Here is a 57,391-nt window from a genome sequence, read left to right as displayed (position 1 = left end):
GGGCACGGGATACGAGGCGCGAGGCCCGAGGCGTGGGGTATGGGGCAAGGCGACAGAGCCTTCGCCCGATGCGGACCGCGGTGGGTCCGTCCGGCGTGGTCCTTCTCGTCAGGAAGTCGTCCCCCTCTCGCGAGGCCGGCGGATACTGGTGGCGACGGCGGACCTGCTCCCTCAGGAGGACACCGATGGTCACCACCGAGAACCGCACCCTCGCCCTGGCTGACGCGGACATCGCGTACACCATCCGGGGCCCGCTGCCGCCGACCGGCGACGTTCCCACGCTTCTGATGATCGGGCAGCCGATGACCTCGGAGGGCTTCACGGACCTCGCCGAGCAGTTCCCCGATCGGACGGTGGTCTCCTACGATCCCCGCGGGCTCGGAGCGAGCACACGGCGCGACGGGAGCCGCGAGAACGATCCACGTGTGCAGGCCGAGGACCTCCACCGGCTGATCTCGGAACTGGGCGGCCCCGTCGATGTCTTCGGCAGCAGCGGCGGCGCGGTCACCGGGCTCGCGCTGATCGCCGCCCACCCCGACGACGTCAACGTGCTGGTCGCCCACGAACCGCCGCTGCGGAACGTGCTGCCCGACGCGGACCTCGCCGCACGGGCCGACCACGCCGTCACGGCCGCGTACCACGACCGTGGATGGGGAGCGGGCATGGCCGCGTTCCTGGGGATGGTCACGTGGCAGGGCCCCTTCACCGAGGAATTCCTCGCCGCCGCGCCGCCGGACCCGTCCCGCTTCGGGATGCCGGCCGAGGACGATGGACGGCGCGAGGATCCGCTGCTCTCCGGCAGCAGCAGGGCCGTCTCCGAGTACCAGCCGGACGTCGAGGCGCTGCGGGCTCTGCCGACTACGACCAGCCGGATCGTCCTCGCCGTGGGGGAGGGCAGCGGCGACACCATCACTGCCCGCACCACGCGCGCGACCGCCGATCTGCTCGGGTCCGAGGCAGTCGTCTTCCCCGGGGACCACGGCGGCTTCATGCGCGGGAATCCCCTGAACCCGGGCGAGCCCGAGGCCTTCGCCCGACGCCTGCGTGAGGTGCTGGACGCCGCTGCCTGAGGGCTACGGCGTTGCGAGTTCGGCCGGGGGACCGGCAACTGCCCGACCGGTTGCACGCGCTCTCCGCCCGATGACCCCTATCCGCCGGATGACCCCTGCTGTCCGTCCGATGACCCCTCTATAGGAGAGTTCCGTGCCGAGAAGCGGGCTTCTCGGCACGGAACTCTCCTATAGGCGGTGGGAAGGGCCCAGGTGCCGACGGGGTTCCCTCAGCGCTCCGTCAGACCCGGCCGCGGATGACGGCCTGCTTGACCTCGGCGATCGCCTTGGTGATCTGGATGCCGCGCGGGCACGCCTCGCTGCAGTTGAAGGTGGTGCGGCAGCGCCACACACCCTCCTTGGAGTTCAGGATCTCCAGGCGCTGCTCACCGGCGTCGTCGCGCGAGTCGAAGATGAAGCGGTGGGCGTTGACGATCGCGGCCGGGCCGAAGTACTGGCCGTCGGTCCAGAAAATCGGGCATGCGGACGTGCACGCCGCGCACAGGATGCACTTGGTGGTGTCGTCGAAGCGCTCGCGCTCCTCGGCCGACTGCAGACGCTCCCGGCTGGGCTCCTGCCCCTCGGACACGAGGAACGGCATGACCTCGCGGTACGCGTCGAAGAAGGGCTCCATGTCGACGATGAGGTCCTTCTCGACCGGCAGGCCCTTGATCGGCTCGACCGTGATGGGCTTGGAGATGTCCAGGTCCTTCAGCAGGGTCTTGCAGGCCAGGCGGTTGCGGCCGTTGATGCGCATGGCGTCGGAGCCGCACACGCCGTGCGCGCACGAACGACGGAACGTCAGCGAGCCGTCCTGGTGCCACTTGGCCTCGTGGAGCGCGTCCAGCACACGGTCGGTGCCGTGCATGGTGACGGTGAACTCCTGCCAGTAGGGCTTGGGCTTGCCCTCGGCGTCGGGGTTGAAGCGGCTGATCTTGAGCGTGACATCGAAGGAGGGGATCTCCTCCGCCTCGGGCTCTGCCTCGGCCCTCTCTGCGACAGCAGTCATCAGAACGTGCGCTCCTTCGGCTCGTAACGGGTGATGACGACGTCCTTGGTGCCCAGCACGATGTCCGTGCCCTCCAGGCCCTCGCCGTCGAGCGTCTTGTAGGCCATGGTGTGCTTGAGGAAGTTGACGTCGTCTCGCGTGGGGAAGTCCTCGCGGAAGTGGCCGCCGCGCGACTCCTTGCGCTCGAGCGACCCGAGGGCGACGACCTCGGCGAGCTCGAGCAGGAAGCCCAGCTCGACCGCCTCGAGCAGATCGAGGTTGTACCGCAGCCCCTTGTCCTGGACGGCGACGGTCTCGTAGCGCTTCTTGAGCTTCTTGATGTCCGCGAGGGCCTTCCGGCAGGTCTCGTCGGTGCGGAACACCTGGACGTTGGCGTCCATGGTCTCCTGCAGCTCCTTGCGGATGTCGGCGATCCGGTCCTCGGTCGCAGGACGGTCGCGCAGACGCTGCAGCTGCTCGACGATCGGGGTCTCGACCCCTTCGGGCAGCTCGGGGTACTCCACCGTCTGCGCGTGCTCGGCCGCGGCCACGCCCGCGCGCTTGCCGAAGACGTTGATGTCCAGCAGGGAGTTGGTCCCCAGGCGGTTGCCGCCGTGGACCGAGACGCAGGCGACCTCGCCGGCCGCGTACAGGCCGGGGATCACGTCGGTCTCGTTGCGCAGCACCTCGCCCTTGATGTTCGTGGGGATGCCGCCCATGCCGTAGTGCGCCGTCGGGAAGACGGGGACCGGCTCGGTGTAGGGCTCGACGCCGAGGTAGGTGCGGGCGAACTCGGTGATGTCCGGGAGCTTCGCATCGATGTGCGCGGGCTCGAGGTGGGTGAGGTCGAGGAGCACGTAGTCCTTGTTGGGCCCGCACCCGCGCCCCTCCCGCACCTCGTTGGCCATCGCGCGGGCGACGACGTCACGGGGAGCGAGGTCCTTGAGGGTCGGAGCGTAGGTCTCCATGAACCGCTCCATGTTGCTGTTGCGCAGGATGCCGCCCTCGCCGCGGGCCGCCTCGGAGAGCAGGATGCCCAGGCCCGCGAGACCCGTCGGGTGGAACTGGAAGAACTCCATGTCCTCGAGCGGGATGCCGCGGTTCAGCGCCATGGCGGGACCGTCGCCCGTCAGCGTGTGGGCGTTCGAGGTGGTCTTGAACATCTTGCCGAACCCACCGGTGGCGAAGACGACGGACTTCGCCCGGAAGATGTGGACCTCGCCGGTGGCGAGCTCGTAGGCGACGATGCCGGCGGCGCGGACGTTCTCGTCGGTGCGGGGGTCGCCGCTCAGCAGCACGTCCAGCGCGTAGTACTCGTTGAAGAACTCGACCTTCTGCTTCACGCAGTTCTGGTAGAGCGTCTGCAGGATCATGTGGCCGGTGCGGTCCGCGGCGTAGCAGGAACGCCGCACGGGCGCCTCGCCGTGCTCACGGGTGTGGCCGCCGAAGCGACGCTGGTCGATCCGGCCCTCCGGGGTGCGGTTGAAGGGCAGGCCCATCTTCTCCAGGTCGAGCACCGCGTCGATGGCCTCCTTGGCCATGACCTCGGCGGCGTCCTGGTCGACCAGGTAGTCCCCGCCCTTGACGGTGTCGTAGGTGTGCCACTCCCAGTTGTCCTCCTCGACGTTCGCGAGGGCGGCGCACATGCCGCCCTGGGCGGCGCCGGTGTGGGAGCGGGTGGGGTACAGCTTCGTGATGACGGCGGTGCGGGCACGGGGGCCGGCCTCGAGGGCCGCACGCATGCCGGCGCCGCCGGCGCCGACGATCAGCACGTCGTAGGAATGCGTCTGCATGTCAGGGGGTCTCCAGGATCACTCGGAGCAGATGGAGGGCAGGAGCGAGGGCTCGGCGCCGGCGGGGCACGGTGAGAACGTGAAGATCACCAGCGTGCCCAGGACCACGGTCGCCACCACGGCGATGTAGAGCAGGGCCTTGAGCACCAGCCGGAGCCGGGGGCCGCGGGCGTAGTCGTTGATGATCGTGCGCACGCCGTTGCCGCCGTGGAGCATGCCGAGCCACAGCATGCACAGGTCCCACAGCTGCCAGAAGGGGTTCGCCCACTTGCCGGAGACGAAGGCGAAGTCGATGCGCTGCACGCCCTCGCCCAGCCACAGGTTCACGAAGAGGTGCCCGAAGACGAGGATCACGAGCACGGCGCCCGAGAAGCGCATGAACAGCCACGAGAGCATCTCGATGTTGCGTCCGCGCAGTCCGGTGCGCTGATAGCGCTTGGTCGGATCAGGGATCTGGGTCGCGGTCATCAGGTCACCACCATCCGAACATGTGGCCCAGCTGGCGGGGCACGAAACCGATCATGAGCAGCACCCACAGGCCGACGACGCTCCAGAACATCATGCGCTGGCGGCGTGCGCCCTGGGCCCAGAAGTCGACCAGGATCACCCGGATGCCGTTGAGGGCGTGGAAGCAGATCGCGCCGACCAGGCCGATCTCGCCGAGCCCGAAGACGATGGTCTTGTAGTGCCCGATCACCTCGTTGTAGGCCTCGGGGGACACGCGCACGAGGGCGGTGTCCATGACGTGCACGATCAGGAACAAGAAGATGAGCATTCCTGAGATACGGTGCGCGACCCAGGACCACATGCCCTCGCGTCCGCGATAGAGCGTCCCGGCCTCTGCTGATGCCACGGATTCCTCCGACTGTGACTGGTGTGTGCCGGGATGCTCCGACCTGCGCAGTTCAGGCGGAACAGCGATGTCCACGAGCCAGTGCCCGTGACCACGACGACGTCCTCATCGTGCCCGGCGTGGGGCTCTGCCAGAGTAGCACCGCCGCAGGTCGCGCCGGGCGTCGGCGACACTCCGGATAGCCTGGACCGCATGCCCGAGGACGAGAGCCCCGACGACCGCGCGACCCCGGAGAACCAGGCTGCTGACGCCGTGTCAGGACGTCAGACGGAGGATCCCGCCCCCTTCGTCCCCGTGGTGCCGGCCGGTGGTGCGGGCACCCGTCTGTGGCCACTCTCACGGCAGGGGCGCCCCAAGTTCCTGTTGGATCCGACGGGCAGAGGCCGCTCGCTCCTGCAGAAGACCCTGGATCGTCTCTCCGATCTCGCCGATGCCCCGCCCTGCGTGGTCACCGGTGAGCAGCACGTGGCCGCCGTGCGCGAGCAGGTCGACGGAGCCGCGGTGCGCGTGCTCGCCGAGCCCTCGCCACGCGACTCGATGCCCGCGATCGCCCTCGCCGCGGCGGTGATCGAGCGCGAAGCGCCCGATGCCGTGATCGGGTCCTTCGCCGCCGACCACGAGATCGGCGACGAGGGTGCCTTCCGCGCCGCGGTGGCCTCGGCCAGGCGCGCCGCCGAGCGCGGCTACCTGGCCACGATCGGCATCACTCCCACCCGCCCGGCGACGGGCTTCGGGTACATCGAACGGTCCGAGGGGCACGCCCCCTCGCCGCTGCCGTCCCTCGAGGGCACCGGCGCCCGCCTGGTGGCCAGCTTCGTGGAGAAGCCGGATGCCGAACGTGCCGCGCAGTTCCTGGCCGGGGGTCGGCACTTGTGGAACGCCGGCATGTTCGTGGTGCGTGCCCGCGTGCTGCTGGACTCCCTCGCCGAGCAGATCCCCTCGCTCGCCTCCGGGGTGCGCCGGATCGCTGCGGCCCTCGAGGACGATCCCGCCTCGCCCGTCCTCGCCGAGACCTGGCCCGCGCTGACCCGCATCCCGATCGACCACGCCCTGGCCGAGCCGCTCGCCGCCCAGGGGCGCGTCGCGGTGGTGCCCGCGGCCCTCGACTGGGACGACGTGGGCGACTACGCCGCCCTGGCGCGACAGGTGCGACGCGCCCGCGGCGACGGTGACCGGGAGCAGGGGAGCGGGGGAGAGGGGTCCGACGTGGCCGTCGTGGGCTCGGTGCGGACGCTCGATCGCCGCGCCCGCGCCACGGTGTACGGTTCCTCGCAGCGTCCGATCGCCCTGGTCGGGGTGGACGGCGTGAGCGTCGTCGAGACCGACGACGTGCTGCTGGTCGTCGGCGACGACGACCCCCGCGCCCTCGCCGAGCTCGTCGCCCGCCTCGAGGAGACGGGGCACGCCGACCTGCGCTGAGCGCAGGGAGGCCGGCGGCACCGGGACGAGGGGCAGCAGGGAAGGACGGTCGCGACCGTGGACAGTGGTGTCGACGAGCGGATGCGCACGATGCTGGGGGCCGACGGGCTGATCCGTCGCACCCTGCGCGAACGGGAGGACGAGCTGCGGGAGGTGCGCCGCCATCTCCATCGCCACCCCGAGCTCAGCCACGCCGAGCACGCCACCACGGACGTCATCGACGAGCACCTGCGCGCGCTCGGCCTCGCCCCCGTGCGGATGCCGCGCACCGGTCTGATCTGCGACATCCCCGGCAGCGACCCGAGCCTTCCGGCCGTCGCCCTGCGTGCGGACATGGACGCCCTGGGCATCCCCGAGCTCTCGAGCGTCTCCTACCGCTCCGCGGTCGACGGCGTCTCGCACGCCTGCGGCCACGACGTGCACATGAGCGCCGTGCTGGGGGCTGCCATGGCCCTCGTGCGGGTCGCCGAGACGGGCGCGCTGCGGCGCACCGTGCGGCTGATCTACCAGCCCTCGGAGGAGAAGCACCCCTGCGGCGCGCTCGAGCTGATCGGCGAGGGCGTGGTCGACGGCGTCGACTCGATCTTCGCCCTGCACTGCGATCCGGGCGTCGACGTCGGGCACGTCGGCCTCAAGCCCGGCCCGATCACCTCGGCGACCGATCCGGTGCGCATCGAGGTGCGCGGGGCCGGCGGGCACACCTCCCGCCCCCACCTCACCCAGGACCTGATCTACGCCCTGGGCCAGATCGTCACCCAGGTGCCCGCCGCGTTCAGCAGGCGCATGGACCCGCGCAGCGGCGTGAACCTCACCTGGGGCTCGATCCACGCCGGCTCCGCCTTCAACGCGATCCCGTCCTCCGGCGTCCTCGAGGGGACGCTGCGCTGCCTGGACCACGAGGCCTGGGACCGCGCCGAGGAGCTGCTCGAGGAGCTGATGGGGGAGATCGCCCGGATGTGGGGCGTGACCGCGACCGTGCAGCACGACCGCGGGGTGCCGCCGGTCTCCAACGACCCCCTGAGCGTCCGCTTCCTCGAGGACGCGGTGATCCACGTGTGCGGGCGCGAGCAGCTGGACACGGCGCGCCAGTCCCTGGGCGGCGAGGACTTCGCCTGGTACCTCGAGAAGGTGCCGGGTGCGCTCGCTCGCCTCGGCACGCGCACACCCGGCGGTCGCACCTACGACCTGCACATGGGTGACTTCACGGTCGACGAGCGAGCGATCGCGATCGGTGCGGACGTGCTCGCTCACGTCTGCCTGCTGCGGGACACGCCGCTCGCCTGAGGGGCGCTCGCGGGTTGCGGAGGCCCCGGCCGACACCGAGGAGCGGACGGTCGATGCGGGCGCGGCCACAGTCTGATAACGGTTCGGGCACACTGCGCAGAACCGGCGCGTTGTGACGTGGCTGACGGCTACTGTGAACGCCGCGCGTCCCGGACGACGACGACCGGGGCACGGGAGCCTTCCCCAGCTTTCCCTCCTCCCCACGGCCCCTGAGAGAACGTCAGCGCCCGGGCCGAGCCGACCCCGGTCACCGCAGCTCTCCCATCCCTTCCGCTCCATCCCTGGAGGACACGTTGAAGATCCTGTCCCGCACCCTGGCCCTCGCCGGCGTCAGCGCCCTCGCCCTCGCCGCCTGCGGCAGCGCCCCGCAGGAGGCCTCCTCCGGCAGCGACGGCGGCGGCGAGCCCTCCTCCGACTTCAAGGCCTGCATGGTCTCCGACTCCGGCGGCTTCGACGACAAGTCGTTCAACGAGTCCGGGTACGAGGGTCTCAAGGCGTCCGAGAAGGACCTGAAGATCCAGACCGCGACGGCCGAGTCCACCGACCCCTCGCAGTTCTCGACCAACATCGACAATCTCGTGAACCAGGACTGCAAGCTCATCTTCACCGTCGGCTTCCTGCTCGCTCCGGCCACCGGCACCGCGGGCAAGGCCAACTCGGACGTCGAGTTCGCGATCATCGACTCGACCGCGCAGGACGAGGACGGCAAGGCCATCGAGGTCGACAACGTCAAGCCGCTCTCCTTCGACACCGCCCAGGCCGCGTACCTCGCGGGCTACGTCGCGGCGGGCACCACCGAGACCGGCACCGTCGCCACCTACGGCGGCATCCAGATCCCGACCGTCACCATCTTCATGGACGGCTTCGCCGACGGCGTCGCCAAGTACAACGAGGTCCACAAGAAGGACGTCAAGCTGCTGGGCTGGGACAAGAAGTCCCAGAAGGGCTCCTTCGTCGGGAACTTCGAGGACCAGTCCAAGGGCAAGGCCCTCAGCGACAGCTTCTACTCCCAGGGCGCCGACATCGTCATGCCCGTCGCTGGTCCCGTGGGCTCGGGCACGCTGGCCTCGGCCAAGGAGGACAAGGGCCGGTACGTGATCTGGGTCGACTCCGACGGCTACGAGTCGGTGAGCGACAAGAAGGCGAAGCCGCTGATCCTGACCTCCGTGCAGAAGGGCATCGGCACCTCGGTCGAGGACGTCACGACGTCGGCGAGCTCGGGCTCCTTCGACAACGAGCCGTACGTGGGCACCCTCGAGAACGGCGGCGTGGATCTCGCTCCGTACCACGACCTCGACTCCAAGGTCCCCGCGGACCTCCAGAAGGAGGTCGACGGGCTCAAGCAGGACATCATCGACGGGAAGATCACCGTCGAGTCCGACGCCTCCCCGCAGAACCTCTCCTGAGGCGGGGGACCCTCGGTCCCTCGCCCAGGATCCGACGGCCCCGCCGGCCGGACCGGTGCACCGCTGCACCCTCCGGTCGCGACGGGGCCGTCACCTCGCCGCCGTCGCGGACGTCGGCCGCGCAGGCCCGCACGGGCCCACCCACCCGCCCCACCAGGAGAAGAGCAGGCGTGAAGCTCGAGCTCAGAGGGATCACGAAGGTCTTCGGCACCTTCGTGGCCAATGATTCGATCGAACTCGTGGTCGAGCCAGGAGAGATCCACAGCCTGCTGGGCGAGAACGGCGCCGGCAAGTCGACATTGATGAACGTGCTGTACGGGCTCTACCGTCCCGACGGCGGCGAGATCCTGCTGGACGGTCGCCCCGCGCGCTTCGGCGGACCGGGCGACGCGATGCGCGCCGGCATCGGCATGGTCCATCAGCACTTCATGCTGGTCCCGCCCTTCACTGTCGCCGAGAACGTCGTGCTCGGCCACGAGCCCACCTCGGGCGGTCTGCTCGATCTCGCGAGCGCCCGGCGCACGGTCCGCGAGATCTCCTCGCGGTTCGGCTTCGACCTGGATCCCGACGCCGTGGTCGAGGACCTCCCGGTGGGAGCCCAGCAGCGCGTGGAGATCATCAAGGCGCTCTCCCGCCGCGCCGAGGTGCTGGTGCTGGACGAGCCCACGGCCGTGCTCACCCCGCACGAGACCGACGAGCTGATGGACATCATGCGCCAGCTGCGCGACGAGGGCACCTCGATCGTCTTCATCACCCACAAGCTGCGCGAGGTCAAGGCCGTCTCCGACCGGATCACCGTGATCCGTCGCGGGAAGGTCGTGGGCACGGCCGATCCGTCGACCGACCAGACCGAGCTCGCCTCCCTGATGGTCGGCCGCGCCGTCGAGCTCTCCCTCGCCAAGGAGCCCGCCGCGCCGGGAGAGATCGCCCTGAGCGTGCGGGGGCTCAGCCTCGAGGACGCCGCCGGAACGGCCGTGCTGGACGGGGTCGACCTCGACGTCGCAGAAGGGGAGGTGCTCGGCGTCGCCGGGGTCCAGGGCAACGGGCAGACCGAGCTCACCGAGGCACTGCTCGGCCTGCAGAAGGACGTCCGCGGCTCCGTCCGCCTGGGAGGCCAGGAGCTCGTGGGCCGATCCACCCGTCAGATCCTCGACGCCGGTGTGGGCTTCGTCCCCGAGGACCGCACCCACGACGCCCTGGTCGCCGATTTCTCCGTCGCCGAGAACCTCGTGCTCGACCAGCACCACCGAGCGCCCTACGGCAGCGGGCCCGTGCTGCACCCCGCGGCGATCCGCGAGCGTGCCACCCGTGAGGTCGGCGAGTACGACGTGCGCACCGGATCCATCGACGACCCCGTCTCCACCCTCTCGGGCGGCAACCAGCAGAAGGTCGTGATGGCGAGGGCACTGGGACGCGACCTGTCCCTGTTCATCGCCTCCCAGCCCACGCGCGGCGTCGACGTGGGGTCGATCGAGTTCCTGCACCGGCGGATCATCGCCGAGCGCGACAAGGGCACACCCGTCGTCATCGTCTCGACCGAGCTCGACGAGGTCATCCAGCTCGCCGACCGCATCGCCGTGATGTACCGCGGCGCGATCCTCGGCGTGGTCCCGGCCGACGAGGACCGCGACGTGCTGGGCCTGATGATGGCCGGCTACACCGTCGAGGCGGCACGGGAGGCCGTGGCCGCGGGCGCCCGCACCACCGACTCCCAGCTCGTGGACGAAGGAGAGATCGCATGAGCGCGAGCATCGACGGCGAGGTCCGCCCCGTCGCCCCCGGCACCGCGGTGCAGCCCGGCGATCCCGGCACGCCGGGGGAGACCCCGGATGCGGTCTCCGGCCCCGGGCTCGCCCAGCGCATCGCCCGCGGCAACGTGTTCGTGGTCGTGCTGGCGTTCGTCTTCGCCTTCGTCGTGGGGTCGATCCTGATCCTGGTCTCGGACGCGGAGCTGCGCACGGCCGTGGGCTACTTCTTCGCCCGCCCCTCGGACACCTTCAGCGCCGGGTGGAGCGCGATCAGCGAGGCCTACGCGGCGATGTTCCGCGGCTCGATCTTCGACTACCAGGCGGCCTCCCGCGTCGCCGACGACCTGCGCGAGCGCGGCGGCTCGGGAACCTACGTGCTGCTGCCCGCGCTGGCCCGCGGCATCAAGCCGCTGCTGGAGACCCTGACGGTCGCGACCCCGCTGATCATCGCCTCGGTCGGCATGGCCGTCTCCTTCCGCTCGGGCCTGTTCAACATCGGCGGCACCGGACAGCTGATCGTGGGGGCCGCCGCGGCCGGCTACGTCGGTTTCGCCGTGCCGCTCCCGCCCGTCCTCCACCTGCTGGTCTGCCTCGTGGTGGGGATCGTGGCGGGTGGCCTCTACGGCGGCATCGCCGGCTTCCTCAAGGCCCGCTTCGGCTCCAGCGAGGTGATCTCGACGATCATGCTCAACTGGATCGCGACCTACGGCCTCGCCTTCGCGCTGACGACGACGGCGTTCACCGGCTCGAACAAGTCACAGCCGACCTCGCCCTCCGTGCTCTCCAGCGCCCGTCTGCCGCTGATCGCCGGCAGCCAGTTCCGGCTGAACCTCGGGCTGCTGATCGCCCTGCTCGCGATCGTGTTCCTGTGGTGGCTGATGAGCCGCTCGACGATCGGTTTCCGCTTCCGCGCCGTGGGATCCAACCCCCGCGCCGCGGAGGTCGCGGGCATTGACGTGGGCCGCAGCGCGGTCGGCGTCATGGTCGTCGCCGGAGCGCTCGTGGGCCTCGCCGGGGCCGTGCACGTGCTGGGCACCGAGCATCGACTGACCGGCTCGATCGCCGGGTCCATCGGCTTCGACGCCATCACCGTCGCCCTGCTGGGGCGCTCCGGGCCGATCGGCATCCTGCTCGCGGGCATCCTGTTCGCAGCGCTGTCCACGGGCGGGCGCTTCATGGAGACCTCGCAGGGCGTCCCGATCGACCTCGTGCAGGTCATCCAGGCCCTCGTCGTGCTGTTCATCGCCGCCCCGCCGCTCGTGCGCTTCCTGGTGGGCCTGCGCCGGATCGACCAGCCCGGCCGGGCGACCCGGGTCCGAGCGGCCCGTCGCCGCGCTGTGACCACGGAGCCCGAGTCGGCGGGGACCGCCGATGAGGGCGACGGCGAGCCGGTCGCCGAGACCCCGCCGGACGACGCCGGCCCGCCCGGAGCGAGCGGGCAGCACACGGCGGCGCCGACGGACGAGGACACCACGAGAGGAGGGCAGGAGCGATGACCACGATCGAGCGCCCCACCGCACCCCAGGGGCCGGCAGCGACCGCGGCCACGGCGCGCCCGGAACGACCCCGCCGCTGGTGGCTGCTGCCCACCGTGCTGAGCGTCCTCGCCGTGCTCGCGGTCCTCGTCTTCGGGGTGCTCGCGCCCGGCGGGGCCCAGACCGGCTACCGCATCGCCGCACCGGGGGACGTCAACCCCGGCGGGATCATCCCCGGCGACGTCCCGGTGCCCACGCGCGTCGCGGCGATCGTCCTGGCGCTGCTCGCGCTCGCCGTCGCCGTCCTGCTCTGGGTGCGCGCCGCGGCTGGACGGATGCCGGGCGGACGCGCCCGCATCACCCTGCTCGTGCTCTTCGGTGTGCTGTGGGTGCTCTCGTTCCTCACCTGGGCCTACAAGGGAGCGGTCGTCGACCTCGGCGGACTCCTCCAGACCATGATGCTGCTCGCCGTGCCCCTCGCCTTCGGGGCGCTCTCGGGCGTGCTCTCCGAGCGCGCGGGCGTCATCAACATCGCGATCGAGGGCCAGCTGCTGTTCGGCGCCTTCGGCGCCGTCCTTGTCGGCTCCGTCACCGGCAGCGCCTGGGCGGGGCTCCTCGCCGCCCCGGTGATGGCGCTCGTGATCGGCGCCCTACTGGCCCTGTTCGCGATCGGCTACCAGGTCCAGCAGATCATCGTGGGCGTGGTCCTGAACGTGTTCGCGATCGGGCTGACGAGCTTCTTCTTCGGCACCGTCATGAAGCAGAACCCCGGGCTGTTCAACCGGCCGCTGCGACTGCCGACGATCCGGATCCCGCTGCTCGCCGACATCCCGATCGTCGGCCGGGTCCTGTTCGAGCAGACGGTGCTGGTCTATCTGATGTGGATCATCGTCGCCGCGCTCACCGTCGCCCTGTTCCGCACCCGCTGGGGCCTGCGGGTGCGAGCCGTGGGCGAGCACCCGAGGGCCGCGGACACCGTCGGGATCGACGTCGGCCGCACCCGCTGGTCCAACGTGCTGCTGGGCTCCGCCGTCGCGGGTCTGGGCGGGGCGACCCTGACCATCGGCACCGGCGTCGCCTTCGGCGAGGAGATGAGCGCCGGCAAGGGGTACATCGCCCTGGCCGCGATGATCCTGGGCCGCTACCACCCGGTAGGGGCGCTGCTCGCGGCGCTGCTGTTCGCCTTCGCCGACGCGCTGCAGCTGAACCTCTCCTCCCTGCCCTCGGGCACCGGCGCGGGGATCCCCAGCCAGTTCCTGCTCATGCTCCCGTACATCGTGACCCTGTTCGCGGTCGCGGGCGTGGTGGGGCGCGTGCGGGTTCCCGCGGCAGACGGCGTCCCCTACGTGAAACAGTGAGGCCATGACGAGCACAGCGAGCGCATCGGAGTTCGACGAGCTGACCGCCGCCGCGCGCACGATCGCGGACCGCTCCTACTGCCCCTACTCCCACTTCCGGGTGGGAGCCGCCGGCTACACCGAGGACGGTCGCCTGGTCGTCGGCTGCAACGTCGAGAACGCCGGCTACGGCGTCACGCTGTGCGCCGAGTGCGGGCTGGTCAGCGACCTGATCGCCGGAGGCGGCGGCCGGCTGCGCTCCTTCGTGTGCGTCGGGGCGCCGGACGGCGACCCCGCGGACCGTCGCGCGGTGATCATGCCCTGCGGCCGCTGCCGCCAGCTGCTCTCCGAGCACGCCGGCCCGGGCTTCACGATGCTCAGCCCGCAGGGCGTGCTCGACCTCGACGGACTGCTGCCGCAGGCGTTCGGCCCCGCCGACCTGGAGACCTGACCGCCGGGGCCGGATGCCCCTGACCCGCCGGGGGCCGGATGCCCGCACGCTGCGATCCCACGGCGAGAATCGTCCCACCGAACAGGAGTCACACCATGGCAGAGGCCTACGACGCCATCGACGTCATCCGCTCCAAGCGCGACGGCGAGCACCTCAGCGACGAGAAGATCGACTGGGTGATCGACGCCTACACGCGCGGGGTCGTCGCCGAGGAGCAGATGGCCGCGCTCGCCATGGCGATCTTCCTCAACGGCATGGAGCGCCGCGAGATCGCCCGCTGGACCAGCGCCATGATCGCCTCCGGGGAGCGCATGGACTTCGCGGCCCTGTCCAAGCCCACCACCGACAAGCACTCCACCGGCGGCGTCGGCGACAAGATCACGCTGCCCCTCGCGCCCCTGGTGGCGAGCTTCGGGGTGGCCGTCCCACAGCTCTCCGGACGCGGCCTCGGCCACACCGGCGGCACCCTCGACAAACTCGAGTCGATCCCGGGGTGGCGGGCCGACCTCTCCAACGCCGAGATGATGTCCCAGCTGGAGGACGTGGGCGCCGTCGTCTGCGCCGCCGGTTCCGGTCTCGCCCCGGCCGACAAGAAGCTCTACGCCCTGCGCGACGTCACCGGCACCGTCGAGGCGATCCCGCTGATCGCCAGCTCCATCATGAGCAAGAAGATCGCCGAGGGCACGGCCGCGCTGGTCCTGGACGTCAAGACCGGTGCCGGCGCCTTCATGCGCGAGGAGGCCGACGCCCGCGAGCTCGCCCGCACCATGGTCGACCTCGGCACCGACGCCGGCGTGACCACGGTCGCCCTGCTCACCGACATGTCGACCCCGTTGGGACGCACCGTCGGCAACGCCCTGGAGGTGCGCGAGAGTGTCGAGGTCCTCGCCGGCGGCGGGCCCGCCGACATCGTCGAGCTGACCACCGCCCTGGCGCGCGAGATGCTCGCCGCCGCCGGGAAGAAGGACGTCGACGTCGAGGCCGCGCTCGCCGACGGCCGCGCCATGGACACCTGGAAGGAGATGATCCGCGCCCAGGGCGGGGATCCCGACGCCCCGCTGCCGATCGCCGCCCACACCCAGGAGATCCGCGCCGAGGCCGACGGGGTCGTCACCGCCCTGGACGCCCTCCAGGTGGGGGTGGCGGGCTGGCGGCTCGGGGCCGGCCGGTCGCGTCCGGGCGAGGCCGTGCAGGCCGGCGCGGGCGTGGAGCTGCACCGGGTGGTGGGGGAGACGGTGCACGCGGGCGACGTTCTGGCGACCCTGCACACCGACACCCCGGACCGCTTCGAGCGCGCCGTGGAGTCCATCGACGGGGCCTGGACCATCCGGGCGGACGCCGCCGAGCGCCAGCGCAGCATCGTCCTGGACCGGATCGCCTGACCGGATCGCGGAACGGGGTCAGGTCACCGGATCGCCGGAGGACCGAAGCGCCGGAAGGCAGGAGCGCCGGGGCGGGGTCGGCCCGGCGGGGTCGGCCCGGCGGGGTCAGCTCAGCAGCTCCCGCAGCCGCGGGACGATGTGGTCGGTCATCAGCGGCGCGAGCCGCACGTCCGTGTGGTCCTCCTCGAGGGGGAACCAGCGGCAGTCCTCGAGTTCGGCCTGCACGGCGACGTCGCGGGGCAGGGAGTCCGAGGGCGCGACGAACACGCTCGCCCGCACGATCGTGGAGTCCTCGTTCGCCGCGGGTGCCTCGAACTCGCCGAGCAGCTCGAGGTCGTCCTCCTCGAGGACCACGTCGAGCTCCTCGATGACCTCGCGCACTGCGGCCTCCCGGGCGCTCTCGCCGGGTTCGAGCTTCCCGCCGGCCTGCATGAAGGACTCGGTGTCCCGCTTGCGCACGGCGAACAGCTCGAGGCCCGTGGGGCCCTCGCGCAGGAAGCAGACCGCGGCGATCGTCAGCACCGCCGGGACCTTCGCCGTCTGCTCCGGGCGGCCCGCCTCGTGATCCAGGGGAGCGGCGGCAGAGGAATCGGTCGATCCGGTCCCCGCCCGATGGCGTGCCTCGGCACGGGCGGTGTCGGCGAGGCCCTTCAGCCGGATGACGCCTTCGCGCAGGCCCACCTGCTGCATCCCGGCATCGCACCAGCGGGCCACGTCGCCGCGCTGGTCGCGCGCGAGCCCCCAGCCGCGCCGGACCAGGGTCAGTGGCGGCTTGCGGGACTGGGAGAGGTCGCGCGCGAGCCGCAGCCCGAACACGAGCGGGGCGGGACGATCGACGACGAGGGCGTCGGCCAGCAGGCCCGCCTCGCGCAGAGGCGCGATCAGCTCGGCAGCGAAGATGCCCTCCGCGACGATCAGCGGGGCTGCGTCGAAGGGCTCGAGGGTGATCGACCGGGTCCCGGTGCGACGCGAGAGGGAGATCGAGTACTCGGGGATCTCGGCTGCGCCCGCGTGGGCGAGGGCCGTGAGGGCCTCGAGGGCGGCGCCGACGTTCCAGGAGGCCGGGTCGTCCCAGTCGACGATCCCGAAGCGGTGGGGGAGGGAGGTGTCGTCGCCGTCGCGGTAGAACTCGTCCAGCGGAACCAGGGGGAGCCCGCTGCGCTGCGTCATGACTCCCTTGCCGCTCCCGGAGGGGCCGGCCACCAGGACGATCCGGCGGGGCGGGGAAGCGAGCGCTGCGGGGTCGGTCATGGGGTCCGAGTCTAGGGGATCGCCCTCCTCGATCAGGTCACCGGGGCGGGAGGGCGGAGCCGGGGAACGTCGACGAATCCAGCGCCGCCACGGCGTCCATGTGCTCGTCCATCGCCCGTTCGGCCGCATCGGGATCGCCCTCCAGGATCGCGCCGACGATGCGGACGTGCTCGGCGTGCTCGGCGCCCATCAGTCCTCGGGAGTGACGGGCGACGCGCAGGTCGCGCATCGCCCGGAACAGGGGAGGGCTCACCGCCTCGAGGATCCCGTGCAGAGCGCCGTTGCCGCTGAGGCGGGCGATCTCCCGGTGCAGGTGCAGGTCGAGCTGCGGGTAGCGGCTCGGGTCCTCGAGGGCATCGCCCATCTCCTCCAGCAGCGCCCGCAGCGCGTCCCTGTCCGCTCGGCGCTCCTCGGGGGCGAGCGCCGAGGCGGCCAGGCGGGCCGCGCGCCCCTCGAGCGGAGCGCGCAGGTCCATGAGTGCGCGGAAGCTGCCGCCGGGGGATTCCCGGAGGGCGCGCGTGAGGTAGAACCGCACCAGAGTGGGATCGGGGGCGCGCACCGTCGCGCTGCGGCCGTTGGAGATCTCGATGATGCCGAGTGCGGCGAGGGCGCTGAGGGCCTCGCGGACGACGGTGCGCGAGACCCCGAAGCGCTCGGCGAGCACGCCGGTGGAGGGGAGGGCGTCACCGACCCCGAGCCCCTCGGTGTCGATGAGATCGAGGACGGCCTGACGCACGCGGGCGGCCAGGGAGTCACGGGCGAGCGTGGTGTCCCCGGGGGCCGGCTCGTCGGCCGCGAGGTACGTCCACGCGAAGGACGGACCGGCCGGGGAGGTGTCCCCGGACGAGGGGGTCGAGGGGTCGGGACCGGAGATGCTCACAGCGAGGTCACCAACCCGCTGACGCCCACCAGGATGATCGCGACGGCTGAGATCCACAGCATCACGGACGTCGGCCGGCCGTCGCGGATCGCGGGGTCGGTCTGGACATGGGCGAGGTACAGGGTCGCGATGGCCGCCCCGATCAGGAAGATCGCGTTGAGGATGCCGGCGATCACCACCAGCGTGAGGGGTGAGGAGACGAGCGTGCCCAACAGGCCCCAGCCGACCGGGAGGACGATCATGATGACTCGCTGCCAGCGGTCCCGGGCGGCCTGGTCGGACCAGTCGTAGGCGCCGAAGACGGCGAGCGTGTGGCCGACCTGTCGGCCGAGGCTGGGGACGTTCGCGAGGATCGTCTTGAACAGTGCGAGGCCCGCACCCGTCAGGAAGACGACCCCGCCCCAGGTCCCCACGGTCGAGTCGAAGATGGAGGAGATCGTGACCATCACCTGGTTGCCCTCGGGGACGATCCCCTGCGGATGCAGCACGGCGGCCCCCAGCATGTAGAAGGCGGCCGTGGAGCAGGTGTAGATCAGCCACGAGACCCAGACGTCGACCTTCATCACGGAGATCCAGCCGCGGGCGCGGTCGATCCACGCCTGGGACCCGTCGTTGACACCGGTCCATGCGGCGTACCCCTTCTCGACCACCCAGTAGGTGTAGGCCGTGGTCTCCCCGGCGCCCACGCCCGTCATGCCGAACATCGCGAGGGCCACGCCCGCCGAGCCCGCGGCGATCTCGAAGCGCATGCCGTCGGCGAGGTCCCCGACGCCCCAGGCGAACTCGGTGCCGTTCAGCAGGAAGAGCATGAGGATCGCGAAGGCGGTGACGACCAGGACGAGGACGGTGGAGATGTTCTCCACGACCGCGTAGCGGTTCACGACGTGGATGCCGACGGCGATGACGACGAGGATCGCGACCCAGGCGCCGATGGAGAGCAGGGAGTACGGGTCGGGGCCGATGGGCAGGAGCGAGCTGAAGGCGAAGGCGGAGGCACTGATCACGCCGGCCTGGCCGATGAAGAACTGCAGGAACATCAGCAGCACGAGCCAGGAGATCCACCCGCGCCGGAGGATCCTCGGCGGGACGTCGTCGTAGCCGTCGATCGCGACCCGGCCCGTGGAGATCGACCAGCGCGCGAGCTCGATCTGCACCCAGACCTTCAGGAACGTGGAGACCAGCACGAGCCACAGCAGCATGAAGCCGACCTGCGCGCCGAGCGTGGTGGCCGTCAGCAGCTCACCGGAGCCGACCACGGCGGCCGAGGTGATCATGCCGGGACCGAGGAAGCGCAGCTTCCCACGGAAACTGCGGGGCGGGTCGGTGATCTGCGAGCCGTCCACCCGGTAGGGGTCGACGCGCGCCGGGATCGTGGCGTGCGTGGGCGATGAGGTCTGTGCGGGCGTCGTCATCGACGAATCTCCTCAGGAGGGGCGACAGGGTGCCCGGGTGAGGGATCCGGTTCCGGGTGACCGCGCGACGGCGATCGGATCCGGACCAGGTGTGCACCTCGATGGGCAACAGGCACAACCTATCGTATAGGTACACAGGTTGGGTGGGATGGTCTCTCGCTGCGGAGGGCGGCAGCATCCGGGGCTCGCCGGGCACACCCTGCACTCGGGTGCCGACGGCACCGCCGATGCACGAGTCGACGCGGCGCGACGTGGAAGAATCGCCCCCATGACGAACCTCGATGCCGCACAGCTCGCCCCGATGATCGACCACACCCTGCTCAAGCCCGAGGCCACCCGGGCCGACGTCGACGCCCTGGCGCGCGAGGCCGAGGAGCTCGGGACCTACTCGATCTGCGTCTCGCCCTCGATGCTTCCCGTGCAGACCAGCGTCAAGGTCGCGACCGTGTGCGGATTCCCCTCGGGCCAGCACCAGAGCGAGATCAAGGCCGCCGAGGCCGCGGACTCGGTCCGACGCGGGGCCGACGAGGTCGACATGGTCATCAACGTGGGCCTCGCCGTCGCCGGGGACTTCCAGGCCGTCGAGGCCGACATCCGGGAGGTGCGCGATGCCGCGCCCGCGCCCGTCGTGCTCAAGGTGATCATCGAGTCCGCGGCGTTGAGCGACGAGCAGATCGTCGGCGCCTGCGAGGCCGCCGAGCGTGCCGGCGCCGATTTCGTGAAGACCTCCACCGGCTTCCACCCCGCGGGCGGCGCCACCGAGCACGCGGTCGCCCTCATGCGCAGGACGGTCGGCGATCGCCTGGGCGTGAAGGCCTCCGGCGGGGTGCGCACCCGCGAGGCCGCCGAGGCCATGGTCGCCGCCGGCGCCAGCCGCCTCGGCCTCTCGGGATCGCGCGGCGTGCTCGAGGGCCAGGCCGGCGGCTCCGGCTACTGAGCGGACCAGCAGGAGGCAGGCCGATGGCGACCACGTCCCTGATCACCGGGGCCAGCGCGGGCCTCGGCGCGCAGTACGCCCGTGCTCTGGCACGTCGTGGCGAGCGACTCGTCCTCGTCGCCCGCCGCGCCGAGGCCCTCGAGGAGCTCTCCGTCGAGCTCGCGCGACTCGGGGCGGCGGCGGTCGAGACGCTCCCGGCCGACCTCTCGCAGGACGACGGCGTCGCGAGCGTCGTCGGGCGCCTGACGGACCAGGAACGGCCCGTGTCCACTCTGATCAACAACGCGGGCTTCGGACTGCCGCTCGCCTTCGAGAGGAATGACATCGAGGACGAGGTGCGCCACCTGCGGCTGCACGACGAGGTCCCGATGCGGTTGATGCATGCGGTGCTGCCGCTCATGCTCGAGCGGGGCGAGGGGAGGATCCTGAACATCGCCTCGGTCGCCGCCTTCACCCCGCGCTCGACCTACGCCGCCTCCAAGGGCTGGCTGGTCAGCTTCTCCCGCTGGGCCAACGCCCGCTACCGTCCCCGCGGCGTCACCGTCACGGCGGTCTGCCCGGGGTTCACCCACACGGAGTTCCACGCGCGGATGGGACTGGCGAAGGGGAAGGAGGGCATCCCCGGCTGGATGTGGCTCGATGCGCCCCGGGTCGTCGAGGAGTCCCTGCGGGATGTCGCTCGCGGCGTGGCGGTCTCGGTGCCGAGCCGTCGCTATCGCGCGATCGTCGCCGCGTCCCGCTTCCTCCCGGCAGGCCTGCTCGGCCGGGTGGCTGCGCGCGGACGCTGAGCGGGATCGGACCCCCAGGCGTGGGCCCGTGCAGTGGACGGGCCCGGTGCGGATCCGGCCCCTTGATGGTGCGAGGCCCCAGGACGGGCGCCAAGCCGCAGGAAAGAGCATCCGCGGACCAGCCGGCAGCCCCATACTCGATCCATGAACACAGACACGGCCGTCAACGATCCCGGCGCCACCTCGAAGACCCGGGTGCAAGGCATGTTCGTCTCGCTCGACGGGTTCGCCGCGGGCACCTACGTGACGCTCGAGGAGCCCTTCGGGGAAGCGATGGCCCTCACCCGTGGCCACGACGGCCGCGCCATCCATGGCATCGGCAACATCGAGGACATCACCTTCGACGGCGCGATGGCGAGCATGTTCGACCAGGGCATCGGCGTCGAGATCATGGGCAGACGGAAGTTCGGTCCCCAGTCGGGTCCCTGGACGGAGGACGGCTGGCGCGGCTGGTGGGGCGAGGAGCCGCCGTTCCGCACACCGGTCATCGTCCTCACCCATCACGAGCGCGAGCCGATCGCGTTCGACAACGGCACCGTCTTCCACTTCCTCGACGCCTCGCCGCAAGAAGCCCTGCGGCGCGCCCGCGAGCTGGCCCCGGGCGCGGACGTGCGGATCGGTGGCGGGCCCACCACCGTGCGGGAGTTCCTCGCGGCCGATCTCGTCGACACCATGCACCTCGTGATCGTGCCCGTCACGATCGGCGTGGGCACCCGCCTCCTCGAGGACGGCATCCCCTCGGCCGAGGACTTCGACATCCGGTCGGTCACGCTGCCCAGCGGCCGCACCCATCAGCTCTGGAACCGTCGGCGCGGCGACTGAGTCGGAGGGACGCCCCGGGTGCCGCGCTCACGCCCCGGTGAGCGCTGCGCGCATCTCCTCGGTGATCTGCTCCAGATGTGCCGAGGCCTCGAGACGGATCTCGCCGAGCGCCGCCCGGTCCGCGTCGGCGACGACGTCCTCATGGACCTCGATGTAGCACTTGAGCTTCGGCTCGGTGCCCGAGGGACGCACGATCACGCGGGCGTCGTCGCTCGTCGCGAGCAGCACGCCGTCCGTGGGCGGGAGGCCGGTGGTCGCCACCGAGCCCTCGGCGAGATCCTGCACCTCGATGATCTCCGAGTCCGCGAGGGAGAGCGGCGGCTGCTCGCGCAGGCGCGCCATCATCACGTCGCGGTCGGCGAGGTCCTGGACCCGGATCGACAGCTGGGAGGTCGCGAACAGGCCGGTGTCCCGCGCGAGGTCGTCGAGGTCGTCCACGAGGGAGCGGCCGCGGGCCCTGGCGTCGGCCGCGAGCTCGGCGACCAGCAGGGCGGTCGACAGCCCGTCCTTGTCGCGCACCACGTCGGGCAGCACGCAGTAACCGATCGCCTCCTCGTAGCCGAACACGATCCCCGGGGTGCGCGCGATCCACTTGAAGCCGGTCAGGGTGGTCGCGCTCCGGCAGCCCTCGGCCCGGGCGATCCGGGAGAGCCAGCGCGAGGAGACCACGGAGTTCGCGAACACGCCGCGGGTGCCGTGCGCGCGGAGCAGTCGGGCCCCGAGCAGCACGCCGAGCTCGTCGCCGCTGAGCATCCGCCAGGCGCCCAGGTGCGGGTCGTGCACGGCGGCCGCGCAGCGGTCGGCATCGGGATCGTTGGCGATCACCACGTCGGCCTCGAGGGTGCGGGCGAGCTCGAGGGCGAGATCGATCGCCCCCTTCTCCTCGGGGTTCGGGAAGGCGACGGTGGGGAAGTCGGGATCCGGATCGGCCTGCTTGGCGACCGCGTGCACGTCGGTGAAGCCGCTGCGGTGCAGCGCCGCGAACGCCGTCGCCCCGCCCACGCCGTGCATCGCCGTGTGGACGATCCGCACCTCGCGCGGGGCATCGGGCAGCACGACGTCGCCGATCGCGTCGAGGTAGGCCTCGGGCACGGCGGGATCCATCAGCTCCCAGCCGTCCTCGCTGCGGGGGATCTGCCGGACGGGGCCGACGGCCGCGATCGCCTCGGCGATCCGCGCATCCGAGGGCGGCACGATCTGCACACCGCGGCCGTCGGGCTCGCTCGCCCGACCGCCCAGGTAGACCTTGTAGCCGTTGTCGGCCGGCGGGTTGTGCGAGGCGGTGACGACCACGCCCGCGTCGGCGTCGAGGTGGCGGGTCGCGAAGGCGATCAGCGGGGTGGGGCAGTGGCCGTCGGTGAGGACCACCCGGCAGCCGGCGGCGGTCATGATCTGCGCCGAGGCGAGAGCGAAGGCCGCGGAGTTGTGGCGGGCGTCGTGGCCGATCACCACCAGCGGCGCCTGCTCGGTGCCTGCGCCCCCGAGCTCGCCGAGCAGGAAGTCCGCCAGGCCGCGGGCGGCGCGGGAGACGACCGCCAGGTTCATCCGGTTCGATCCCGGCCCCATCCTCCCGCGCAGTCCGGCGGTGCCGAAGGCGAGCGTGCCGTCGAAGGCGTCCTCCAGCTCCGCCGCGGCCTCCTCGGCCTCGGGGCCGGAGCCGGCGGCCTGGTCGAGCAGGCCCGTCAGCGCCGTGCGGGTCGCGGCGTCGGGGTCGTCCTCGATCCAGGCCCGGGCCTGCTCGCGCAGCTGCTCGGGGATCATGCGGCCTCCTCGGCGACCTTCCGGACCACGCGGGCCAGCAGGGCTGCGATGCGGGGGCCCGCCTCGCGTCCCGCCTCGACGACCTCCTCGTGGCTGAGCGGGGTCGCACTGATGCCCGCGGCGAGGTTCGTGACCAGGGAGATCCCCAGGACGTCCATGCCCGCCTCGCGGGCGGCGATCGCCTCCAGGGCCGTGGACATGCCCACCAGGGTCGCGCCCAGCGTCCGGGCCATGCGCACCTCGGCAGGCGTCTCGTAGCTGGGGCCGCGGAACTGCATGTAGACGCCCTCGGCGAGCTCCGGATCGACCTCGCGGGCGATCTCCCTCAGGCGCGGGGTGTACAGATCGGTGACGTCCACGAAGGTGGCGCCGCGCAGCGGGGACGTCCCGGTGAAGTTGATCTGGTCGCTGATCAGCACGGGCGTGCCGGGCGACCAGGACTCGTCGATCCCGCCGCAGCCGTTGGTGAGCACCATCGTGCCCGCGCCCGTCGCGGCGGCGGTGCGCACGCCGTGCACGACGGCCTCCACCCCGGCTCCCTCGTAGTAGTGGGTGCGCGCACCGATCACGAGGGCGTGGGTGTCCGTGCCCTCGATCGCGATCGACCGCAGGGTCCCGACATGGCCCGCCAGAGCGGGGGCGCGGAAGCCGGGGACCTCGGTCGCGGGCGCCTCCCAGACGGTCTCGCCCAGCAGATCGGCGGCCCCTCCCCACCCGGAGCCCAGGACCAGGGCGATGTCGTGGTGATCGATGCCGCTGAGGGCGGCGATCCTCTCGGCGGCCGTGCGGGCGGCGGCGTGGGGGTCGACGTCGAGTTCGCTCATGCGGCCAAGCCTACGGCGGTCCGTGGGCCACAATGGACCGATGGCCGATCCGAGCACCGCCCTGCCCCCGGACCCGTCGCGACGCGTGGTCGACGAGGACGCGCCACGGGTGGTGATCATCGGCGGCGGCCCCGGCGGGTACGAGGCCGCGCTGACGGCCGCTCGCCAGGGCGCCCGCGTCACGCTGATCGAGGCCGACGGCATCGGCGGGGCCGCCGTGCTCACCGACGTGGTCCCTTCCAAGAGCCTGATCGCGACGGCCGACGTCCTCGACCAGGTGGGGGCCTCCGCCGGGCTCGGCATCCGCGACGCCGAGGACGCCGGCGAGCCCGTCGCGGAGTCGCTGACCGTGGACCTCGCGCGCGTCAACGCCCGTCTGCGGGACCTCGCCGACGCCCAGTCCCACGACGTCACCGCCTCGCTGCGCGCCGCCGGTGTGGAGGTGCGCAAGGGCCGCGGCCACCTGCTGGACGCCGACCACGTGAGGCTGCTCCCCGAGGGCGGCGGTGAGCAGGAGACCCTGCGCGCCGACGTCGTGCTGCTCGCCGTCGGCGCGCGCCCACGGGAACTGCCCGAGGGGAGGCCCGACGGCCGGCGGATCCTCTCCTGGACCCAGCTGTACGACCTCGCGGAGCTGCCCTCGCATCTGATCGTGGTCGGCTCCGGGGTCACCGGGGCCGAGTTCGCGAGCGCCTACCGCGCGCTGGGCAGCGAGGTCACCCTGGTGTCCTCCCGCGAACGAGTGCTGCCGGGCAGCGACGAGGACGCGGCGGAGGTGCTCGAGGACGCCTTCGCCCGCCGCGGCATCTCCGTGTGGTCGCGCAGCCGCGCCGCCGCGGCCCGTCAGGTCGGGGAGGGCGCCGAGGAGGGCGTGGTGGTCATGCTCGAGGACGGACGGGAGATCCACGGCAGCCACGTGCTGATGGCCCTCGGCGCGGTCCCGGCGACCGCCGACCTGGGCCTCGAGGAGGCCGGCGTGCGCCTGCGTCCGAGCGGCCACATCGAGACCGACCGGGTCTCGCGGACGTCGTTGCGCGGGGTCTATGCGGCGGGGGACTGCACGGGGGTGCACCCGCTGGCCTCAGTCGCCGCGATGCAGGGACGGATCGCGATGGCCCATGCGCTCGGAGAGGCCGTCAGTCCCCTGATCCACCAGCAGGTCTCCTCGGCCGTGTTCACGAGCCCGGAGATCGCGATGGTCGGGGTCGGCGCGCGCGAGCTGGCCGAGGGCGCCGACGGCGAGGTGCACATGCTGCCCCTGGCCACCAACCCCCGCGCGAAGATGCAGGGCCTCGCCCACGGCTTCGTGAAGCTCGTGGTGCGCCCGGGATCGGGCACCGTGGTGGGCGGCGTCGTGGTCTCCCCGCGGGCGAGCGAGCTGATCCATCCCATCACCCTCGCGGTCGCCCAGAGGATGACGGCCCACGACCTCGCCTCGGCCTTCACCGTGTACCCCTCGTTGACCGGGTCGATCGCGGAGGCGGCCCGCAGGCCCGCGGAGGAGTAGCAGCCCCCGAGCACAGCTCCGCCGGGTGGCGTTCCCGGGGAGCAGGCGCTCAGGGAAGCCGACCCGGCGGGACGGTGGGTCTCAGTCCTCGATCTGGCAGAGCACGGCGCCGGCCGAGACGGTCGCGCCGACCTCCGCGTCGAGCCCCGAGACGACACCCGAGCGGTGCGCGGTGATCGGCTGCTCCATCTTCATCGCCTCGAGGACCAGCACCAGGTCGCCGTCGGCGACGCTCTGGCCGTTCTCCACCATGAGCTTGACGATCGTGCCCTGCATCGGGGCCGTCACCGCGCCGCCGCCGGCGGTTGCGGCGCCCTCGGTGCTGCGCTGGCCGACCTTGCGGCGCTGACGCGCCGGCATCTGGGGAGCGCGCAGCGAGGCGGGCAGGCTGACCTCGACGCGTCGGCCGTCGACCTCGACCACCACGGACTCGCGGCCCTCCGGCTCCTCCGGCGGGGAGGGCAGCGCGGCCGGCGGGATGTCGTTGTCGAACTCGGTCTCGATCCAGCGGGTGTGGACCTCGAAGGGGGTCGAGGGGTCCTCGGGGGCGAAGGCGGGGTCGGTGACGACCTTGCGGTGGAACGGCAGCACCGTGGGCAGGCCCTCGATGCGGAACTCGTCCAGCGCACGACGCGAGCGCTCGAGCGCCTCCTGGCGGGTGGCGCCGGTGACGATCAGCTTGCCGAGCATCGAGTCGAAGGAGCCGGAGATCTCGTCCCCTGCGCGGACGCCGGAGTCCACGCGCACTCCCGGGCCGGACGGCGCCGAGAACACCTTCACGGGGCCGGGGGAGGGCAGGAAGCCGCGGCCGGCGTCCTCACCGTTCAGACGGAACTCGAAGGAGTGGCCGCGCGGGATCGGGTCGACCTGGGAGATCTTCTCCCCGGCGGCGATGCGGAACTGCTCGCGCACCAGGTCGACCCCGGCGACCTCCTCGGACACGCAGTGCTCGACCTGCAGGCGCGTGTTGACCTCGAGGAAGGAGATCGTGCCGTCGGTCCCGACGAGAAACTCGCAGGTCCCGGCGCCGTAGTATCCGGCCTCCGAGAGGATCGACTTCGAGGCCGCGACCAGCTCGGCGTTCTGCTCACGGGTGAGGAAGGGCGCGGGGGCCTCCTCGACGAGCTTCTGGTGGCGACGCTGCAGGGAGCAGTCGCGCGTGGAGACGACCTGGACGTTGCCGTGGATGTCGGCGATGCACTGCGTCTCGACGTGGCGCGGGGAGTCGAGGTACTTCTCGACGAAGCACTCGCCGCGACCGAAGGCGGCGACCGCCTCGCGCACGGCGGAATCGAACAGCTCGCGGACCTCGGACTCCTCACGGGCGACCTTGAGGCCGCGGCCGCCACCGCCGAAGGCCGCCTTGATGGCGATCGGCAGCCCGTGCTCGCGGGCGAAGGCGACGACCTCGTCGCTGCCGGCGACCGGATCCTTCGTACCGGCGACCAGCGGAGCGCCGGCGCGCTCGGCGATGTGACGGGCCGAGACCTTGTCGCCCAGGGACTCGATCGCCGAGGGCGGCGGGCCGATCCACACCAGGCCCGCGTCGATCACGGCCTGGGCGAACTCGGCGTTCTCGGAGAGGAAGCCGTACCCGGGGTGGACCGCCTCGGCGCCCGAGCGCTCGGCGATGTCCAGCAGCTTGTCGACCACGAGGTACGAGTTCGCCGCGGTCTCGCCGCCCAGGGCGTAGGCCTCGTCGGCCACCGTGGTGTGCAGGGCGTCGCGATCGGGATCGGCGTAGACCGCGATCGAGCGCAGTCCCGCGTCCTTGCACGCCCGTGCCACACGCACCGCGATCTCCCCGCGATTGGCGATGAGCACCGATCCGAAGGGGCGGTGCTGGGAGCTGCGTGATGCCATGGGGCGGGTCCTTCCGGGGGAGATGAACGGGTCCGAGTGTAGTTCAGCGTGCGCGCGCGTCGAATCCGCCCCGCGCGTCGCGCCGCAGAGCCCGACCGTGCAGGCCACGCTGACACGAGGTGGACGGCCTCGGCGGGGTGAGAGATCGCACGATCGTGCGGCTCAGGCGTCCTGCCAGAGCTCGTGGATGCCGATGCCGATCTGGCCGAGCAGCTCGCGCAGCAGCGGCAGGCTGAGACCCACGACGGCGTGCGGGTCGCCCGTCACCGAGGTGATGAACGGGCCGCCGAGCCCGTCGATCGTGAAGGCGCCCGCCACCCCGAGGGGCTCGCCGGTGCCCACGTACGCGTCGATCTCGTCCTCGGAGAGATCTGCGAAGACGACCTCGGTGCTCGCGGTCGCGCCGATGGTCGCGCCCGTGCCCTCGTCCTCGCTGTCGCGGTCGTCCACGAGCCAGTGCCCGCTGTGCAGGACGGCGGTGCGTCCGCGCAGCGCCCGCCAGCGCTCCCGGGCGAGTTGGGGCGTGTGCGGCTTGCCGATCACCTCGCCGTCCAGCTCGAGCATCGAGTCGCAGCCGAGCACCACGTATCCACCCTCGGAGGCGTCGGCGACGGCGTGGGCCTTCTCACGGGCCAGCAACAGCACCGCCTCGGTGGGCTCCAGCTCACCCTCGGCGGCCTCACGGGCCGCCCGGAGGATGCCCTCCTCGTCGAGGTCGGCCGCCGCCTGGTCGAACTCGATGCCGGCGCGCTCGAGGGTGCTGCGCCTGCCGGCGGAGGCGGAGGCGAGCAGCAGCAGGGGCAGGGACTCCTCGTCGTGCTCCTCGGCGGGCGTGATCGGATCGGTGGGGGTGCTCATGCGAGGGCCTCCTTCAGGACGGACAGCGGCAGGCTTCCCAGCTCGAGGGCGCGACGGTGGAAGTCCCGCGGGTCCTCGCCCGGTGCGACGTGGTCCCCGCGCAGCGTCTCCCAGGTGCGCCGTCCCACGGCGTAGGAGGGTGCCTGGCCGGGCCAGCCGGTGTAGCGGTTCAGCTCGAAGCGGCGCTCGGCCTCGCTCGCACCCCAGTTCGGCGCCATGAAGTCCCAGGCCGTCTCGTACGTCCAGCTGCCGCCGTCCGCGCCCGGCAGACCCGTGGGCATCGGCAGCTGCAGGTGCAGGCCGATGTCCAGGACCACGCGGCCGGCGCGCATGCGCTGGGAGTCGAGCATGCCGAGGCGGTCGCCGTCGTCCTCGAGGTAGCCCAGGGAGTCCATGAGCTTCTCGGCGTACAGCGCCCAGCCCTCGCCGTGGCCGGAGACCCAGCACATCAGGGCACGCCAGCGGTTCAGCGTGCTCGCCTGCAGGGTCTGGGTGCCCACCTGCAGGTGATGGCCGGGGACGCCCTCGTGGTAGACGGTCGTGGTCTCGGTCCAGGTGCGGAACTCGGTGTTCTCCGGCGGCACGTCCCACCACATCCGGCCGGGTCGCGTGAAGTCCTCGCTCGGTCCGGTGTAGTAGATGCCGCCCGAACCGGTGCGGGCGATCCTGCACTCGAGGCGCCGCAGCGGCTCAGGGATCTCGAAGTGGCTGCCCGCCAGCTCGCGCAGCGCGGTGTCGGAGAGCCCCTGCATCCATTCCTGCAGGGCGTCGGTGCCGTGCAGGATCCGCGCGGGGTCGGCGTCCAGGGAGGCACGAGCAGCCTCGATCGAGGAGCCCCCGTCGTTGCCGTAGTGCGTGTTGAGTCGGCGCGCCACCGTCTCCTGCTCGGCGATGATCCCGCGCAGCTCGTCGATGCCCCACGCATAGGTCTCCTCGAGATCGACCTCCTCGCCCAGGAACACGCGGGAGGCGAGCGCATAGCGCTCCCGGCCCACGGCATCGGACTGCGGTGCCCGCTCCCGGAGCGAGTCGAGGACGTCGGCGATCTCGCGGTACCCGCGGGCGGCCTCCTCGGCGGCCGCTGCGACCGCATCGCGCCGGGACTGCTCGCCCACGGCCTCGCTCGCGAAGGCGGGGAAGAAGTCCTCGGCATAGCCGCGGGCCTGGGTCGCACCGAGCTCGAGCTGGCGACGGGAGGCGACCACGCCGCGGTCAGCGGCCTCGCGCAGCGACTCCGCCCAGCCGGACAGGGCCTGCGGGAACCTCGTGAGGCGTTCGGCGATGACGTCCCAGTCCTCGGCGGTCTCCGCCGGCATCTGGTCGAGGACGTCGCGGATCTGGAGGGTCGAGGCGAGGTTGTTGACGGCCGCGACGTCGAGGCGCTGTTCGGCGAGCTCGAGCTCGAGCCCCAGGCGCTCGCGCATCGCGGCGCGGGTGACCGCGTCCACGGCGTCCTCGTCGGGCGTCTCCTCGAGCCGGGCGAGGGTGCGGCGGGTGTCCTCCGTGCGCTCGGCGACGGCGGCGGGGGAGTAGTCGGTCACCTCGGACTCGTGGCCGGGGATGCCGAGCTCGGTGGCGAGGAAGGGGTCGGCGGCGACGGCGCGCTCGACGTACTCGTCGGCGACGGCGTCCAGGGCGGTGCGGGAGCGCTGTGCGCTCGGGGATGCGGGCATGCTCGCGAGTCTACGAGCGGCGGCAGCGTGACGGGGCGGGAATTCGTCCCAGCAGCCATGCCCGGCCCCGAGGACCGTGCACGTCAGCGGTCGGAGAACACCCAGGCGGACTCCGAGGGGCGCCCGCGCAGCGTGTGCCCGCGGGGGAAGCTGTGCATGGCGTCGTTCCAGACGCCCGCGCCCGCACGGTGCTGCTCGCTGAGGACGCGCTCGTCGGCCTCGAGGCGGCTGGCGACGCTCAGCGCGGAGACGGCGACCGCGATCGCGGCCAGCTCGTCGTCCGACAGGCGCCCGGCGACCAGGCGCACGTCCCCGCTGCCCGTGCGCACGGCGCCGGTGCTGCTGGAGGGCTCGATCACAGCGGGATGTTCCCGTGCTTCTTGGTGGGCAGCGACTGGCGCTTCGTGCTCAGCATGCGCAGGGCGCGAGCGATCTGCACACGGGTCGCGGAGGGCTCGATGACGCTGTCGATCCAGCCCCGCTCGGCCGCGGCGTACGGGGTCGCGAACCGCTCCTCGTACTCCGTCTGCAGCTTCTCTCGCTCGGCCTCGATGTCGCCGCCCTCCTCCGCGACCTTCTTCAGGTTCTGGCGGTGCAGGATGTTCACGGCGCCCTGGGCGCCCATCACGGCGATCTGCGCGGTGGGCCAGGCGAGGTTGATGTCGGCGCCGAGGTCCTTGGACCCCATCACGATGTAGGCGCCGCCGTAGGCCTTGCGGGTGATCACGGTGACCAGGGGGACCGACGCCTCCGCGTACGCGTACAGCAGCTTCGCGCCGCGACGGATGATGCCGCCGAACTCCTGGTCGGTGCCGGGCAGGAAGCCGGGGGTGTCCACGAAGGTCAGCACCGGGATGTTGTTGGCGTCGCACAGGCGCACGAAGCGGGCGGCCTTCTCCGAGGCGTCGATGTCCAGCGTGCCCGCGAAGTGCGAGGGCTGGTTGGCGATGATGCCGACGCTGCTGCCCTCGACGCGCCCGAACCCGACCATGATGTTCTGGGCGAAACCGGGCTGGACCTCGAGGAACTCGCCGTCGTCCAGCACCGTGCGCAGCACCCGCTGCATGTCGTAGGGCTGGTTGGGCGAGTCCGGGATCAGCTGGTCGAGCGCGCGGTCCTCGGCGGTGGGCTGCTCGTCGAAGGGCGTGGGGAAGGACGGCGCGGGGCTGAGCGTGTTCGCGGGCAGGTAGCTCAGCACGTCCTTGACGTACTCGATGGCCTCGTCCTCGTCGGGCGCCATGTAATGGGCGACGCCCGAGCGGGTGGAGTGCGTGCGGGCGCCGCCGAGCTCCTCGAAGCCGACGTCCTCGCCGGTGACGGTGCGGATCACGTCGGGGCCGGTGATGAACATGTGCGAGGTCTTCTCGACCATCACGATGATGTCGGTCAGGGCGGGGGAGTACACGGCGCCGCCCGCCGCCGGGCCCATCACCAGGGAGATCTGCGGGATCACGCCCGAGGCGCGGGTGTTGCGCCGCATGATCCCGGCGAACATCGCCAGGGAGGCCACGCCCTCCTGGATGCGCGCGCCGCCGCCGTCCAGGATCCCGATGATCGGGACGCCGGTGGACAGGGCGAGATCCTGGATCTTCTGGATCTTGCGGCCGTGGGCCTCGCCGAGGGAGCCGCCGAAGACGGTGAAGTCCTGGGAGTACACGCAGACCTGGCGGCCGTCGATGGTGCCGTAGCCGGTGACGATGCCGTCGCCCTCGGGGCGCTTGCGCTCGAGGCCGAAGGCGTGCGACTGATGCGTCACGAAACGGTCGGTCTCGACGAAGGAACCGTCGTCGAGCAGATCGGTGATGCGCTCGCGGGCCGTCTTCTTGCCTCGTGCGTGCTGCTTCTCGACCGCGACCACATCGGCTGCGTGGACGGCTCGGTCCTCGCGATTCTGCAGGTCGGCGAGTCGTTCAGCCGTGTTCAGAGGCCGGGGGGCGTCGGTCACGGAACCTCCTGTGCGGACCGTCAGGGAAACACAGGGATACTACGCTACCCAGGCGCTCCCGTTCGGCACCCGGAGCCCCGGCGAGGTCGCGGGAGTGCACGGACATCGAGGAGAGCGGGCAGCAGCATGGCGCCAGCAGAACAGCAGGTGGGCCCGGGGCGGAGCGACCTGGGGCACGGGGGCGACCGCCCGGGGCCGGCGCCCGACGAGCGCCCTGCCCCGCCTCCGCTGCACGTGCTGGAGACCACCTCCTCGACCCAGGACGCGGCCCGCGAGATGCTGCGGGACGGTGCCGCGACGCCGTTCGCCGTCCACACCCTCGATCAGCGAGGCGGCCGGGGACGCCTGGGCCGTCCGTGGCGGACCCCGCCGGGCGGCGGTCTCGCCCTCACCCTCGCGCGCACCAGCTCCCTGCGCCCCGACCGGCGCTCCTGGTACCCGCTCGTGGTCGGACTCGGCGTGCTCGAGGCGCTCGCCGGGACGGCGGAGCTCGGGCTCAAGTGGCCCAACGACCTGCTCACCCCGGACGGGCGGAAACTCGGTGGGATCCTGCTCGAGGCGGAGGGCCAGGAGCACCTCCTGGTCGGGGTGGGGCTGAACCTGCGCGGGCCCATCGTCCTCGAGGACCCCTCGGCGCTCCCGCCGGCCTGGCTCCACGGCGAGGGCGGAGTCGCTCACGGACACGCCGACGCCGGCCCCGAGGGGGAGGCCGCCGGGGCCGAGGACGACCGGGAGGGTGCGCTCGCCGCGGCGCTCGCGGCGCGGATCGAGGACGAGCTGCGCCTCCTGGACGTCCACGAAGGGGACGCCGTGGCCAGCGGGCAGCACAGCCGCTACTCTATGGCGTGCCTCACACTGGGCTGTGGGGTGCGCTTCCATGCGGCGACCGTCGCCGATCCCGCCGCCGACTCCTCCGCAGGTGCCGGCACCGCCGTGCGGATCGATGCAGACGGGGGCCTCGTGCTGCGCACCCCGGACGGTGACGAGCGCAGCGTCTCGGCCGGCGACATCCGCCATCTGCGCACCACCTCGACGAGCCTCCCCGACCATCAGGAGATCCATCCGTGACCGATGAGAACCCGGACCTCGCCTCGGACCTCGAGCCCGATGCGCGCGAGCACCAGGGGGACCCCGTGGACGCGGAGACGCCCGCCTCGCAGCGCGTCCCGCACAACGCCCTCGAGGCGCTGGACGACCTCGGGGGCGGGCAGGGGCTGAGCGGGGCCGACATCTCCTCCGAGGAGATGGCGGCTCTGAACCGGCGCTTCCAGGCGGTGCGGCGCAGCGTCGGCGCTCTGGAGAAGGTGCTGCTGCAGGGGCCGCGCGAGCACTCCAGGCGCGACCTCGCCGAGCAGCAGGGCATCCCCGAGCGGCTGATCTCCACCTACTGGCGCTCACTGGGCTTCGGACCCGTCGACGAGGACACCGTCGTGTTCACCGACGAGGACGCCTTCGCGATCGGCGACCTGGTCGCGATGGTCGACGACGGGGCGATCTCGGAACGCGCCTTCACCTCGATCTCCCGGGGCCTGGGCTACCACATGGGACGCCTCGCCATGTGGATCACCGAGGCGCTCGTCGAGGAGGCCAAGAGCCGCGACGGCAAGGACGACGGCGAGGCGCGCGAGCAGATGCTGCAGACCGTCCCCCAGCTCATCGAGACCCTCGAGACCCAGGTGCTGTTCACCTTCCGTCGCCAGCTCGCCGCCTACTCCGCCCGCGCGGGCTCCGAGGTGCTGCAGGCGGGGGAGAACGGCACCCACGACGAGGTCTTCCCGCTCCACCGCGCCGTCGGCTTCGCCGACCTGGTCCAGTTCACGCGGCTCTCGAGGTCCCTGGGCGGGGCCGAGCTCGCCGACGTCGTCACCAAGTTCGAGGTCACCTGCCGCGACATCATCTCCGTGGGCGGCGGCCGGGTCGTCAAGACCGTGGGCGACGAGATCATGTTCCTCGCCGACGCCCCCGAGGACGGCGCCCAGATCGCCGTCTCGATCGCCGAGGCGATCCGTGACGATCCCGATCTCCCCTCCGCCCGCGTCGGCATGTGCTGGGGCTCGATGTTCTCCCGCTACGGGGACGTCTTCGGCCCCACCGTGAACCTCTCCGCCCGCCTGGAGTCGGTGGCCGACCCCGGCGGGGTGCTCGTGGACCTCGAGACCTCCGAGGCCGTCGAGCGCGCCCTGCCCGGAGGGTTCACCGCCTCCGAGATCCGCCCCACCGAGCTGCACGGCATCGGCACGGTCGAGGCCGTGGCCCTGTCCCGGGGCAGCTCCGCGCCGCTGGACATGGGCCTGTGAGGGCGGCCGTCACGGCCCCGGATCGCGACCGCTCCGGCGTCCTCCGCCTCGCCCGACGAGCACCGGCTCGGCACGGGCACGGAGGTCGGCACGTAGGATGCCTCCTGTGACACGCCTGCTGCTCGTCGAAGACGATTCCGCGATCGCCGAACCGCTGTCCCGCGCACTGGACCGCGAGGGATACTCCGTCGCGCGCGCCTCCCGTGGGATGGACGCCCTGGGCATCGCCTCCACCGGCGACCCGATCGACCTGGTCATCCTGGACCTCGGGCTGCCCGACCTCGACGGTCTCGAGGTCGCCCGGCGCCTGCGCAAGGGAGGCCTGGAATCGCCCATCCTGATCCTCACCGCCCGTGCCGACGAGGTCGACGCGGTCGTGGGTCTGGACGCCGGCGCCGACGACTACGTCACCAAGCCCTTCCGGCTGGGGGAGCTGCAGGCCCGCATCCGTGCCCTGCTGCGTCGCGCCCAGAGCGTCGAGGAGTCCACGAGCGCCTTCGACGTCAACGGCGTCTCGCTGGACGTCTCCGCCCGTCGGGCCTACATCGAGGGAGAGGAGCTGAACCTCTCGGCCAAGGAGTACGACCTGCTGACCGTGCTGGTGCGCGAGTCCGGCAGCGTCGTCACCCGCGACGACCTCATGCGCGAGGTCTGGGGTGCCGAGTGGTGGGGCTCCACCAAGACCCTGGACATGCACATCTCCTGGCTGCGCCGCAAGCTCGGCGACGACGCCACCAACCCTCGCAGGATCACCACCGTGCGCGGTGTCGGATTCAGGTTCGAGACCGGCGACGGGAGCTGACGCGTGCGCACGCGAGTGCTGCAGGCGACGGTCATCACGGTCATCCTCACGGTCCTGCTGCTGGGAATCCCGCTGGCCTACTCATGGCTCCAGCTGACCGACCAGAACCTCACCGCCCGCGCCACCTCCATCGCCAACGAGGTCAGCACCACCACCGAGAAGCGCATCAGCGACGATCGGCCCATCGACAGGGCGCTGCTCCAGCAGACCGCCGACTCCCAGCCCGACCTGGCCGTCCACATCACCGTCACCTACGAGGGACGCACGATCGAGGCCGGGCCCGATCCGGGCGACTCCACCAAGGTGATCTCCACCCCCGGGACCTCGGGACAGAACGTCACCGTCACCATCACCCGCGCGGACGTGCGCGCCCACACCGCGAGCGCGGCGGTGCTGATCATCGTGGCCGGGCTCGCCGCGATCTCGATCGGCGTCTCGGTCGCCCTGTGGCAGGCGCAGCGGATCTCGGCGCCGCTGGCCCGCCTCACCCGCCGCGCCGAGGAGATGGGATCGGGCCGCGCCCGCGGCCCCTGGCGTCCCAGCGGGATCAGCGAGATCGACACCGTCGCCGAGGAGCTCACGAACTCCGGCGCGCAGCTCACCGAACGTCTCGAGGCCGAGAGCCGGCTCGCCTCCGACGCCTCGCACCAGCTGCGCACGCCGCTGACCGCCCTGTCGATGCGCCTGGACGAGATCCTCGCGACCAGCTCCGAGGAATGGGTGCGCGACGAGGCCCGCATCTCCCTCGAGCAGATCGACCGCCTGACGGAGGTGGTCCACGACCTGATCAACGCCCCGCGCGCCTCCCAGCGCCGCACGCCGGGCGTCGTCGAGCTGCGCACCGTGCTCACCCAGCAGAGCGAGGAGTGGTCCCCGGCCTACCGCGCCGCGGGCCGTGAACTGCGCATCCAGGTGCCGCGCGCCGCGGCCGTGTGGGGATCGACCGGGCCGCTTACCCAGGTGGTCGCGACCCTCGTCGAGAACTCGCTCACCCACGGCGGCGGTCGCACGCTGGTGAAGGTGCGGCGCAACGACAAGTCCACCGTCGTCGAGATCTCCGACGAGGGCCGCGGGATCGATCCCGCACTGGGCAAGAGGGTCTTCGAGCGCTCGGTCTCGGGTCGGACCTCCGGCACCGGGGTCGGTCTCGCCCTTGCGCGCACCCTGGTCGAGGACGACGGCGGCCGCCTCGAACTGCTCAGCGAGCAGCCCGCCACCTTCGGCGTGTTCCTGATCTCCGCGCCCGACGAGGAGAGCACCGAGGACGAGGACACGGTGCTGGGCGGCGAGCGCAGCGATGAGCTGGGCTCGCTCCCGCAGGGAGCCGTTCTGCCGCGGCGTCGGCGGCTCGGGCACGGCGGGCGGACGCACGCGCGGGACGAGCGCTCCCACTCCTAGGATGGGGCCGTGCCCGAGACGAACAGCCAGCCCCCGCAGACCCCGCCCGCACCCGCAGCAGCGCACGGTCCCGTGAGGATCGGGGTCGTCGGCGGCGGGCAGCTCGCCCGCATGATGCTGGGCCCGGCGATCGAGCTCGGCCTCGAGGTGACCGTGCTCGCCACCGGCCCCGCCGAATCGGCCGCCCAGGGCGCCGCCCGGGTGCGGATCGGACGCCACGACGACGAGGAGGCCGTGCGCGCCCTCGCCGACGAGGTCGACGTGCTCACCTTCGACCACGAGCACGTGCCGCCGCCGATCCTCCACGGCCTCGTGCGCGACGGCCTCGCCGCGGTGCGCCCCGGCCCCGACGCCCTCGTGCACGCCCAGGACAAGCTGCTGATGCGCGAGCGGCTGACCGCGCTCGGCCACCCGTGCCCGCGCTGGTGGCGCGCGACGGGCCCGGCCGACGTCGAGGCCGCTCTGGACGACGTCGCCGCGGAGGGGGCCGACCGCCGTTCCGCACGTGTGGTCGTGAAGACCCCCCGGGGCGGGTACGACGGCCACGGCGTGCGCGTGGTCTCCTCCGGCGAGGACGTGGCCGACTGGTTCACCGAGCACGGTGAGCTGCTGGTCGAGGAGCTCGTGCCCTTCACCCGTGAGCTCTCCGCGCAGGTCGCCCGTCGCCCCGGCGGCGAGACCGTTCCCTTCGAGGTGGTCCGCTCGCGTCAGCAGGACGGTGTCTGCTTCGAGGTGATCGCCCCCGCGCCCGATCTCGACCCCGCAGCCCAGCGCAGCATCCAGGACCTGGCGCGGGCGATCGCCGAGGACCTCGACGTGACCGGGATGCTCGCCGTCGAGCTGTTCGAGACCGCCGACGGCCGCGTGCTCGTCAACGAGCTCGCCATGCGCCCTCACAACACCGGGCACTGGTCGATGGACGGTGCGGTCACCGGGCAGTTCGAGCAGCACCTGCGGGCTGTCGCCGATCTCCCGCTGGGGTCGCCCGCCCGCACCGCACCCCACGCGGTGATGGTGAACCTGCTGGGCGGTTCCCGCGATGACCTCGCCGCCGGGGCCCGCGAGGCCATGGCGCAGGATCCCTCCCTCAAGGTCCACCTCTACGGCAAGGACGTGCGCCCCGGCCGCAAGGTCGGTCACGTCAGCTGCGCGGGCGAGGACCCCGAGGAGCTGCTCGCGCGCGCCCACCGGGCCGAGCGGCTGATCATCGAGGGCCGGAGGTCCGTCGAGGACCAGGGCGGCGCCGCAACGGAGGAGAACGCATGACCGAGCAGGTCAACGCCGAGACCGAGACCGGGACCGGTGCCCCGACCCCGCGGGTCGCGATCGTGATGGGGTCGGACTCCGACTGGCCCACCCTGAGCCCCGCCCGCGAGGCCCTCGAGGAGTTCGGCCTGGACTCCCACGTCGACGTGGTCTCGGCCCATCGCATGCCCGAGGACATGGTCGACTTCGGTCGCACCGCCGCCGACCGCGGACTGCGGGTGATCATCGCCGGCGCGGGCGGCGCCGCCCACCTGCCCGGCATGCTCGCCGCGCTCACCCCGCTGCCCGTGATCGGGGTGCCCGTCCCGCTCAAGCACCTCGACGGCATGGACTCCCTGCTCTCGATCGTGCAGATGCCCGCCGGGGTGCCGGTCGCGACGGTGTCCATCGGCGGGGCCCGCAACGCCGGGCTGCTGGCCGCGCGCATCCTGGGCGCCGCCGACGACGCCGACGGGGTCCGCCTGCGCGAGCGCATGACGCAGTTCCAGGGCGAGCTGCGCGACCTCGCCCACGCCAAGGGCGAAACGCTGCGGGGATCCCTGTCCTGAGGGCGACGCTCCGATAGGTTCGCTGGTATGAACGAGAGCACCCCGTCCGCCCGCGTGCCCCGAGACGGCGTGCGCATCGTCGACTCCGCCGACGTCGCGGACACCGCCCGCATCGGTGCCGGCAGCTCCATCTGGCACCTCGCCCAGGTCCGGGAGGACGCCGAGCTCGGCAGCGACTGCATCGTCGGCCGGGGCGCCTACGTCGGCACCGGTGTGCACATGGGCGACGGCTGCAAGGTGCAGAACTACGCGCTGGTCTACGAGCCGGCCGAACTGGCCGAGGGCGTCTTCGTGGGGCCGGCCGCGGTGTTCACCAACGACCACCGTCCGCGCGCCGTGAACCCCGACCTCAGCCCGAAGTCGGCCGAGGACTGGGAGCCCGTGGGCGTGACCTGCCGACAGGGTGCGTCGATCGGCGCGCGCGCCGTCTGCGTCGCCCCGGTGACCATCGGCGAATGGGCGATGGTCGCGGCGGGCTCCACCGTGACCCGCGACGTCCCCCCGTACGCGCTCGTCGCCGGGGTCCCCGCGCGCCGCCTCGCCTGGGTCGGCCGCTCGGGGGAGAAGCTCCAGCCCGCCGCGGACGGCACCGACTCGTGGGTGTGCCCGTCCACCGGCGAGTGGTACGTGGCCGACGAGGCCACCGGGGGCCTGCGCCTGGCCTCCGATGCCGTCCCCAGCCCCGCCGGGGGCGCGACCGACATGGACATCCACGACCAGGGAGAGGACGAGGGCGCATGGACCAGCCGATGATCCCCGCCGCCAAGCCGATCATCGGTGACCAGGAGCGCGAGGCCGTGGACCGCGTGCTGCGCAGCGGCATGGTGGCCCAGGGCCCGGAGGTCGCCGCCTTCGAGGAGGAGTTCGCCGTGCAGCTCGCGGCGGGCCGCCCCACGGTCGCGGTGAACTCCGGGACCTCCGGCCAGCACCTGGGGATGCTCGCCCTGGGTCTCGGCCCCGGGGACGAGGTCATCGTCCCCTCCTTCACCTTCGCCGCCACCGCCAACGCGGTCGCGGTCAGCGGCGCGACCCCCGTGTTCGTCGACGTGGACCCCGAGACGTTCTGCCTGGACCCCGCCGCCGTCGAGGCCGCGATCACCGAGCGCACCGTGGGCATCCAGCCCGTGCACCTCTACGGCCACCCCGCGGAGATCGACACCCTGGTGAGGATCGCCGACCGTCACGGCCTGTGGATCGCCGAGGACGCCGCCCAGGCCCACGGCGCCACCTGGCAGGGGCGGCAGGTCGGCACCTTCGGCCGTTTCGGCATGTTCTCCCTGTACCCCACGAAGAACATGACCAGCGGCGAGGGCGGCATGGTCGCCTGCGCGGACGAGGACCTCGCCCGTGGCGTGAAGCTGCTGCGGAACCAGGGCATGGAGGTCCAGTACGCCAACGAGGTCGCGGGCTTCAACAACCGCATGACCGATCTGCACGCCGCAATCGGGCGGGTGCAGCTGACCCGGCTCGCCGGCTGGACCGAGGAGCGTCGCCGCAACGCCGCCCGTCTGGACGAGGGGCTCGCCGGGCTCGACGGGGTGGTGACCCCCGTCGTGCGGGAGGGCGCCGAGCACGTCTACCACCAGTACACGATCCGCGTGGACGGCGCATCGGCCGCGCAGCGCGACGCGTTCGCCACCGCCCTGCGCGAGGAGCACGGCGTGGGCTGCGGGGTCTACTACCCGACCCCCGTGCACCGCCTGCCCTCCTACGAGCTCGACCTGGACCTGCCGGTGACCGAGAGACTGACCCGCGAGGTGCTCTCCCTGCCCGTCCATCCCAGCCTGGGCGAGGCGGACCTCGAACGGATCGTCACCGCGGTGCGCACGGTCGCGAGCGCGGGAGGCGGAGCATGAGCGCCACGGGATCCGCGACGGCAGCAACCGGCGGCCGGCCGCTGCGGGCGGGCCTCATCGGCCTGGGCATGATGGGCCGTCACCACGCCCGCAACCTGCGCTCCCTCGAGGGCGTCGAGCTGGTCGCCGTCGCCGATCCGCAGGGCGACCCGCACGGGGCCGCCGCCGGTTACGACGTCCTGCCCGACGCCGCGGCCCTGATCGCGGCGGGCATCGACTACGCGGTGATCGCCGTGCCCACCCAGTTCCATCGCGACGTCGCCCTGGCCTTCGCCGAGGCGGGCGTGCACTGCCTGGTGGAGAAGCCCCTCGCCTTCGACATCGACGAGGCCGAGGAGATCGCCACCGTCTACGAGCGCGCCGGACTGGTCGGCGCCGTGGGCTACATCGAGCGCTACAACCCGGCCCTGCAGGAGATGCGCCGCCGGCTCGCGGACGGACAGCTCGGGGAGATCTACCAGATCTCCACGCGCCGCCAGGGCGGGTTCCCCGCCCGCATCGCCGACGTCGGCGTCGTCAAGGATCTGGCGACCCACGACCTCGATCTCACCGCCTGGGTCGCCGACAGCGACTTCTCCGACGTCGCCGCCTTCTCGACACGCCGCTCGGGACGCGAGGACGAGGACATGGTCAGCGTCTCCGGACGGCTGCGCAACGGCACCGTCACCAGCCACCTGGTCAACTGGCTCTCCCCGTTCAAGGAACGCACCACCGTGGTCACCGGCGAGAAGGGGGCGCTGGTCGCCGACACCGTCAACGCCGACCTCAGCTTCCACGCCAACGCCGAGGCCACCACCAACCTCTGGGAGTCGATGGCCTCCTTCCGCGGTGTCAGCGAGGGCGACATGGTGCGCTACTCGCTGCGGCGCACGGAACCGCTCGCCACCGAGCACGCCGCCTTCCGCGATGCCGTGAACGGCGATGCGTCCAACATCGTCACCATGCGCGAGGGGCTGCAGACGGTCCGCGCCGTCGAAGCGGTGCTGCGCTCGGCCCAGGAGGGACGCATGGTCCCGGTGGACCAGGTGCACCTGCCGTGAGCAGTGCCCGTGGGGTCGTGCGCGCGGCCCGAGGCCATGCCCTGCGCATCGGTGCCCGGGCCGGCCGCGTGCTGCCCGGGGCGGCCGGGGCCCGCGCCCGCTACCTCGACCTGGTCGCCCGCCTGGACGGCGGCGAGGACCCCGCCGGTCGGGACCGCGAGATGCGGGAGGAGCTCGAGCGCTCCTCGGCCCTGTTCCGCTCCGGCGACCACACCGCGAGCCTGCTGTGGTTCGACAAGGCACTGCGGATCGCCTACCACCCCACGCTCCACTACTCCGAGTCGGCCTCACCGCTGACCGCCGACCCCTCGGCGTTCCTCGCTCCGTTCCGCGACAGCGCCGTGGGCCGGGAGCTGTTCGCCCTGCCGAAGACGGACCAGGGCCCGCAGCGTCCCGCACCCCGAGGACACGGGGGCGGCGAGCAGGCGGGCGCCGGGTCGAGGTCGAGGTCGGGCGAGCCGACCCGACTGCTCGTGATCGCCCAGCGCAACTGGACGTTCGCCGAGCCCGTGATCGAGGCTCTCGGCTCCCGCGGCTTCGCCGTCCGCCGCTTCGAGGTCGACGACCTCCCCGCCGATCAGCGCCCCACCCGCGAACGGGTGCTGAGCGCACGCCTGCGCCTTGCGCTGACCGGGGAGCGCCTGCCCACCCCCGAGTCGTTGCGCGAACAGTTCGAGTGGGCTGACACGGTCCTGGTCGAATGGGGGCACCACGTCCTCACCTGGGTCTCGATGCTGCAGACGATGCCGCGCCGCACCGTCGCCCGGTTCCACCGCTTCGAGGTCTACACGCCCTTCCCGCTGCTCACCGTGTTCCCGGTCGTGGACCGCGTCCTGTTCGTCTCCCCGCCCGTGCGCTCGCTGCTCGAGCACGTCACGGGGAATCTCGCGAGCGCCGGCGAGATCATCGAGGTCGACAACTTCCTCGGCCGCGGGCTGGGGGAGGAGCCGGACGGCCACGGCGACCCGCACCTGCTCGCCCAGGTGGGCTGGGTGCGCCCGGTCAAGGACGTGCTGTTCACCCTCGACCTGCTCGCGCGCCTGCGCGCCGAGGACCCGCGCTACCGTCTGCTGCTGATCGGCCCGCCGCTGCCGGCCTCGGCCGACGAGGACAGCTTCCACGAGCGAGCCGTGCGCGAGCGCCTCGCCGGATTCGACGAGGGCGCCGTCGAGATCCTGGGCAGCCGGGACGACGTCCCGCAGCTGCTCGCCGGGGCCGGCTGGATCATCTCCTCCTCCCTGGTCGAGGCCGTCCACGAGGCCGTGATGGAGGGACTGGCAGCGGGGTGCGTGCCGATCGTGCGCGACTGGCCGGACGTCCGCGACTACGGCGGCGCGCGACTGATCTACCCGGAGGACTGGGTGGTCGAGGACCTCGAGGCCGCCACGGCTCGCGTGCTGGGCATCCAGCGGACGGGCTCGCACGCCGAGCACGCTCGCGCCGGACGCGACTGGGTGGTGCGCCGCCGCTCCCCGGACGTCGTCGCCGAGCGCTACGTCGCAGCGCTGTCCGCGCCACAGGCCTGAGCGCAGCAGCGGTGGCCGCAGAGCGATCGTCGCTGTGCCGAGCGCCGCACGCGCCCCGGTGAGCGCGTTCTGCGGGGCTCGGCACGGTAGCGTGAGCGCACCGTGCGCATCCCGCGCCGAGGTCCCGTCGGCCGACGTCGGACCCGGTCGTGATCGCACCACCCTCGAAGGAAGGCCCCTGTGAAGCGCACCGTCCAGACCGTGCTGCGCACGCTGTCCGTTCTCCCGCGGGACGCCCGCCGGTTCCTGTGGACCTTCGCGATCATCATGAGCCTGCTCGCGCTACTGGACGTGGTCGCCCTCGGCGCTATGGCCGTCGCCCTGCAGGGACTGATCGGCGGCAAGGACGTGGTGACGATCCCGATCGTGCACTGGCGCTTCGTGGGCTTCGGGCAGATCGTCGCTCTGGTCGGCGTCTTCGTCGTCCTCACCATCGTCAAGAGCGCGCTGAACCTGCTGGCGATCCGGGAGGCCACCAAACGCTTCGCCAAGCACGAGGTCGCCATCGGCCAGATGCTGTTCCGCTCCTACATGTCGGCCCCCTGGGTCGACCGCACCTCCCGCTCCAGCCAGGAGATCATCCGGATGGTCGACTCGGGCGTCGCGGCCGTCGTCGCCAACGTCCTGATGCCGTCGATGACCGTGGTCAGCGAGTTCGCGACGATCGCGGTGATCACCGTGGGCCTGTTCGTCATGGACTGGAAGCTCGCGCTCGCGACCACGCTCTACCTGGGCCTGGTCGCCCTGGTCATGTCCCGCGTGATCTCGCCGCTGGCGGTGAGGAACGGCGCCGTGAACCGCGACAACTCGATCCGCGTGGTGCGCCTGCTCGGCGAGGTGCTCTCCTCCCTCAAGGAGATCACCCTGAAGGGGAACGAGAAGCAGGTCGAGCAGATCGTCGCCGACCGCCGCGATCTGGCCTCCCAGACCCGCGCCTTCGCCCAGTACTACAACCAGATGCCGCGCTTCGTGCTCGAGGCGGGGCTGGTGGGCGGCTTCGTCGTCGTCGGCGGGGTCGGCTACCTCTCGGGCGGGCCGCAGGGCGCCCTGTCCTCGGTCGCGCTGTTCGGCGTCGCGGGCTTCCGTCTGGTGCCCTCGCTGACCCGCTTCCAGTCCACCCAGAACCGCATCCTCACCAACGCCGCGTTCTCCGACTACATCATCGACGACATCGAGCAGGCCCGCGAGGCCGTCACCCGCACCGAGAGCCCCGACTCCGCGCAGCTCGGGGCCGACGAGCGGCGCGACATCGTCCTCGAGGACGTCTCCTTCGTCTACCCCAGCCGCGAGGAGCCCGCCGTCCGGGACGTCTCCCTGCGGATCCCGGCGGGGTCCTCGGTCGCCTTCGTGGGGACCTCCGGGGCCGGGAAGTCCACGATGGTCGACCTGCTGCTGGGCCTGCTGGCGCCGAGCCGCGGCCGGATCCTGGTGGGCGGCCAGGACATCACCACCGTCATGCGGCAGTGGCGCTCCCAGGTCGGCTACGTCCCCCAGGAGGTCGCCCTGTTCGACGTCTCCGTGGGGGAGAACGTGGCGCTCACGTGGGATCCCGCGGACGTGGACGAGGACCGGGTGCGCGAGGCCCTGCAGCGCGCCCAGCTGCTGGAGGTCATCGAGGAGAGACCCGAGGGGATCCACGGCCGCGTCGGCGAGCGGGGCACGACCCTCTCCGGCGGTCAGCGCCAGCGGCTCGGCATCGCCCGCGGCCTGTACGCCGAACCCCGCGTGCTCGTGCTCGACGAGGCAACGAGCGCGCTGGACACCGCCACCGAGGCAGCCGTCACTGCGGGCATCCGCGAGCTCGGCGAGCAGGTCACCACCATCACCATCGCCCACCGCCTGGCGACCATCCAGCACTGCGACGTCGTGTTCTACATGCAGGAGGGCCAGGTGCTCGCCCAGGGCAGCTTCCAGGAGGTCGTCGCGGCCGTGCCCGCCTTCGCCGAGCAGGCGGCGCTCGCAGGTCTCGGAGGCGGCGTGCAGCGCTCGGACGCGCAGCAGGAGACGGGGGAGCAGGGAGTGGGCGAGCGATGAGCAGGCTGCTGATCCTGTCCTTCTCCCGTCTGGAGAGCGATCCGCGGGTGCAGCGGCAGATCGACCTCTTCGCCCCGCGGTACCGGGTGACGACGGTCGGCTTCGGGCCGCGCCCGCACCCGGACGTGGAGCACGTGGAGATCCCCGAGGGCACGCGCGCCTGGCCCAGCTCCAAGCAGCACCTGCTCACCCGTCGCTTCCGCGGCGCCTACTGGGGGATGAGCGCCGTCCGCGCCGCCCGTGACCTCCTCGCCGACCGCGTGGGCACGATGGACGCGGTGCTCGCCAACGACACCAACACCCTGCCGCTCGCCCTCTGGCTCCGGCCCCGACGGGGCGTGCACGCCGACCTGCACGAGTACGCGCCCCGCGAGAAGGAGCACCAGCGCTCCTGGCGCTGGTTCGTCGCGCCCTACCAGCGCTGGCTGTGCCGCACGTGCCTGCCGCGGGTCGCCTCGGCGACCACGGTCTCCCCGGGGCTCGCCCGCGAGTACTCCGCCCGTTTCGGCATCGAGGTCGAGGTCGTCACCAACGCCTCCGCCGAGCGGGACCTGCCCGTGCGGCCGACGGGCGCCCCGATCCGGCTCCTCCACACGGGCGTCGCCCGCGCCAACCGCCACCTCGAGGCGATGATCGAGGCGATGCGCGGACTCGAGGGGCACGCGAGGCTCGACCTCATGCTGATGCCCAGCGAGCCCGGGTACATCGAGCGCCTGAGGGCTCTGGCCGAGGAGGTCCCCGGTGTCGCGCTGCGCGACCCGGTGCCCTACCCGCAGCTCGTGGACACCGTCGCCGAGTACGACGTCTCCCTCGTGGTCTTCCCGAACACGACCTTCAACCTGACCCACTCCCTCCCCAACAAGCTGTTCGAGGCCGTGCAGGCGCGCACGGGCGTGATCGTCGGCCCCTCCCCGGACATGGCCGAGCTGGTGCGCGAGCACGGGATCGGCGAGGTGCTGCCCGCTGCCGACGCGGCGGCGATGCATCTGCAGATCGCGGGCCTGACGGACGAGACCATCGACCGGTGGAAGCAGGCGTCCGACGCGGCCGCGTCCGCGCTCAGCGCCGAACGGCAGGTCCGGACGTGGGAGAAGGCCGTCGCGGCGATCCTGGGGGAATGAGGGCCCTCAGCCCCTGCGCAGTCGCGGCAGCATCTGCACGGCGAGCGACGATGCCATGAACCGCGGCGGTGCCTCGCGGGCGAGCAGCTGGGTGATCTCGCGGGGCAACAGCGTCGCGGGCCGTCCGTGTCGGCGGCGGTCGCGCGCGGCGGTCATCAGCTCGGCGGCGTCGATCGCAGGATCCCCGCAGGCATCGAGCAGCCGCCGGTCCGCGCGCGAGAGCGGACGCTCGCAGCCGGGTGCTGCGCGGAGCACGTCGGCCGTGATCCGGGCGAGGGACTCGCGCTCCTCCGCGGTCCAGATGCGGGCGTCCTGGCGGTAGAAGACGGCACCGAACACGTGGATGCGCAGCAGCTTGGTGCCGATCGCGCGGCGCGCGGGGCAGGGGAGCGCGGCGAACCAGTCGGCCTCGAGCAGGTCGGGGAAGAAGCCGAGCTGCTCGCGCATCGGGCGGATCACGTAGGTGACGCGGTCGCCGGCGTCCTCGCCGATCACGTAGGGCGGGCCGAAGCGGTCGTAGGCCGTGGGCACGCTCGCCATCAGGCGGGTCACCATGGCGACGTCGCCGCCGACGGTGGCACCCTCGACCAGTTGCGCGCCGGTGCGGCGCAGCATGGCCCGGCTCATCAGCCCCAGCGGCGCCGAGCGGTAGGCCAGGCGATCGTGCACCAGGTCCACGCGCCCGCTGCGCAGCATCCGCACCGCGGGTGTCGGCACGCCGTGCCCCGCGGTCCCGAGGGCGAGGCGGGTGATCACGAACTCCGCGGCGGTGGCCTCCTGCACGGCGAGCCACGAGGCCACCGCACCGGGGGCGAGGGTGTCGTCCGAGCCCATGATCGCCACGAAGGGGGCGCCGTCCTCCCGCATCCCTGCGTTGAAGGGGCCGGAGGCGGAGCGGAGGGTGTCGCGGTGCTCGAGGATCCGCACGCTCTCGCGGTGCTCGGGCCGGATCGCTCCGCGGATCTCCTCGGCGGGGCGGTTGTGGGCCACGACGGTCACGTCGGCGTGCTCGGCGTTGCCCTCGAGGATCGAGGCGACCGCGCGGCCGACGGGCCGCTCAGGGGTGTGGCAGGCGATGACGACGTCGACCGGCTTCTGCCCGGTGGTCGCATCGGGTGCGCTCGGACGGGGTGTGCTCATCGCTCGCCCTCCGCGCGCTCGCCCTCCGCCTCGTCGAGCAGGCGCGTGTACTGGGCGGCGTAGGCCGCTCCGACGGCCCGGGAGGAGAAGCGCTCGCCGATGGTCGCGGCGATCTGCTCGCTGCTGAGCTCCCGCGTGCGGGCGTCGAGGTCGGTGATCGCGGTGGCGTACCGCTCCGGGTCCTGCGCGTCGATCAGCGCGCCCACGGACTCCTCGACGTACTCGCCCTGGCCTCCGGTCGCGCCGAGCACCACGGGGCGCCCGGCGACGATCGCCTCGGCGGCCGAGACGAAGAAGTTGTCGGCCCGGGTGGGTCCGAAGAACACGTCGGCGCGGCCGAGGGCCTCCCGCACCCCCTCGGGGCTCGCCGTCCCCGGCAGGGAGAGTCGATGTGCGACCTGCAGCTCGCGGGCCAGGGTGAGGGTGCGCTCGCGCAGCGGGCCCTCGCCGAGCCACTCGAGGTGCACGTCGACACCGCGCGCCGCGAGCACGGCGAGCGTGCGCACGGCGGTCAGCGGGTCCTTGCGGTCGATGAGCCCGCCGGTGGAGACCAGGCGCAGGGTGCGGTCGCTCCGGGCGCGTCGCGGGACCAGCGGGCCCGGGTCGACGACGCAGGGCACCACGTCGGTGGGGCGGTGCCCGCGCGCTCGCCGCAGCGGCTCGGCGAGGTACTCGCAGACCGCCGTCGCGCGGTCCGGGCCGGCCAGCAGGCGTGTGAGCGCGGGCAGGGCGAGACGGGCCGGCGCGGACAGCGTCCCCGGCGTGGTCAGGGCCGACCAGTGCTCGGTATGCAGCCACGGGGCGCGCGGACGGCGCAGGGCGAGGGGCAGCAGCGTCGAGAAGGCCATCGAGTGGACCACGTCCGCGTCCGCCATGGCTGCAGCGAGCGTCCGGGAGGCGCGCAGGATCTGGTCGGGCCGACGGGGGTCCATCGGGACCCGCAGCACGTCGATGCCCTCGTGGACCAGGCGCCGGGTGCCGTCGTCGTCGGCCGGGGGCACCAGGTGCACCAGGCGCACCTCGGCGTGCTCGGCGATCGCGAGCGCGTCGCGCGCCACGAAGGAGCCGCGCGAGGGCGCGATCGCGGTCGGGAACCAGGTGGTCACCAGCGTCGCCCTCATGCCGGATCCTCCGTCCCTCGGGTGCCGGCCATCGCCCGTCGATAGGCCTCGAGCATCCGCTCGGCCTCGTGCTCCCAGGTCAGCTCGGGGGCGACGGCGCGGGCGCGCGCGCGGTAGGTCTCGGGGTGCTCGAGGATCCGCAGCAGGGCGGCGGCGAGCTCGCGCGGGTCCTCGCTCGCGAAGACCTCGCCCACGCCGAGCTCCTCGACGACGGCCCGCATGTCCGGCAGGTCGGCCGCGGCGATCGGCAGGCCCGCCCGGATCGACTCGAACAGCTTGTTGGGCAGCGCGTAGCGGTAGGACAGGCACACCGGCTGCACGTGCACGACGGCGACGTCGCCGTCGGCCAGCGCCGTCGAGACCTGGTCGGGGGCGACCGCACCCACCAGGTGCAGGCGACCTGTGACCCCGGCGGCACGCGCGGCCTCTTGCACGCGGGCGAGGTAGTCCTCCTCGCCGTAGCCCAGCAGCACCAGGTGCACGTCGGGCGGGAGATGGGGGAGTGCGGCGAGGGTCTCCTCGATCCCGCGGGAGGTCGTGATCCGTCCGCCGTAGGCGATCACCCGGTCCGACGACGAGAGCCCCGCCCGCTCGCGCAGAACCCCCTGGGAGCGCTCCGGGACGGGACCGGCGACCGGAACGTTGCGCACCAGGACCGGCGGCTCCGGCAGTGCGTAGGTGCGCTGCAGCCAGGCGGCGATCGAGGGGGAGACCGTCATGACGGCGTCGGCCCGGGGCACGGCCAGATGCTCGACGAGGGCGTCCAGGAGCGGGGCGAGCAGCCTGTGCTCGGGCACGTTGCGGTGGCGCCACAGCTCGTGGGAATCCAGGACCAGGCGCACGTCGCGCCCTGCCTGCCTGCCCAGCAGCTGGATCGCGAGGGCCGGCACCAGGGCATTGGTGTCGTTGGCGTGCACGACCTGGGGCGCGAAGGCGTGCCCGGCCCGGGCCGAGCGCCACCACCAGGTGCCCAGCTCGACCGTGCGGTAGGCGCGCCGACCGAGGTCCGCGGCGATCCGCATGCCCGTCCGCACGGCCACGTCGCGGATCCGCGACGGGGGAGGGACAGGTCGATCGGCACCGCCCCCGGCGGCGGGGGCCGGCGCCGGCGTCCCGTCGCCGGCAGGACGCCGCGTCAGCCGGGTGAGCCGCGGTGCGATCCGTTCGAGAGCGAACTCGGGGACGCGCTGGAGGTCCAGGTGCTCGGCCAGCTCCGTGATCCCGGCCGCGTGTCCCTTCAGCCGCCGCTCGACGGCGATGATCCGCACGCGCATCCCGGCGCCGCGCAGTGACGCGGACTCCTTGAGGACCCGCGAGTCGTTCGCGGCGTCGTTGTGCACGAGCACCGCGACGCGCGGGGCGGGGGCAGGCTCGGGCATGGCGCTCCTGGGACGAGGAGGGTGGGTCGGGCACACTGTACCTGCGCACATGCCCCGAGCCCTCCAGGAGGACGCGCCCCATGAAGATCCTGTCGGTGGTGGGCGCGCGCCCCCAGTTCGTCAAGCTCGCCGCGGTCGCCGACGCCGCCGCGCAGTACGAGGACGTCGAGCACGTCATCGTCCACACCGGGCAGCACTACGACGCGGCGATGAGCGACGTCTTCTTCGCCGATCTGCGCATCCCCGCGCCCGACGTGAACCTCGGCGCGGGCTCGGGCAGCCACGGCCGCCAGACCGGCGCGATGCTGACGGCGCTGGACGAGGTCCTCGAGACCCACCGGCCCGACTGGGTGCTCGTCTACGGCGACACCAACTCCACCCTCGCCGGCACCCTCGCCGCGGTGAAGATGCACGTGAAGGTCGCCCACCTCGAGGCGGGCCTGCGCTCCTTCAACCGGCGCATGCCCGAGGAGCACAACCGCGTGCTCACCGACCACGCAGCCGATCTGCTGCTGGCCCCCACCGAGGTCGCCCGCGGTCACCTGGCCGACGAGGGGCTCGAGACCCGCACCCTGGTGGTCGGGGACGTGATGACCGACGTCTGCCTGCGCGTGGCCGATGCCGTCGCAGACCGGACGCCGATGCTTCCGGCGGGCATCGACCCCGCCGAGGACTACGCGGTCGCCACCATCCACCGCGCCGACAACACCGACGACCCCGAGCGGCTCGCCGCGCTCCTCGCCTCCCTGCAGCAGGCGCCGCTGCCCGTCGCCCTGTTCGCGCATCCGCGCCTGGTCGCGAAGGCCCAGGAGGCCGGGATCACGCTCGAACGAGGGTCGGTGCACGTGGGCGATCCGCTCGCGTACCCCGATCTCGTCGCCGCCGTCCGCCGTTCCCGCGCCGTGGTCACCGATTCCGGCGGACTCCAGAAGGAGGCCTACTTGCTGGGAGCACCGTGCGTGACCGTGCGCACCGAGACCGAATGGGTGGAGACCCTCGCGGACGGCTGGAACCAGCTGGTGCCCGACCCGAGCGGCATCGCAGCGGCCCTCGAGCGACCACGACCGATCGCCCGCCGCTCCGAGCACTACGGCGACGGGCACGCCTCCGAGCGCGTGATCGACGCCCTGCGCGAGCGCAGCCGATGAGCCGCCGGCCCCACGTGGTCCTCGCCAGCCGCGTCTTCACCCCCGAGGCGGTCGCGGCCGCCTTCCGCAACGAGGCCCTGGTGCGCGCGCTCGAGGAGACCGGCGCCGAGGTCACCGTGCTGACCACGCGCCCTCCGCGCGGGGTCGCGGGGAGGGACCGGGTGCGGTCCGTCTCCCGGTTCCCCGTCAAGCGCGACCACCAGCAGCAGGTGCGCGGCTACCTCAGCTACATGAGCTTCGACGTGCCCCTCGCACTGCGTCTGCTGTTGCGGCGCCGGCCCGACGTGATCGTCGCCGAGCCGCCGCCGACCACCGGCATCGTCGCGACGGTCCTGGGCGTGCTGCGCGGCGTCCCCACCGTGTTCTACGCGGCCGACGTCTGGTCGGATGCGACCGAGAGCGTCCAGGGTGTGCCGGCCCCGGTCCGCGCCGCGGTGCGGTGGATGGAGACCACCACCTGGAAGCGCGCCGCGAGGGTGCTCACGATCTCGACGGGGGTGGACGACAGGGTCGCCGCGCTGATCGGCCGCCGTCCCTCGCTGCGGATGGTCGGCAACGGCATCGACACGGACGTCTTCACGCCCGACGGGCCCGGGCCCGAGGAGGAGACGGAGCTGGGGCCCTACTTCGTCTACGGCGGCACGGTCTCCGAGTGGCAGGGGGCCGACGTCTTCGTCGAGGCCTTCGCCCGGGTGCGCGCCGAGCGCCCCGGGGTCCGCCTGCTGTTCTTCAGCGAGGGCAGCGGCAAGGAGGCTCTGGCGGCGACCGTCGAGGCCGAGGGCATCGAGGGCATCGAGTTCCGTGGACGGCTGGCCCCCGCCGAGATGTCGCGGATGCTGCGCGGCGCCGTCGCCGGGCTCAGCTCGATCACCCCGGGCCTCGGCTACGAGTTCGCCCTCCCCACCAAGATCTACGCCGCGACCGCGTCGGGGACGCCGGTGATCCATGCCGGTGAGGGGGCCGCCTCCGAGCGGGTGCAGGGCGAGGGCCTGGGCTGGGCGAGCGCCTACGAGCCGGGAGCCGTCGCCCGCGCGATGCTCGGTGCCCTGGACGGCGAGGGCGCACCGGAGACCGACCACCTGCGAGCGTGGACGTTCCAGAACGCATCCCTGCAAGGTGCCGCGCAGAAGGCGGCCTCCGCCGTCCTCGAGGTGGTGCGTCGGGGCTGAGCGCTCACGCGGAGCAGTCCACCTCGATCAGTTCCGAATGGTCCGTGCGGAAGACGACGTGGCCCAGAGCGGGATCGGCGCGATTGACGAGGTCGAAGGTCGAGGACCACGAGTAGGTCTCGTACTCCTTGTAGATGTAGCCGACGTCCGCGTCGGCGAGCATCCCGCACTGCGTCGCGAGCGGCACGGCGCCGTCGGTCCCGGCCAGGGAGTAGAGCAGGGAGCGGTCCTGCTGGGTCAGGGCCATCCCCGCCACCGGGAAGTACGCCTGCTGGCCGTGGATCGCGTACATGTGGGAGGCCCCCGAGAACGGGCTCGCGAGCACCTTCTTGGAATGGTCCATCCCGGGGGCCGCCCTCGCCCACGCCTCGACCTCGTCCTGCTGGAGGAAGCGGCCGCGTCCCTCGGAGGTCCAGGCGAGGTTCTGCTGGGCGTTGCCGATGCGGGTGGGCACCGAGCTGGCGGCGGCGACCACGGCGAGCAGCGCGAGGGCGGTGACCACCCACCGCGGCACGGCCTCGCGGTGCGGGGAGAGCACCCGCGACCAGGCGCGCAGACCAGGGATCACCAGCACGCAGGTGAGCATCGTGACGGGCATGGCCAGGCGGTCCTGACCGCGGTAGAAGAGGGTCGAGAGGTTCAGGGGGGAGTCCACGGCGGCATCGAGGTACAGCGCGCCCATCACCACCCAGGCCACCACCAGCCAGCGCTGCGGGCTGCGCCAGGAGGCGACCAGCCCGGGCCACCACAGCAGGGCGAGCACGACCCCGAGGGCCATCGGCCACACGGTGAGCAGTCCGAGCAGGAGCTCTCCGACACCGGACCACCACGGGACCTGGAGACCACCCGCGAACCCGGTGACGACGGAGGCGAGCGGCGTCCAGGTGAGCAGCGCGACCGGCACCAGGGCCGCGATCGGCACGGCGGCGAGCAGTGGACGGGAGCGCAGATGGGGGAGCGCGGTGACGGCGCTCAGCGCCGCGATCAGCCACAGCGCACTCACCGCGACGTTCGGGTGCATCAGCGCCAGTCCCAGACCGGCGCCGAGGAGGGCCAGCACCGAGGCGAGATGACGCCGCGCGGGCCCTCCCGCACTCGCCGTGCCTGCGCCGGCGGCCGCACCGACGTCGGTGCCGCTCCCCGGCGCCGCGCCGGTCACCTCCCGCAGCAGGGCACCCCACAGGGCGACGATCGCCGCGGTCACCCCGGGCAGCATCGCGAAGCCGACCATGTTGGGGATGGCCGAGAGGTGGATCCACTCGTCCCAGGGCGCGGCGGGGGCGAGCAGACCGGTGACGCTCGCGGCGAACGGCCCCCAGGCGACCTCGGGCCACAGGGCGCGGGCCAGCAGGGCCATCCCCGTCACCCAGGGCACCACGGCGAGCACCAGGCAGGCGGCGTTCAGCACCACGGGGATCGGCACCATCGGCACCAGGGAGGCGAGGGCGTGGAACCCGCCGGGGTAGGGGTTCGGTGATCCCGTCGTGCTCGCGACCGTCCCGATCACCAGGGAGGAGGCGTCGTGCGTCTCCCGGATCCGCTCCAGGGCGGAGAGGTGGTAGAGCGTGTCCCAGCGCTCCAGGACGCGGTCGGCGCCGCCGGCGGCGTAGGCGATCGGGACCAGCGCCACCAGGGCCGCGCCCGCGATCCACCAGGGAGCGCCGGGGACGCGACGCCCGCCCGAGGGACCCTGGGGCGTGGGCTCGACGTCGAGCACCGTCGCGGGCAGACGCATGCCGAGGCGGCGCGCGAGGTACCCGATCGCGATCATCAGGGCCGCGAGCACCCCGAAGGTGGCCAGCGACCACGGGACCCCGACCGTGCCCGCGATCACGGCGCCCACCCCGGCGATCGCCGCGCCGAGCGAGGGCGCCAGGGCGAGGGCGAGCAGGCGACCGCCGCCCAGCACGCGCACGGCCAGGAAACCGGGGACCAGGGCGGCGGCGAGCACCACGCCGCCGGCGAGGATCAGCAGCAGGAGGTCGGTCATGCGCTGCGGTCGGTCCGCTCTCGGTACGCCTGCGGCGACTCGGCCTCGTCCAGGGCGATGCGGCGGGCGAGATGGGTGATGCGCTTCTCCTCGTTCTTCGCGCGCACCTCCTGCAGGGCGATCAGCCCCAGCAGGACGATCACCGTCGCGTACAGCAGCAGGTCGGCTCCGCGGCCGACGCCCACCAGGTGCGCGAGGCGGGTGAGCAGGCGCGGGAAGGCGACCGCGGCCACGGCGAACACGGCGAAGCCCATGATCAGCAGTCGCCGCACGGCGAGCTGGCGGGCACCGCGGGTGCGGAACAGCCAGAAGGTGATCCCCAGGATGCCGAGGATCAGCAGGATCTGGATGACCAGGGTCGAGCCCACCACCCCGACCATGTCAGTCCTCCGCTGCCGCGCGGTGGGTCGAGGTGGAGCCGTCGCCCAGGACGAGCCGGGGCGTGCCCTGCCAGGCGTCCGCGTCGGTGATGTCGCGGCCGTCGATCAGCAGTCGCACCCCCGGGACGTCCGCGGGCGCGAATTCGCGGTACTCGGGATGGTTGGTCTGGACGATCACGAGGTCCGCGGGGTCCCCCTGGTGCCATGCGGCCCAGCCGTACCCGGACAGCTCCTCGTCCGTGTAGAAGGGATCCTGCACGCTGACCTGCGCGCCGCGCTCCTCCAGCTCGGCGACCACGGGGAAGACCCCGGAGAACGCGGTCTCCTTCACCCCCGCGCGGTACGAGGCGCCCAGCACCACCGCCCGCAGTCCCGAGAGGGAGCCCAGCAGCTCCTCGGCCCGCTGCACCAGACGGCCGGGCACCGAGGCGTTCAGCGCCCGCGCGGTCCGCACCGTCTCCGCGTGCGGATCGGTCGAGAGGTACAGGCGCGGGTACACGGGGATGCAGTGCCCGCCCACCGCGATGCCCGGCTGGTGGATGTGTGAGTAGGGCTGGGAGTTGCTGGCCTCGATGACCTTGTAGACGTCGATGCCGTTGTCCTGGGCGAAGAGGGCGAACTCGTTCGCGAGTGCGATGTTGACGTCCCGGTAGGTGGTCTCGGCGAGCTTGGCGAGCTCCGCCGCCTCCGGCGAGCCCAGGTCCCACACCCCGTTCTCGCGGGGGAGGTCCGGCCGCGCATCGAAGGTCAGCACCGACTCGTAGAACTCCCGCGCCCGCCGCGTGCCCTCCTCGCCGATCGCTCCGATCAGCTTGGGGTAGCGGCGCAGGTCGGCGAACACCCGACCGGTCAGCACCCGCTCCGGGGAGAACACCATGAAGAAGTCCTTCGACTCCTGCAGCCCGGAGATCTCCTCGATCATCGGGGTGAAGCGATCCCGCAGGGTCCCCACCGGCAGCGTGGTCTCGTAGACGACGGTCGTGCCGGGGGTGAGGTGCTCGGCCAGGGACCGGGTCGCGTCGTCCATCCAGCCGAAGTCCGGCTCGCTGGTCTCCTCGTCCACGAACAGGGGGACCACCAGCACGACCGTGTCGGCCTGGGGGATCGCCTCGGCGTACTCGGTGGTCGCGCGCAGGCGCCCGGTCGGCACCAGCTCGGTGAGCTTCTCGGCCAGCTGCGCCTCCCCGGGGAACGGCTCGCGGGCGGCGTTGATCGCCTCGACCTGACGGGGGTTCACGTCCACCCCGACGACCTGGTTCCCGGCCTCCGCGAACTGGACGGCCAACGGCAGCCCGATCTTCCCCAGAGCGACGACGGCAGTGTTCACCGGTACCTGCTTCCTCCCGTGGACGGGCGCGTGTGAGTGCGTGGTGGCGGGGGTCGGGGTGCGCTGCGCGACCCGGTGGACAGGGTATCCTCCTGGCCCTGAGCGCACGGCGACGGCGCGCTCACCGCCGGCCCCGTCCGCCCCAGGAGGGATGCAGTGCACCAGCCCTCGCAGAGGCCCGAGCAGCGTGCCCCGGGGTCCGCGTCGACGTGGTTCGTGATCCCCCTGTTCAACGAGGCCGCCGTGATCGGCGACGTGGTGCGCGATCTGCGCACGCGGTACCCGCTGGTGGTGTGCGTCGACGACGGCAGCCGGGACGGCTCGGCCGCGATCGCGGCCGCGGCCGGTGCGGCGGTGGTGCGACATCCCTTCAACATGGGCCAGGGCGCGGCCCTGAAGACCGGCATGGACTACGCGCTGCGTGATCCGGAGATGCGCCAGATCGTCACGTTCGATGCGGACGGTCAGCATCGGGTCGAGGACGCCGCCTCGATGATCGCGCTGCGCGAGGCGGAGGGGGTCGACGTCGTGCTCGGGTCGCGTTTCCTGGACGAACGCACCCGCCCGGGTCTCGTCAAGCGCCTCGTGCTGCGCTCCGCCGTGTTGTACACGAACCTGACCAGCGGCGTGAAGCTCACGGACGCCCACAACGGGCTGCGGGTGATCGGCCGCGACGCCTGTGCGCGCCTGGTGATCGAGCAGAACCGGATGGCGCACGCCTCGGAGATCGTCGACGAGATCGGCCGCCAGCGCCTCAGCGTGCGCGAGCACCCGGTGCACATCCTGTACACCGACTACTCGCGCGGGAAGGGCCAGTCGATGCTGAACTCGGTGAACATCATCATCGACATGCTCTTCCGCTGAGGCCGGGCCGCCTCCTCAGGAGGACGAGGACCCGCCGGAGTCCTTGGTCGCGGTCCCCTTGCCGATCGCGTCGAAGAAGGAGTGGACCTGGTCCTCGTCGGTCTGGATCGCGACCCCGGAGTTCTGGGTCTGGAAGTTCTCGCTGACGATCGGGATCGAGAGGTTGGTCTCGTCCTTCATCGAGCGCCGCATCGTCAGACCCGCCCGGCCCAGGTCCACCAGGCCGGTGTGGTCGTCGGTCAGCAGCGCACCCGAGCCGGCGCCGGCGAGCTTCGCCTGGGCGAACGGGTTCAGCAGCACGGCGGGGGAGGTGGCGCGGTCCATGAGGGCCCCGACGAACTGCTGCTGGCGCTGCTGCCGGCCGATGTCGGCCGTGGGATCGAAGTAGCGGGCGCGGACGAAGGCGAGGGCCTGCTCGCCGCCCACGTCGTGGCAGCCCTTGGTCATCTTCAGACCCGACTTCTCGTCGTCCACGTCCTTGTCGATGCACAGGTTCACGTGGTCGACCGCGTCGACGGTGTCGGTGACGCCGTCGAACCCGACCTCCACGTAGTGGTCGACGCTCAGACCGGTGAACTTCTCGACCGTCTGGACCAGGAGCTTCGGTCCGCCCATGGAGTAGGCGGCGTTGAGCTTGTACTTGCCCTTCCCGGGGATGTCGACGAGCGTGTCGCGCGGGAGGGAGACCAGGTAGGACTTCCCGTTGGGGGCGCGGTGCAGCAGCATCATGGTGTCGGCGCGGCCGCCGGTGGTGCCGTCGTCCTTCACGCTCTTGCCGCCGCGGGCGTCGGAGCCGGCGATCAGGTACGTCGTCCCGGCGGTGTCGGACGCCTCCGAGAGCGCGTCGACGTGGTGGATGCGCGAGTCCGCCCACAGGGCGAGGCCCGCGCCCCAGCCGATCACCACGATCAGCACGAGGGCGATCAGCGTCGCCCCGAGCCGTGCGGGTCGCGGGACACGGGAGCGCCGACGGGGCCCGCGGGGACCGGAGGGCCCGGTGGGATCCGTGGGCGGAGGGGTGTCCGAGCCGCCGCCCGCGGCGCCGCCGCGAGCGGTCCGGCCGCTGCCGGTGGCGCGACCGGCCGAGGCGCTGCCGACGGGGATGCTGCCGCCGGCACCTCCCTCGTGGTGGCGGACCCCGCGGGAGGGCGGGGCCTCCCGGTCGGAGGTGGGCAGTGCGCGGGTGGGCTGCTCGGCTCTGATCGGCCACGGCCTGCGGCAGGTCGTCGGGCACGACGTCCACCACGTGGGCGCCGCTGCGCTCGAGCGCCCGGGAGAC

The 57,391-nt window shown here is 72.4% G+C and carries 49 protein-coding genes; 28 read left to right on the top strand and 21 right to left on the bottom strand.

Features of this window, described 5'->3' with window-relative positions:
- Positions 1-185: 185 nt before the first annotated feature.
- Positions 186-1,070 (top strand): alpha/beta fold hydrolase, encoded by an 885-nt coding sequence (locus DEO23_RS15430; protein WP_109276924.1) that lies wholly within the window; start codon positions 186-188, stop codon positions 1,068-1,070.
- A gap of 220 nt (positions 1,071-1,290) precedes the next feature.
- Here DEO23_RS15430 and DEO23_RS15425 read toward each other — a convergent pair whose 3' ends face one another.
- The 4 genes from DEO23_RS15425 to sdhC are packed head-to-tail and all read right to left on the bottom strand — an operon-like array spanning position 1,291 to position 4,683.
- A complete protein-coding gene (locus tag DEO23_RS15425; RefSeq protein WP_109276923.1) occupies positions 1,291-2,058 on the bottom strand; it encodes a succinate dehydrogenase iron-sulfur subunit in 768 nt (255 codons plus the stop codon).
- The gene (sdhA, locus tag DEO23_RS15420; protein ID WP_109276922.1) at positions 2,058-3,830 is read right to left on the bottom strand and encodes a succinate dehydrogenase flavoprotein subunit; all 1,773 of its coding nucleotides are present in this window, start codon (positions 3,828-3,830) and stop codon (positions 2,058-2,060) included. Before sdhA ends, DEO23_RS15425 begins: the two co-directional genes overlap by 1 nt.
- Positions 3,831-3,848: 18 nt before the next feature.
- Positions 3,849-4,298, bottom strand: coding sequence for a succinate dehydrogenase hydrophobic membrane anchor subunit (locus DEO23_RS15415; protein ID WP_165831878.1), 450 nt, complete (start codon positions 4,296-4,298; stop codon positions 3,849-3,851).
- Positions 4,299-4,302: 4 nt separating this feature from the next.
- On the bottom strand, positions 4,303-4,683 hold the full coding sequence (gene sdhC / locus DEO23_RS15410; protein ID WP_109276920.1) for a succinate dehydrogenase, cytochrome b556 subunit: 381 nt from the start codon (positions 4,681-4,683) through the stop codon (positions 4,303-4,305).
- A gap of 192 nt (positions 4,684-4,875) precedes the next feature.
- Between sdhC and DEO23_RS15405 the strand changes: the two genes are divergently transcribed.
- The 8 genes from DEO23_RS15405 to DEO23_RS15370 all read left to right on the top strand — a co-directional run bounded on the left by DEO23_RS15405 (position 4,876) and on the right by DEO23_RS15370 (position 15,185).
- A complete protein-coding gene (locus tag DEO23_RS15405; protein WP_109276919.1) occupies positions 4,876-6,102 on the top strand; it encodes a mannose-1-phosphate guanylyltransferase in 1,227 nt (408 codons plus the stop codon).
- A gap of 57 nt (positions 6,103-6,159) precedes the next feature.
- Positions 6,160-7,386, top strand: coding sequence for an amidohydrolase (locus DEO23_RS15400; RefSeq protein ID WP_240613447.1), 1,227 nt, complete (start codon positions 6,160-6,162; stop codon positions 7,384-7,386).
- Between the two features lie 293 nt (positions 7,387-7,679).
- Positions 7,680-8,792: a BMP family lipoprotein gene (locus tag DEO23_RS15395; protein ID WP_109276918.1), complete on the top strand. Its 1,113-nt coding sequence runs from the start codon at positions 7,680-7,682 to the stop codon at positions 8,790-8,792.
- A gap of 170 nt (positions 8,793-8,962) precedes the next feature.
- Entirely contained in the window at positions 8,963-10,534 is a 1,572-nt protein-coding gene (locus tag DEO23_RS15390) for an ABC transporter ATP-binding protein (protein WP_109276917.1), read from the top strand.
- Positions 10,531-12,036 (top strand): ABC transporter permease, encoded by a 1,506-nt coding sequence (locus DEO23_RS15385; protein WP_109276916.1) that lies wholly within the window; start codon positions 10,531-10,533, stop codon positions 12,034-12,036. Before DEO23_RS15390 ends, DEO23_RS15385 begins: the two co-directional genes overlap by 4 nt.
- Positions 12,033-13,373: an ABC transporter permease gene (locus DEO23_RS15380; RefSeq protein WP_109276915.1), complete on the top strand. Its 1,341-nt coding sequence runs from the start codon at positions 12,033-12,035 to the stop codon at positions 13,371-13,373. Before DEO23_RS15385 ends, DEO23_RS15380 begins: the two co-directional genes overlap by 4 nt.
- A gap of 4 nt (positions 13,374-13,377) precedes the next feature.
- Positions 13,378-13,803 carry a cytidine deaminase gene (locus DEO23_RS15375; RefSeq protein ID WP_109276914.1) on the top strand — a complete coding sequence of 142 codons (426 nt, stop codon included), beginning with the start codon at positions 13,378-13,380 and terminating at the stop codon, positions 13,801-13,803.
- 95 nt (positions 13,804-13,898) lie between these two features.
- Entirely contained in the window at positions 13,899-15,185 is a 1,287-nt protein-coding gene (locus tag DEO23_RS15370; protein ID WP_109276913.1) for a thymidine phosphorylase, read from the top strand.
- A gap of 105 nt (positions 15,186-15,290) precedes the next feature.
- Here the strand turns inward: DEO23_RS15370 and DEO23_RS15365 are convergent, their stop codons facing one another.
- The 3 genes from DEO23_RS15365 to DEO23_RS15355 are packed head-to-tail and all read right to left on the bottom strand — an operon-like array spanning position 15,291 to position 18,728.
- Positions 15,291-16,436, bottom strand: coding sequence for an NUDIX domain-containing protein (locus tag DEO23_RS15365; RefSeq protein ID WP_109276912.1), 1,146 nt, complete (start codon positions 16,434-16,436; stop codon positions 15,291-15,293).
- Positions 16,437-16,473: 37 nt separating this feature from the next.
- Positions 16,474-17,316, bottom strand: a complete 843-nt coding sequence (locus tag DEO23_RS15360; protein ID WP_165831877.1) for a FadR/GntR family transcriptional regulator — start codon at positions 17,314-17,316, stop codon at positions 16,474-16,476.
- Positions 17,313-18,728: an Nramp family divalent metal transporter gene (locus DEO23_RS15355; protein ID WP_109276910.1), complete on the bottom strand. Its 1,416-nt coding sequence runs from the start codon at positions 18,726-18,728 to the stop codon at positions 17,313-17,315. The genes DEO23_RS15360 and DEO23_RS15355 overlap by 4 nt, the downstream gene beginning before the upstream one ends.
- Before the next feature lie 268 nt (positions 18,729-18,996).
- On the opposite strand from DEO23_RS15355, the gene deoC reads away from it, so the two are divergent.
- The 3 genes from deoC to DEO23_RS15340 all read left to right on the top strand — a co-directional run bounded on the left by deoC (position 18,997) and on the right by DEO23_RS15340 (position 21,275).
- Positions 18,997-19,665, top strand: coding sequence for a deoxyribose-phosphate aldolase (deoC, locus tag DEO23_RS15350; RefSeq protein WP_109276909.1), 669 nt, complete (start codon positions 18,997-18,999; stop codon positions 19,663-19,665).
- A 23-nt stretch (positions 19,666-19,688) separates the two neighbouring features.
- A complete protein-coding gene (locus DEO23_RS15345; protein WP_109276908.1) occupies positions 19,689-20,453 on the top strand; it encodes an SDR family NAD(P)-dependent oxidoreductase in 765 nt (254 codons plus the stop codon).
- Positions 20,454-20,597: 144 nt separating this feature from the next.
- A complete protein-coding gene (locus tag DEO23_RS15340) occupies positions 20,598-21,275 on the top strand; it encodes a dihydrofolate reductase family protein (RefSeq protein WP_205678999.1) in 678 nt (225 codons plus the stop codon).
- Between the two features lie 27 nt (positions 21,276-21,302).
- On the opposite strand, the gene DEO23_RS15335 is transcribed toward DEO23_RS15340, so the two are convergent.
- Positions 21,303-23,036 (bottom strand): phospho-sugar mutase, encoded by a 1,734-nt coding sequence (locus DEO23_RS15335; protein WP_109276907.1) that lies wholly within the window; start codon positions 23,034-23,036, stop codon positions 21,303-21,305.
- The gene (locus tag DEO23_RS15330) at positions 23,033-23,860 is read right to left on the bottom strand and encodes a purine-nucleoside phosphorylase (RefSeq protein ID WP_109276906.1); all 828 of its coding nucleotides are present in this window, start codon (positions 23,858-23,860) and stop codon (positions 23,033-23,035) included. The genes DEO23_RS15335 and DEO23_RS15330 overlap by 4 nt, the downstream gene beginning before the upstream one ends.
- 40 nt (positions 23,861-23,900) lie before the next feature.
- Between DEO23_RS15330 and DEO23_RS15325 the strand changes: the two genes are divergently transcribed.
- Positions 23,901-25,367, top strand: coding sequence for an NAD(P)H-quinone dehydrogenase (locus DEO23_RS15325; protein WP_109276905.1), 1,467 nt, complete (start codon positions 23,901-23,903; stop codon positions 25,365-25,367).
- 81 nt (positions 25,368-25,448) lie between these two features.
- Here DEO23_RS15325 and DEO23_RS15320 read toward each other — a convergent pair whose 3' ends face one another.
- The 5 genes from DEO23_RS15320 to DEO23_RS15300 form a co-directional block, all read right to left on the bottom strand.
- Complete coding sequence (locus DEO23_RS15320; RefSeq protein ID WP_109276904.1) at positions 25,449-27,230, bottom strand: acetyl/propionyl/methylcrotonyl-CoA carboxylase subunit alpha; 1,782 nt, start codon at positions 27,228-27,230, stop codon at positions 25,449-25,451.
- A gap of 162 nt (positions 27,231-27,392) precedes the next feature.
- Positions 27,393-28,088, bottom strand: coding sequence for a Maf family protein (locus tag DEO23_RS15315; protein ID WP_109276903.1), 696 nt, complete (start codon positions 28,086-28,088; stop codon positions 27,393-27,395).
- Positions 28,085-29,761 (bottom strand): DUF885 domain-containing protein, encoded by a 1,677-nt coding sequence (locus DEO23_RS15310; protein WP_109276902.1) that lies wholly within the window; start codon positions 29,759-29,761, stop codon positions 28,085-28,087. The genes DEO23_RS15315 and DEO23_RS15310 overlap by 4 nt, the downstream gene beginning before the upstream one ends.
- A gap of 83 nt (positions 29,762-29,844) precedes the next feature.
- The gene (locus DEO23_RS15305; protein WP_109276901.1) at positions 29,845-30,120 is read right to left on the bottom strand and encodes a hypothetical protein; all 276 of its coding nucleotides are present in this window, start codon (positions 30,118-30,120) and stop codon (positions 29,845-29,847) included.
- Positions 30,117-31,706: an acyl-CoA carboxylase subunit beta gene (locus DEO23_RS15300; protein ID WP_109276900.1), complete on the bottom strand. Its 1,590-nt coding sequence runs from the start codon at positions 31,704-31,706 to the stop codon at positions 30,117-30,119. The genes DEO23_RS15305 and DEO23_RS15300 overlap by 4 nt, the downstream gene beginning before the upstream one ends.
- 126 nt (positions 31,707-31,832) lie before the next feature.
- Here DEO23_RS15300 and DEO23_RS15295 point away from each other — a divergent pair, with 126 nt between their 5' ends.
- From DEO23_RS15295 to DEO23_RS15240, 12 genes are all read left to right on the top strand, one after another.
- Positions 31,833-32,774 (top strand): biotin--[acetyl-CoA-carboxylase] ligase, encoded by a 942-nt coding sequence (locus DEO23_RS15295; RefSeq protein ID WP_109276899.1) that lies wholly within the window; start codon positions 31,833-31,835, stop codon positions 32,772-32,774.
- The gene (locus DEO23_RS15290) at positions 32,771-34,003 is read left to right on the top strand and encodes an adenylate/guanylate cyclase domain-containing protein (RefSeq protein WP_240613446.1); all 1,233 of its coding nucleotides are present in this window, start codon (positions 32,771-32,773) and stop codon (positions 34,001-34,003) included. The genes DEO23_RS15295 and DEO23_RS15290 overlap by 4 nt, the downstream gene beginning before the upstream one ends.
- A 97-nt stretch (positions 34,004-34,100) precedes the next feature.
- Positions 34,101-34,805: a response regulator transcription factor gene (locus tag DEO23_RS15285; RefSeq protein WP_240613445.1), complete on the top strand. Its 705-nt coding sequence runs from the start codon at positions 34,101-34,103 to the stop codon at positions 34,803-34,805.
- Between the two features lie 3 nt (positions 34,806-34,808).
- On the top strand, positions 34,809-36,203 hold the full coding sequence (locus tag DEO23_RS15280; RefSeq protein ID WP_109276897.1) for an ATP-binding protein: 1,395 nt from the start codon (positions 34,809-34,811) through the stop codon (positions 36,201-36,203).
- Between the two features lie 9 nt (positions 36,204-36,212).
- On the top strand, positions 36,213-37,469 hold the full coding sequence (locus tag DEO23_RS15275; protein WP_420808032.1) for a 5-(carboxyamino)imidazole ribonucleotide synthase: 1,257 nt from the start codon (positions 36,213-36,215) through the stop codon (positions 37,467-37,469).
- Positions 37,466-38,017 (top strand): 5-(carboxyamino)imidazole ribonucleotide mutase, encoded by a 552-nt coding sequence (gene purE, locus DEO23_RS15270; RefSeq protein WP_109276896.1) that lies wholly within the window; start codon positions 37,466-37,468, stop codon positions 38,015-38,017. The genes DEO23_RS15275 and purE overlap by 4 nt, the downstream gene beginning before the upstream one ends.
- A gap of 27 nt (positions 38,018-38,044) precedes the next feature.
- On the top strand, positions 38,045-38,770 hold the full coding sequence (locus DEO23_RS15265; protein WP_109276895.1) for an acyltransferase: 726 nt from the start codon (positions 38,045-38,047) through the stop codon (positions 38,768-38,770).
- The gene (locus DEO23_RS15260; RefSeq protein WP_109276894.1) at positions 38,755-39,873 is read left to right on the top strand and encodes a DegT/DnrJ/EryC1/StrS family aminotransferase; all 1,119 of its coding nucleotides are present in this window, start codon (positions 38,755-38,757) and stop codon (positions 39,871-39,873) included. The genes DEO23_RS15265 and DEO23_RS15260 overlap by 16 nt, the downstream gene beginning before the upstream one ends.
- Positions 39,870-40,913 carry a Gfo/Idh/MocA family protein gene (locus DEO23_RS15255; protein WP_109276893.1) on the top strand — a complete coding sequence of 348 codons (1,044 nt, stop codon included), beginning with the start codon at positions 39,870-39,872 and terminating at the stop codon, positions 40,911-40,913. Before DEO23_RS15260 ends, DEO23_RS15255 begins: the two co-directional genes overlap by 4 nt.
- On the top strand, positions 40,910-42,439 hold the full coding sequence (locus DEO23_RS15250; RefSeq protein WP_109276892.1) for a glycosyltransferase: 1,530 nt from the start codon (positions 40,910-40,912) through the stop codon (positions 42,437-42,439). The genes DEO23_RS15255 and DEO23_RS15250 overlap by 4 nt, the downstream gene beginning before the upstream one ends.
- Before the next feature lie 180 nt (positions 42,440-42,619).
- On the top strand, positions 42,620-44,473 hold the full coding sequence (locus DEO23_RS15245; RefSeq protein WP_109276891.1) for an ABC transporter ATP-binding protein: 1,854 nt from the start codon (positions 42,620-42,622) through the stop codon (positions 44,471-44,473).
- On the top strand, positions 44,470-45,594 hold the full coding sequence (locus DEO23_RS15240; RefSeq protein WP_109276890.1) for a glycosyltransferase family protein: 1,125 nt from the start codon (positions 44,470-44,472) through the stop codon (positions 45,592-45,594). Before DEO23_RS15245 ends, DEO23_RS15240 begins: the two co-directional genes overlap by 4 nt.
- A 6-nt stretch (positions 45,595-45,600) precedes the next feature.
- Here the strand turns inward: DEO23_RS15240 and DEO23_RS15235 are convergent, their stop codons facing one another.
- From DEO23_RS15235 to DEO23_RS15225, 3 genes are read right to left on the bottom strand one after another with little or no spacing between them, the layout of a single operon-like run.
- Entirely contained in the window at positions 45,601-46,734 is a 1,134-nt protein-coding gene (locus DEO23_RS15235) for a glycosyl transferase (protein ID WP_109276889.1), read from the bottom strand.
- Positions 46,731-47,855 carry a glycosyltransferase family 4 protein gene (locus DEO23_RS15230; RefSeq protein WP_109276888.1) on the bottom strand — a complete coding sequence of 375 codons (1,125 nt, stop codon included), beginning with the start codon at positions 47,853-47,855 and terminating at the stop codon, positions 46,731-46,733. The genes DEO23_RS15235 and DEO23_RS15230 overlap by 4 nt, the downstream gene beginning before the upstream one ends.
- Positions 47,852-49,234: a glycosyltransferase family 4 protein gene (locus DEO23_RS15225; RefSeq protein ID WP_165831876.1), complete on the bottom strand. Its 1,383-nt coding sequence runs from the start codon at positions 49,232-49,234 to the stop codon at positions 47,852-47,854. The genes DEO23_RS15230 and DEO23_RS15225 overlap by 4 nt, the downstream gene beginning before the upstream one ends.
- Before the next feature lie 80 nt (positions 49,235-49,314).
- Between DEO23_RS15225 and wecB the strand changes: the two genes are divergently transcribed.
- Positions 49,315-50,382, top strand: coding sequence for a non-hydrolyzing UDP-N-acetylglucosamine 2-epimerase (wecB, locus tag DEO23_RS15220; RefSeq protein ID WP_109276886.1), 1,068 nt, complete (start codon positions 49,315-49,317; stop codon positions 50,380-50,382).
- Positions 50,379-51,551 carry a glycosyltransferase family 4 protein gene (locus DEO23_RS15215; RefSeq protein WP_109276885.1) on the top strand — a complete coding sequence of 391 codons (1,173 nt, stop codon included), beginning with the start codon at positions 50,379-50,381 and terminating at the stop codon, positions 51,549-51,551. Before wecB ends, DEO23_RS15215 begins: the two co-directional genes overlap by 4 nt.
- Positions 51,552-51,555: 4 nt before the next feature.
- Here DEO23_RS15215 and DEO23_RS15210 read toward each other — a convergent pair whose 3' ends face one another.
- Genes DEO23_RS15210 through DEO23_RS15200 form a run of 3 tightly spaced genes read right to left on the bottom strand, consistent with a single transcriptional unit; the run spans position 51,556 to position 55,248 of the window.
- Entirely contained in the window at positions 51,556-53,541 is a 1,986-nt protein-coding gene (locus DEO23_RS15210) for a DUF6541 family protein (protein ID WP_109276884.1), read from the bottom strand.
- Positions 53,538-53,921, bottom strand: a complete 384-nt coding sequence (locus DEO23_RS15205) for a DUF2304 domain-containing protein (RefSeq protein ID WP_109276883.1) — start codon at positions 53,919-53,921, stop codon at positions 53,538-53,540. The genes DEO23_RS15210 and DEO23_RS15205 overlap by 4 nt, the downstream gene beginning before the upstream one ends.
- A 1-nt stretch (position 53,922) precedes the next feature.
- Positions 53,923-55,248: a nucleotide sugar dehydrogenase gene (locus DEO23_RS15200; protein WP_109276882.1), complete on the bottom strand. Its 1,326-nt coding sequence runs from the start codon at positions 55,246-55,248 to the stop codon at positions 53,923-53,925.
- Positions 55,249-55,404: 156 nt separating this feature from the next.
- Here DEO23_RS15200 and DEO23_RS15195 point away from each other — a divergent pair, with 156 nt between their 5' ends.
- Positions 55,405-56,112: a glycosyltransferase family 2 protein gene (locus tag DEO23_RS15195; protein ID WP_109276881.1), complete on the top strand. Its 708-nt coding sequence runs from the start codon at positions 55,405-55,407 to the stop codon at positions 56,110-56,112.
- Between the two features lie 15 nt (positions 56,113-56,127).
- Here the strand turns inward: DEO23_RS15195 and DEO23_RS15190 are convergent.
- On the bottom strand, positions 56,128-57,391 hold a 1,264-nt coding region (locus tag DEO23_RS15190), incomplete at its 5' end, for an LCP family protein (RefSeq protein ID WP_240613444.1).

Source organism: Brachybacterium endophyticum (assembly GCF_003130585.1).
Taxonomy (GTDB): domain Bacteria; phylum Actinomycetota; class Actinomycetes; order Actinomycetales; family Dermabacteraceae; genus Brachybacterium; species Brachybacterium endophyticum.
Note: the sequence above shows the minus strand (reverse complement) of the source record. Positions and strands in the feature narration are given on the sequence as shown.

Excerpts from the sequence above, each read along its gene's own strand:
- DEO23_RS15425 (WP_109276923.1), bottom strand. The coding sequence starts at position 2,058 with ATGACTGCTGTCGCAGAGAGGGCCGAGGCAGAGCCCGAGGCGGAGGAG.
- DEO23_RS15295 (WP_109276899.1), top strand. The coding sequence starts at position 31,833 with ATGGCGCCAGCAGAACAGCAGGTGGGCCCGGGGCGGAGCGACCTGGGG.
- DEO23_RS15430 (WP_109276924.1), top strand. The coding sequence starts at position 186 with ATGGTCACCACCGAGAACCGCACCCTCGCCCTGGCTGACGCGGACATC.
- DEO23_RS15320 (WP_109276904.1), bottom strand. The coding sequence starts at position 27,230 with ATGGCATCACGCAGCTCCCAGCACCGCCCCTTCGGATCGGTGCTCATC.
- DEO23_RS15255 (WP_109276893.1), top strand. The coding sequence starts at position 39,870 with ATGAGCGCCACGGGATCCGCGACGGCAGCAACCGGCGGCCGGCCGCTG.
- DEO23_RS15335 (WP_109276907.1), bottom strand. The coding sequence starts at position 23,036 with ATGATCCCCGAGCAGCTGCGCGAGCAGGCCCGGGCCTGGATCGAGGAC.
- DEO23_RS15405 (WP_109276919.1), top strand. The coding sequence starts at position 4,876 with ATGCCCGAGGACGAGAGCCCCGACGACCGCGCGACCCCGGAGAACCAG.
- DEO23_RS15265 (WP_109276895.1), top strand. The coding sequence starts at position 38,045 with ATGAACGAGAGCACCCCGTCCGCCCGCGTGCCCCGAGACGGCGTGCGC.
- DEO23_RS15260 (WP_109276894.1), top strand. The coding sequence starts at position 38,755 with ATGGACCAGCCGATGATCCCCGCCGCCAAGCCGATCATCGGTGACCAG.
- sdhA (WP_109276922.1), bottom strand. The coding sequence starts at position 3,830 with ATGCAGACGCATTCCTACGACGTGCTGATCGTCGGCGCCGGCGGCGCC.
- purE (WP_109276896.1), top strand. The coding sequence starts at position 37,466 with ATGACCGAGCAGGTCAACGCCGAGACCGAGACCGGGACCGGTGCCCCG.
- DEO23_RS15205 (WP_109276883.1), bottom strand. The coding sequence starts at position 53,921 with ATGGTCGGGGTGGTGGGCTCGACCCTGGTCATCCAGATCCTGCTGATC.
- DEO23_RS15325 (WP_109276905.1), top strand. The coding sequence starts at position 23,901 with ATGGCCGATCCGAGCACCGCCCTGCCCCCGGACCCGTCGCGACGCGTG.
- DEO23_RS15415 (WP_165831878.1), bottom strand. The coding sequence starts at position 4,298 with ATGACCGCGACCCAGATCCCTGATCCGACCAAGCGCTATCAGCGCACC.
- DEO23_RS15240 (WP_109276890.1), top strand. The coding sequence starts at position 44,470 with ATGAGCAGGCTGCTGATCCTGTCCTTCTCCCGTCTGGAGAGCGATCCG.
- DEO23_RS15365 (WP_109276912.1), bottom strand. The coding sequence starts at position 16,436 with ATGACCGACCCCGCAGCGCTCGCTTCCCCGCCCCGCCGGATCGTCCTG.
- DEO23_RS15215 (WP_109276885.1), top strand. The coding sequence starts at position 50,379 with ATGAGCCGCCGGCCCCACGTGGTCCTCGCCAGCCGCGTCTTCACCCCC.
- DEO23_RS15310 (WP_109276902.1), bottom strand. The coding sequence starts at position 29,761 with ATGCCCGCATCCCCGAGCGCACAGCGCTCCCGCACCGCCCTGGACGCC.
- DEO23_RS15315 (WP_109276903.1), bottom strand. The coding sequence starts at position 28,088 with ATGAGCACCCCCACCGATCCGATCACGCCCGCCGAGGAGCACGACGAG.
- DEO23_RS15385 (WP_109276916.1), top strand. The coding sequence starts at position 10,531 with ATGAGCGCGAGCATCGACGGCGAGGTCCGCCCCGTCGCCCCCGGCACC.
- deoC (WP_109276909.1), top strand. The coding sequence starts at position 18,997 with ATGACGAACCTCGATGCCGCACAGCTCGCCCCGATGATCGACCACACC.
- DEO23_RS15285 (WP_240613445.1), top strand. The coding sequence starts at position 34,101 with ATGCCTCCTGTGACACGCCTGCTGCTCGTCGAAGACGATTCCGCGATC.
- DEO23_RS15340 (WP_205678999.1), top strand. The coding sequence starts at position 20,598 with ATGAACACAGACACGGCCGTCAACGATCCCGGCGCCACCTCGAAGACC.
- DEO23_RS15345 (WP_109276908.1), top strand. The coding sequence starts at position 19,689 with ATGGCGACCACGTCCCTGATCACCGGGGCCAGCGCGGGCCTCGGCGCG.
- DEO23_RS15235 (WP_109276889.1), bottom strand. The coding sequence starts at position 46,734 with ATGAGCACACCCCGTCCGAGCGCACCCGATGCGACCACCGGGCAGAAG.
- DEO23_RS15230 (WP_109276888.1), bottom strand. The coding sequence starts at position 47,855 with ATGAGGGCGACGCTGGTGACCACCTGGTTCCCGACCGCGATCGCGCCC.
- DEO23_RS15355 (WP_109276910.1), bottom strand. The coding sequence starts at position 18,728 with ATGACGACGCCCGCACAGACCTCATCGCCCACGCACGCCACGATCCCG.
- wecB (WP_109276886.1), top strand. The coding sequence starts at position 49,315 with ATGAAGATCCTGTCGGTGGTGGGCGCGCGCCCCCAGTTCGTCAAGCTC.
- DEO23_RS15210 (WP_109276884.1), bottom strand. The coding sequence starts at position 53,541 with ATGACCGACCTCCTGCTGCTGATCCTCGCCGGCGGCGTGGTGCTCGCC.
- DEO23_RS15225 (WP_165831876.1), bottom strand. The coding sequence starts at position 49,234 with ATGCCCGAGCCTGCCCCCGCCCCGCGCGTCGCGGTGCTCGTGCACAAC.
- DEO23_RS15370 (WP_109276913.1), top strand. The coding sequence starts at position 13,899 with ATGGCAGAGGCCTACGACGCCATCGACGTCATCCGCTCCAAGCGCGAC.
- DEO23_RS15375 (WP_109276914.1), top strand. The coding sequence starts at position 13,378 with ATGACGAGCACAGCGAGCGCATCGGAGTTCGACGAGCTGACCGCCGCC.
- DEO23_RS15330 (WP_109276906.1), bottom strand. The coding sequence starts at position 23,860 with ATGAGCGAACTCGACGTCGACCCCCACGCCGCCGCCCGCACGGCCGCC.
- DEO23_RS15380 (WP_109276915.1), top strand. The coding sequence starts at position 12,033 with ATGACCACGATCGAGCGCCCCACCGCACCCCAGGGGCCGGCAGCGACC.